The following is a 53,431-nucleotide window of genomic DNA, read 5'->3' as shown; positions in this document are numbered from 1 at the left end:
ATTATTTTGAGAAATATTTTCTCTCCCTTTTTCAACTCTCGCCGTTTTCCTTTACCAGACTTCTAAGAACTTTTTCGCTATTTAAGCGGCTGCAAATATAAGAACTTTAATTCCTAAACTGCAAATCTTTTTTCGTTTATTTTTTAATTGTTTTTTACCAAGATTACTCAGTGTTTACAAGCATTACAAACGGGTCAAAGATCAACGCCTCTCTCTTAAAGCGAGTGCAAATATAGACTTTATATTCCCAACTTTCCTAATGATTTTTTAACGTTCATCCAAAATAATACTTAATAAACTGAAAATCAAACCTACTTTTTTTTCAAAATAAAGAGTCAGACAAGCAATTTACAATATTTATCAGAGAAAACCCACCCTATTACAGAAGATTTCTTTCTAAATTACCAATAACTTCATCCATATTAATCGTAGGATTAACTCTTAAAAATCCATGAAGCTTTGCCAGACTTGATTTAATAAAGGTTTGATGAGATTCGGAGGTCACATTGAAAGGTCTATGATTAGCTGCTAAGATAAATTTCTCCACCTGCTTTTGAATTTGTTTAGACTCCTCAGAAAGATATGTTTCTAAAAATCTTTGCCATATATATTTAATTGCTGAATTACTTATATGCAACATATCGTCAGTATAAAAGCGGTAATCACGTAATTCGTCCATTACGATTTCATAGGAAGGAAAATAAGATACCTGATCGAACAATTCACTCAACTGCTCAACAGCTAACAATAAAGTAGCCTTACTTAGCTGATTCCCATTGGCACCATCTTTCCAGTGACGAATAGGACTCACGGTAAAAACAACTTTAATTTTAGGATTAAAAACCAAAAGTTCAACAAGCAAGTCTTTATATATAGATACAATCTCATCCACATCTAATCGATATCGATTAAAATCCTTAGCTGGAAGTTTGTGACAATTAGATACAATTTTACCAGAACTTAATAATTCATAAACCCAAGCTGTACCAAAAGTGATGAATAAGAAATCAGCCTCCTTTAATTCTTGTGAACTCTTCTTTATACTATCATTAATATCTGAAAGACATAAAGACAGATCAGAATTTGAGAACTTACTATGATGATAAAAACTAAACCAAAGGTCGTTGTGAAAGTTCAGGTCATCCTCAAGAAATTCCTTCTCCTCCATTAGCAATCGCAAACTACTACAAACACTAACTGGGTTGTAAATCACACCAAATGGATTAACATCGACTTGGTATTTATACGATTTCAATTGAGCTCCAATGTTTTCAACAAAACAGGAACCCATCATCACAGCATTCTTTTGATATCCAAAATCAAATTCTGATCTAGGAATGTTCACTTTTGTTCTAAACAAATCATCATTCATAGCGACACAAGTTATTATAAGGAAGGATTTACATTCTTATGAATCCAAGCTAAAATTAGATCAAAGACCTCATCTTTACAAGAATCGTTATGCAATTCATGAAAAGCATTATCAAATACATGAAACTCGCACAACTGACCTGCTTTTCCAGCAAATTGATGACTTGCTTGGTGAGATGTTATTTCATCAGCAGTGCCATGTAAAAGCAAAAGAGGTCTAGTAACAACAGATTTCTGATTTAATAGACTGCATCCCGCTTGATAAGCTTGATAAAATAGTCGGAATGAAACCCATGAATGCACTAAAGTATCATTCTTATAATTTTCCACAACTATTGGATCGTGAGAAAGGAGATTAGAATTCAGTTTTGTTTTCAAACTAAGTTTAGGGAACCATTGAGAAAACAACTTCACAATTGGAATAAGAAATTTTGGTGGCGATTGCTGAGCAATCAACCAAGGTGAGGTCGCAATAACAGCCTTATATCTGCCGTCTCTATTATATAAATGAGTTAAAACCTCACCTCCCCCCATACTATGTCCGTAAAGAACTATTGGAGTATTCGGAAAAAGTTTCTCACAATGGGATAAAAGTAAATCAATATCGTCGAGCAATACATTAAATGAAGGAATAACACCTCTTTTCCCTTCGGATTGACCATGACCTCTTTGGTCGAAAGTGACAAGAGCTATATTATTTGAAACAAATCTTATTGCCCAAGCATCATATCTTGAACTATGCTCCCCTATTCCATGAATCAAACAGATAACACAATCTGGCGATAGATCTGGCTTCCACATTTGAGAAAACAACTTTGTTCCATCGGCTGTTATAATATACTTTGAATCACGAGTCATAGCTAGCAGGTTTTATTCTTCAAGAAAATTTAAATTACGTTTTAAGCCCTTAAACTTCGTTCTTTTTACCGCAGAGTTCTTGAACAAACTTCCAAATTGATGTGCATCCATTTCAAACCAATCCTTTTTTGACAAGGACAAAATATCAGGGTTTGGCTTGAATGCTTCTACAGAATGTGGCTTAACCATTCTATTCCAAGGACAAACATCCTGGCAAATATCACAGCCAAACACCCTGTTTTCGAATTTCCCCTTCATCTCCTCAGGGATATCACCTTTCAATTCTATGGTAAAATAAGAAATACACTTGCTTCCATTCACGACATTAGGGGCAACAATAGCAGAGGTCGGACAAGAACGAATACAGCGATTGCAACCTCCACAAAAATCAGGATAACTTTCGGAATTGTATTCCAAAGGCATATCGATAAGCAATTCTCCCAAAAACATAAAAGACCCCAGTTTTCTATTTAGAAGAAGTGAATTTTTCCCAATCCAACCCAGACCAGCTTTACGAGCCCAGGCATGTTCTAATATTGGGGCTGAGTCTGCAAAGGCACGTCCTTGTGTTTCGCCAATCTCTTCGTTTATATATGCCAACAAAGCATTCAACTTTTCTTTGATCACAAAATGGTAATCTTTTCCATAGGCATATTTTGCCAAGACTGGTGCATCGGGATCTTTCTGAGTATGTTCGGGGAAATAATTAAGAGCAACAACAATAATCGACTTAGTATTTTCAACCAAAAGTCGAGGATCGAGACGCTTGTCTATATTATTGGCCATATAACCCATCTCTCCATAATAGTCCTTATCCAACCAATCCGTGAAACGATCTTTTTCTTCAGAGAGAAAATCGGCTTCAGCAATACCACAGAGGTCGAAACCAAGTTCTTTGGCCTTATCTATTATAAGTTGGGATTTTGTAGCTAGGCTTAAATTCATCATACGAAGATAGTGAATTCCGGTATCTGGTGAATAAGTACAATTATTATTTAACTATTTGTAAATTAAAGACCACACAAGCTCCTTCCCCTCGCACACTCGGGAACTCCTCCTTAAAATAAAGAGGAGAAATATTACAATTTATACTAATAAGAGGTGGTCATATAGATAGTATGCGCAAGGGATTATAGTGGAAAGCCCACAGCGAGGTACGAGCGAGGACTTGAAACGTAAAGCCCGACCTGAGGAACGAAGGTTGCGCCCTATAAATTTGGCATCTGGTTATCGACATTTTGAAATCGGATTACAAATCCGAAACTCAATACCTCAGATTACAAATCTACAGGAGCAAAAAAAAGGACCGTTTTAAAAAAACAGTCCTTTATATTTTATAGAAAACCCAATTCGAGTTTTGCTTCTTCAGTCATCATATCTTTATCCCAAGCTGGATCAAAAGTCAGAACGACCGTTACATCGTTAATTTGAGGCAAAGCTTTCACTTTTTCGTTCACCTCTTCAAGAATTTGATCAGCCATTGGGCAGTTTGGTGCAGTAAGAGTCATCAAAACTTTCACTTCATCATCTTCGTAAACGTCAATTTCGTATATCAATCCCAAATCGTAAATATTCACAGGGATTTCTGGATCGTAAATCGTTTTTAAAATCTCTACGATAATTTCTTCTGTTTGTTTTCTACTCATCTTTCTGAGATTTAAGGTTTGAGATTCGAGATTTGAGAATTATCTTTTCAAGTCTAAGCCCTCACAATCCATGATTACTAGTTATTCGCCTTATGGTTGAATGCCAAACCGTACATTTTAATTTGTTTCACCATAGAAACCAATCCATTTGAACGTGTTGGAGATAAATGCTGTTTCAATCCAATCTCATCGATGAATTTTAAGTCAGCATTCATAATTGCTTCAGGAGTTTGATTATTGAATACTCGTATTAATAAAGCAGCAATTCCTTTCACAATAATAGCATCGCTATCGGCTTCAAGTTTCACAACGCCATCTTCCAATTTGGCATTGAACCAAACTTTTGACTGACATCCTTTAATCAAATTCTGATCTGTTTGATATTGAGCTTCTAAACCAGAAAGGTCTGTTCCCAATTCAATTAAGTATGCATATTTATCCATCCAGTCCTCAAAACCAGCGAACTCCTCAATGATTCCTTCTTGTATTTCGTTTATGGTCATTTCTCCAATCATTTGTAATTTTCAAGAGTGACTCAGTAAATAGAGCCCGTTTATTCGGCTACAAAGTTATAATTATTTAAGAAACAATTTAAGCATGCTTGACCCCAAACATTTTACAAACTTTCTCGATTCCTGCAAGTAGTGCGTCAATTTCCTCTTTTGTATTATAAAAAGCAAAGGATGCACGTACGGTGCCTTCAATACCAAAATGCTGCATCACAGGTTCGGTACAGTGTGTTCCGGTTCTAACTGCAATCCCCATTTGATCTAGCAACATACCCATATCATAGAAATGAATCCCTTCGACTAAGAAAGAAATGACAGAGGTTTTATTCTTAGCTGTTCCGTATATTTTCAGGTTAGGAATCGCATTGAATTTCTCAGTTGCATAGGCTAATAACTCTTGTTCGTAGGCATCAATAGCATCCAAACCAATCGCCTCAACATAGTCGATAGCTGCTCCAAGTCCAATTATATCGATATAATTAGGAGTCCCTGCTTCAAATTTAAAAGGCAACTCGTTGTAAGTGGTTTTTTCAAAAGTCACCTCTTGAATCATCTCACCTCCGCCTTGCCATGGCGGCATTTCATTTAAGAACTTCTCTTTACCATATAATACCCCTACTCCTGTAGGACCGTATAATTTATGACCAGAAAAGGCTAAGAAATCTGCATCTAAGGCTTGAACATCAATTTTCTTATGCTGTATCGATTGTGCTGCATCGATAAGAACCGGCACATTTTTCGAGTGAGCAAAATCAATAATTTCCTTAATCGGATTGATTGTTCCTAGTGAGTTTGAGATATGATTGACTGCTAAAATTTTTGTTCGATCTGTAATTAGTTCGTCCAATTTCTCAATCATTAATTCACCATTATCGTTGAAAGGCAAAACTTTTAGACTTGCTTTCTTTCGCTGACAAAGCATTTGCCAAGGTACGATATTAGAATGATGCTCCATTTCTGAAACAATCACTTCATCGCCCTCAGAAATATAACATTCTCCAAATGAGTTGGCAACCAAGTTCACACTCTCGGTAGTACCTGCAGTGAAAATCACTTCGTGAGAGTGAGCTGCATTAATAAACTTCTGAACCTTAATACGAGCATTCTCTGCTCCTTCAGTCGATTTATTACTTAAATAATGAACACCACGATGAATATTAGAATTGTATTTATTGTAATATTCCACCATCACATCAGTTACCTGAGTAGGTGTTTGGGTCGTTGCTGCATTATCGAAATACACCAATGGTTTTCCATAAATTTTTTCAGATAAAATAGGAAAATCCTGACGTAGTTTAATTGGATCTAAACTCATTTTTTTCAATTAATGATTAGTGATTAGTAATTGATAATTATTAATCACTAATTGTCACATTGCTATTGGTTACAAGCTATCGCACAAGTATTACATTTAGAAATCTCGCCTCTCAATCGCTTCTCGACTAATTCGTCAATACGATCTTTAAGAGCATCAATTCTAATTTTTTCAATAATCTCGTGAGCAAAAGCAAACATCAACATCATGCGCGCCTCCTTTTCGTTAATTCCTCGAGCACGTAAGTAAAACAAGGCGTCGTCGTCCATCTGACCAACAGTGGCACCATGACTACATTTTACATCATCGGCATCGATGATCAACTGAGGCTTGGTATTAATTACAGCCGTATCAGACAATAATAAGTTGTTATTTTTCTGATAAGCTTCTGTTTTTTGTGCATCACGACGAACATGAATTTTTCCAGTAAATGCAGCGGTCGCTTCATCATCCATTACGCCTTTAAAGTGCTCGTTACTCACACAATTAGGTTTAGCATGGTCTGCAAAAGTGAAATTATCAACATGCTGATTACGATCCATCAAATACATACCATATGTATGATTTTCGCAATGCTCGCCATCGAATAAAGTGTAATGATTGTTACGAATCATTCCTCCATAAAGAGAAAGCGTGTTGCTCAATACATTTGAATTCGCTTCCTGACGGATAAATACCGAATTAAGAATCGTTGCATTCAGATGCTGATTTTGCAATGTATATAAATCGAATATTGCATTTTTAGCGACATTGATCTCACTTACTGTATTCGATAAGTATTTACTATGGGTTAAGGTATGATCACAGAAAATTAGTTTTGCCTGAGCATTTTCTTCAATCACAACCAGATTTCTCTGAGTCGCCATTAAATCGCGATCGGAACGTAATAGGTTAATCACCTGAATAGGTTTTTCAACAACTACATTTTTAGGCACGTAAATAAATACACCATCTTTAGCCAAAGCTGTATTTAGTGCAACAATACCTTCCTCATTTGGCTTGGCATATTTCCCATAGTGCTTATCAAAGATTTCGCTATGTTTTTCGGCTGCTTCTTGCAAGCTACAAACAATAACACCTTCAGGAATATCAAGTTTTCTATTCTGATTGTAATACCAACCATTCGAAAGCAAAACCAGATTGGTATCTAACTCAGGAACGTCGCAGTAGAACAACTCATTTAAGTCACCCATTACGGTTCTGTATTGCAAATCTACCGTATAAGGATGATCGAATGCAGGAACTAAATTTGTGTACTTGTAATTTTCGTTGGCAAGAGTTGGAACACCCAGCCTTTTGAATTGCTCAAAGGCTTCCTCTCTTTTTGTATTCATGAATTTTGAAGACTTGTCGTCAAGAAGAGATTTCCCCTGCTCAAACAAATCTGCAAAATCATTATTTATGGTATCTATAGACATAATGTACAATTAACGATTAGTGTTTGACAATTAGTGATTAACGATTAGTAATTAACGATTCTATCTTTCAGAGAAATTCATTACTAATTGTAAATTATTAATTACTTTACTAATTCTTCCTTAATCCAGTCGTATCCTTTTTCTTCCAATTCAAGAGCTAACTCTTTACCGGCAGTTTTTACGATACGTCCATCGAATAAAACATGAACTACGTCAGGTACAATATAATCAAGCAAACGCTGGTAGTGAGTAATCACAATCGTTGAATTCTCAGCTGTTTTCAATTTGTTTACCCCATTGGCAACAATACGAAGTGCATCAATATCCAAACCCGAATCTGTCTCATCCAATACGGCTAACTTAGGTTCAAGCATAGCCATTTGGAAAATTTCATTTTTCTTTTTCTCTCCACCTGAAAAACCTTCGTTCACAGAACGATTAGTTAGATTAGAGTCAATCTCAACCAAGGCTTTTTTATCGCGCATCAATTTCAAGAAGTCAGACGCTTTCAAAGGCTCTAGTCCTTTATATTTGCGATGCTCGTTAACAGCAGTCTTCATGAAATTAACAGTTGAAACACCTGGTATTTCAATAGGATATTGGAAGCCTAAGAAAATACCTTCTTTAGCACGATCTTCTGGAGAAAGGTCCAAAAGATCTTTTTGTTCAAAAATGACTTCACCTTCAGTTACCTCAAATAATTCGCGTCCTGCTAATACTGAAGCCAATGTACTTTTACCTGCGCCATTAGGGCCCATGATAGCATGAACTTCTCCTGGCTTTATTTCTAGGTTAATCCCTTTTAGGATTTCTTTACCGTTGATTGATGCGTGTAGATTCTTTATACTTAACATTGTCGTTTAAATTTCAGATTACTAATTGAAGGTCACGAATTCGCATACTTTAGATATTGCAAATTGTCCTCCATTTTTCATTAATAATTAATAATTATTAACTAACCAACAGAGCCTTCGAGGCTAATTGCTAAGAGTTTTTGCGCTTCAACAGCAAACTCCATAGGCATTTTATTTATCACCTCTTTAGCGTAACCATTTACAATTAAGCCAATAGCATCTTCAGTTGAGATACCTCGCTGGTTACAATAAAAGATCTGATCTTCACCAATTTTCGAGGTGGTTGCCTCGTGCTCGACTTTAGCCGATTTATTATGGACTTCCAAATAAGGATAAGTATGTGCTCCACACTTATCGCCCAATAGAAGCGAATCACATTGTGAGAAATTTCGAGCACCTTCACAGTTCTTAACCACTTTTACCAATCCTCGGTAAGAGTTATTCGATTTTCCTGCTGAAATACCTTTCGAAATGATAGTCGACTTGGTATGATTTCCAATATGAATCATCTTAGTACCTGTATCGGCTTGCTGATGATTATTGGTTACAGCTACCGAATAGAATTCACTAGATGAATAATCACCCAATAATATCGTAGAAGGGTATTTCCATGTCACTGCTGATCCGGTCTCAACCTGAGCCCACATCAACTTAGCATGAGCGCCCTGGCAAATACCACGCTTGGTTACAAAGTTATAAATACCACCAACACCCTCTTTATTTCCTGGGTACCAGTTTTGAACCGTTGAATATTTTACTTCAGCATTTTCCTTTACGATGATCTCAACAATTGCAGCGTGCAACTGGTTCTCATCGCGCATGGGTGCCGTACAACCTTCAAGGTAACTTACATATGAATCGTCTTCACATACAATTAAAGTACGTTCAAACTGACCTGTATTTTCCGCATTAATACGGAAGTAAGTTGATAACTCCATAGGGCAACGAACGCCTTTAGGAATGTAAACGAAAGATCCATCAGAGAATACAGCTGAATTCAAGGCCGCAAAAAAATTATCGCGATAAGGAACTACAGTTCCCATATACTCCTGAATCAAATCGGGATGTTCCTGAACGGCATCGCTAAATGAACAGAAGATAATACCCTTCTCTGCCAAAGCTTCTTTAAAGGTTGTTTTTACCGATGATGAGTCCATCACAACATCAACCGCAACATTTGATAAAAGCTTTTGCTCATCCAAAGGAATACCAAGCTTGTCGAAAGTGGCACGAATCTCAGGATCTACATCATCCATACTTTCCAACTTCGCTTTTTGAACGGGAGCTGCATAATAGATAATATCCTGATAGTTGATAGGTGGAATATCCAGATGAGCCCACTCGGGCATCTTCATAGTCAACCAATGACGGTAAGCTTTCAATCGGAATTCTAACATGAATTCCGGCTCGTTTTTCTTAGCCGAAATCAGACGAACCACATCTTCACTCAAACCCTTTGCAATAAAGTCTGTGTCGATGTCACTCGAAAAACCGTATTTATAATCACTTTGTGTGACTTCGTTCAATATTTTATCTTGTTCTTCTTTAGCCATATCTTAAAAAAAGTATCAAGTTGTAAGTATCCATATTCGAAAACGCGATCATCATTTTTCATGAAAGACTGCCTCTATCTATCGAAGCTAAAACGCTTGCTTTCGAAAAATCTGTTTCGCCGCACGTATAGTCCGACTGAAACCGTTTGAAATTCGCTGCAAATATAAAGAAAGTATTTATATATCTATCTGTAAGGCACTCAATAAAACACCACAATGTCTTTTTCTTTGAAAATATGTCATAAAGATGGTAAAAACGAATGAAAAACACAGATAATGAAAGCATCAAAGATTCACTTCAGACTTGCCATTCAACCATCCGATATATTATTGGCATAATTAAAAACTCACCCAATGACTTTTTATAAACTAAAACAAAGCAATTCACACCCAACAGCTTAACAATATTTAACAAATAAACTTGCTTTACTTGGGTTACTTTTTAACAATAAAGAGAATAAAGGGTAAACCCACTTATTTAACCCCAAAATATGACACAGATAGATTTTTTAGAAAAAAGAAAACTATTTATTGAACTTACTAAAAATAGAGCAACAGGTACTCCAAAGGAATTGGCTGCAAAACTAAACATACAAGAAAGAGTCCTCTACCGACTACTAGACAGTTTGAAAACAGATGGTTTAGAATTCAGGTATTGTAGAACTACCAAATCGTATTGCCTTGAAGAAAACGAAAAATCACACTCTAGTATACAGTAAAATGATTTTAATGTAAAACTTATCACTCTAAAAAACTACTTATTTAGAATAAAGCCTACAACTAATTAAAGAAAGGTAGCGATAAAGCTTACTTAACATCATTTATTAGACTTAATAAAAACAAGCCCACTGACGTATAATGTCAGTGAGCTTACATAATTTAGTAGTCGAGTTAAACAATTGCGCATTTAAACTCAGACGCCTAAAATCTCGTTCGAGGAGTCTATGGCAAAATTAAGTAATTTTTAATACTAACACTTAAATTTTGAAAAAATGAAAAAGAAAATTTTAAGCCTTATGGTTTTTGGAACACTATTAATTGCAGCTACACCAAAAGTTTCTAATGCTGCTTGTGTTACTGTAAAATTGTCATGTTATAGTGGATATGTTTCTTGTGGTTCTACCACTGAACAAATTGTTAAAAATGCTCTTGAAGCAGAATCCGCAATTTGTGACTAACCATTCTATTTTAGAGTTTGGATGCACTCAAATTCAAACTCTAAATATATTATTTAATAACTCTCTTTTATGAAAAAACTACTAACCACATTATCTATACTACTTACATTCAGTATGGCATATTGCCAATCAGAAGTGGAAAACCACGAAGCAATTGATATGGCAAAACTTCGATGCACTTATCAGTTTTCTTATCAAATGGACTCTACAAACTCTAAAAGGTTAAGACATGAGAAAATGGTCCTCTTAATAGGAGAGAAGTGTTCTAAATACAAATCTTACAACTCTATAATAACCGATTCGCTAATAAGAGATTTCGACAAAAGAGGCATTCCTCCTCAAATTGTAGTTTCAGACATGTCTATATTCCCAAAAACTAAATTTAATCATCAGATTTTTAAAAACGATCCTAAAGGTTCGATGAGTGTTTTTGATCGGGTATTTAAAGATAAGTTTGTTTATAATGAACCCCTGGACCTTTTTAAATGGGAGGTATCATCAGATACTGCAAAAATCTCTGGGTACAATTGCCAAAAAGCTACAACATCGTATAGAGGAAGAAATTATGAGGCCTGGTTTACGACTGAGATCCCTTTTAGTGAGGGCCCTTATAAATTCAACGGTTTACCAGGCTTAATTGTGAAAATTGCGGATACCAAAAAGCACTATGTGTTTGAATTAATATCAGCAACCAAACCTCCTGTGGGGACTTTAATCTACCTGCCTACTTACCCAAAAACAATTTGCTCCAGTCGTGAAGGCTTTAGAAAAGCAAAAAATGATGCGAAGCAAGATGTCATTCGCCGCCTTGAAGATATGGGTGGCCATTTTGAAAATCCCGAAGACAGAAAAAGAGCAAAAGAGCGTGCTATGGCTAAAGCCCGAAGAACTAATAATCCTATTGAATTGATGTAAACATTTCCCTAAAGATTACTAATGCATGTTAAGAATCAAATTATATGATATTCGGAAAATACTCTTCAAGTGTTTTCCGATTTTTCTTCTATTCATTTGTCAGATCTCATTAGCTGAAAATCAGATTACAGGTAAAATTGTCAGTAATGATGGAATCTGTTTAGAAAACATACATATTCTTCTTCAAAAAGAGAATAGTGGAGGGATTATTGCTTTCGGCATATCAAACAGTAAGGGTGAGTACACAATTCGTTTTGAAACTGGGAGAGATTCGATATTCTTAAAGACGCAATCCTTAAATTATGCAGTGCAACAACTGTGGCTCACAAATAAGAATCAGATACAAAATTTTACCTTATTCCCCGAAGTCAAAGAATTAAAAGAAGTTAGAATAAAAGCATCACCTATACGCCAACATGGCGATACGATATCCTATTCGGTAGGAGCCTTCGCAGGAAAAAATGATCAAGTTATTGCCGATGTGATCAATAAATTACCAGGTTTGGAGGTGGAGTCTGATGGACGAATTCTGTATCAAGGAACTCCTATTCGTAAATTTTATATTGAAGGGATGGATCTCCTGGAAGGCAAATACAATTTAGCCAATAATAATCTGCCTGCTGAATCGGTTGCTTCAGTGCAAGTATTAGAAAACCACGAACCCATAAAACTATTACGAAATATAACATCAACAGATAAGGCTTCATTAAATATTAAGCTCAAACGAAATATAGCCATGACGGGTAAAGCAAAACTGGGTATAGGAGCAAGTCCTATGCTATGGGATGCCAATATCACACCCATGTTGTTTAATAAAAAACAACAGCTTATTTGTTCCTATCAGGCCAATAATATGGGTAAGGATGTGGCTATGGATCTGAAAACTTTCAGCATTGAGGATTTAATGGATATGCTGGATAACAACACAGAAAAGGAGGAGTTGTTGGGCATACAGAATTTATCCACGCCCAACTTTAATACAAGCCGGTATCTTAATAACAACATCCATCTGCTATCAACAAATTATCTATTAATATTAAATCACGATTTACAACTAAGGGTAAACAGCTCTTATCTTAACGATTACCAGAAACACAATGGTGGAAGCAGAAGTGAATACCACTTGGGGAATGACACCATTATCCTACAGGAAAAAATTAATAACAGATTAACCAAACGTTCGCTAATAAACGAATTCACGCTGAGCCAAAACTCTGATCGAAACTATCTTAAGAACACCTTAAAAATACAAGCGTATTGGGATAAACAATTGGGACATGTTAGTCAAAACAACAGTCCTATAAGACAAGATTATCAAAATCCCTTTCAATCTTTTTCCAATAAATTAAAATGGATTAAACCCCTTGGTAAAAAAATGTGGCAGCTTGCCTCTTTTGTTTCATACAATAAGGCTCCACAAAGTTTACTTGTAAAGCCAGGTGTTTACGAAGATATTTTCAACTCAGGCAAAAGCTATGATGCCATTTTGCAAGAAGCTAACAATGAAGAATTGAATATTAATCATTCGATAAGTCTGATTAATAAAATTAAAAGGTGGAGTCTTACTCACAAAATAGGCTATCAACATCAGCAAAAGGATTTTGATTCCAGAATCTACCTAAACGATAATCTGATTGAAACAGATTTAGGTAAAGAGTTCCAAAATCAGTTAAACTTCAGAAAAAATAAAATCTATGGCAACGAAAGCATTCAGTACATAACAGAACGCTTTAAGCTATATGCCGATCTGCCCTTAAGCTATACCAATTATAATATATCGGATAAAATTTCTAATATATCCACACAAAAGAATACGTTTCTGTTCCAGCCAAAGTTGAGATTGAATTATGAATTTAATGCATTTTTCACCTGGAAAAATACTTGGAAAAAAATCCACAAAGTGGGTGACAGTAGAAGAATTAATTATGCCAATGTGTTGGAGAATTACCGTCGCTTGCAAAAACAAGAAGCTATTTTAGGAGAAACTAAAGGACAGAGCATGGGAACGACTTTGCATTATAAGAATCCTCTGTCATCTATTTTTGCCTATGCAGGTTATACATACATGCAAAGTGAAAAAGATCTCATTCTACACAATCAAATTCAGAATGATGGTTCCATGTTGTTACAAATGAAAAAGAACGATAATCGAGCGTACTCACACAATGTGTTTGCTCAAGCTAGCAAATATATCAGCAATTGGAAAACCAATTTTTCGCTGAAATCAAATTATATGCTAGATCAACAGAAAATGTTCTTAAACGAGAGCATGACACCAATACAGAATGAAAACTTCTCCCTTAATGGTAAGATCACAAGTGATGTTTTTTCATGGATGAATCTCGAATATAAAAATCAATTTTCATGGTTGATGTCGAAAGTAGACAAAGGAAATAACAATAAGGTTAAACAACAATCGCATATCATGAACCTCATGATTTACCCAAAGGATAATCACTACTTTGGATGCTCATCGGAATACCTTAAAAATGAAGGTTCAGAAAATATCTTTTTAGATTTAATATACAATTACACTTTAAAAAACAAACAGAGTAAAATTGAGATTCGTTGGACAAATATTTTCAACAAATCAAGCTATTCAAACTACTTCGTTGATGAATACTCAATAGTCAATAATTACTACGAACTACGTCCCTCACAAATTCAATTGAATTATTCATTTTCATTTTAAGAGCAAACGCCTGGTAAAAACAGGCCTTTCCGATGGCCTAAGAATAGAGATAACCGAAGGTTTAAGCTTGGGAGATCGTGTGAAGGTTCAGACTAACTAGATATCCCCTTCATTTTCGAAGAGTTAAAGAACACATTCTATACTGAACAGTGAATTGAAATTTTCGTTAAATTCATTCTTGATAAATAATTATTAACTAACCATTTAATAAAAGAATATGAAGAATAATGATTTAATACAGGTGGTGTTTACCCCAGAAGAGTTAACTGAAAACAACACACATTTAGATGCTTTGTTGGCCTCGGCAAATATAAATGCACCCGGCTTAACTCCAGAGCAGCGTTCTACTTTTGGTTCTATAAACGAGACCAATAAATTGTTGGTGAACAAAACCAAGCTGATTATGCGTGAGAATCCCAAATACATTCCAAACTTTGTGAATTTGGAAGAGTTTGAACGGGATTTTATTGCACGAGAACAGATTGAGAATATGCTTCGTAAACTAGAACAGCTTCGACAAAAACTGAGCGACACCAAAATATTATTGGATAACGATAACTATCAGGATTCGATGGCCTACTATCGTTCGGTTCGTTATTTTGCAAACGAACACGATCAGGAGGCTATGCCACTGTACAATGAACTGAAACAATTCTTCCCAAACCATAAAAACACAGACAAAGAAGAAGTATAAACGAAACTAGCGGAGTCCTTATTTATAGGATTCCGCTTTTTCCTTTAAACCAAAGCCCCATACTACGACTCTTTTAGGTTTAATCGAGTATCGACACTCGACTATCGAGTATGCAGACACGCTTGCGACTAAAAAAGTTAAGCCTAGCCTGCTTCGAGGCACAAAAATCGAGTATCGAACCACAGTTTAGCTTAAAAATATTAGCATCAATCGTATATCGAAGCACGATTTATCCTAAAAGTTTTACCCAAAAGCCCAAAAGATTAAAGTTAAATACAATCTCCATTTCACAACATACAAGATGATTGTTTAACTCAAATCCAATTTACCCAGCTCATAAGTATTCAAGCCTAAATGTACTCGATTAAAATAAATACAAATCCTCCGAACAAACAGGCTACTAAAATTCATCTAACCCATTCTTAAATTTTTCTATACCTTTGCCACCAAACTGAAACCAAGCGCCTAGTAGCGAGAATCTATTCGCTGATGGGGCTTAAAAAAGAGAAACCATGCAGGAAAACAACAATCAAGGAACCGATATATCGACATTGGGTGAGTTTGGTTTAATCAAACACCTAAACAAAAGCGTGAAACTAACACAGCCAAGCACTCTAAAAGGTATAGGTGATGATGCAGCGGTATTAAATCAATCTGGTAAGAAAACTATCGTTACAACCGATCTTTTGGTTGAAGGCATCCATTTCGATTTAATGTACACCCCACTTCGTCATTTGGGCTATAAGGCTATTGTGGTGAATGTTTCTGATGTTTACGCCATGAATGCTGAGCCTAAGCAGGTGACTGTTTCTTTAGCGATTTCGAAGCGTTTCACCTTAGAGGCTATTGATGAGATTTACGAAGGTATCCATATGGCTTGCGAGAAGTATAAGGTTGATTTGGTTGGTGGAGACACCACATCTTCACTTACTGGTCTTTGCATTTCGGTAACGGCCATTGGCGAAGCCGATGAAGATAAGATTGCTTATCGTAGCGGTGCTCAAGTAAATGATTTAATTTGTGTAACGGGTGATCTTGGTGCGGCTTATGCAGGTCTTCAACTTTTAGACAGAGAGAAGCGTATTTTTGAGAACAATCCTGAAATTCAGCCAGACCTAACAGGTCATGACTACATTCTGGAGCGTCAACTTAAGCCTGAGGCTAGAAAGGATATTTTCGAGAGCTTACAGGACGCTAAGATCGTTCCTACATCGATGATTGACATCTCGGATGGTTTATCATCGGAACTCTTCCATATTTGTGAAAATTCGAATGTAGGTTGTCAGATTTACGAAGAGAAAATTCCTATCGATTACGAGACACATAAGATGGCCGAGGAGTTGAATATGAACTATTCTATTTTCGCCCTTAACGGTGGTGAAGATTATGAATTACTTTTCACTGTGCCACTTGACAAACATGAGGAAATCGAAAAAATGCCTGATGTGAAAATTATTGGTCATATCTGCGAAGCAAGCAAAGGAAAGTATATGGTTGCTCGCGACAATACCGAGATTGCACTTCAAGCTCAAGGGTGGACTAACTTTACGGAATAGATCTGTTGATGTGATGATAGGGTGATGTGTTAATTTGCTGATGAAAAAAATGAATAGCATATTCCACTAAAATATATCAAACAATTAAAGCAGGCAGTTTCTTAGAAACTGCCTGTTTTGATTTTTAAGACATTCTAAACCTGACAGAGTTCGAAGAACCTGTAAGGGTTTATAAAAAAAACATTACACCATATCTACACAACTTTAAAGTCAATAAGCTACTAAACTCTCACGGGTAAAAAGACTCCGTCAGGTTTTATATCAGCAAAAAAGCGCTTGTTTCGAGATTGAAACAAGCGCTTTTTAATATCAAATATCATCAAAATATTACTCTGGGAAATACCCACGCATAATACCTCGTTTCGAATTCTTCACAAAAAGAATAATCTCATCACGCTCTGGTGAAGCAGGCATTTCAGCTTCAATGGCTTCAATCGCTGCATGATTATTCATCCCTTTTTGGTATAAGTAACGGTACACATCCTGAATCTCGCGAATCTTTTCGTTAGAATACTCACGACGACGTAAACCAATTGAGTTAACACCTACATAAGAAACTGGTTCACGAGCTGCTTTCACAAATGGAGGAATATCCTTACGAACAAGAGAACCACCTGAAACCATAACATGAGAACCAATATGAACAAATTGGTGAACGGCTACCAAACCACTAAGAATAGCATAGTCGTCAATCACAACCTCACCAGCAATCTGAGAAGCATTACCGATAATAATATTATTCCCTAGCACACTATCGTGAGCAATGTGAGAATAGGCCATCAACAAACAGTTATCACCAATAATGGTTTTACCTTTTGCAGATGTTCCTCGGTTAATGGTTACACATTCACGAATGGTTGTATTGTTTCCAATCTCTACCGTCGTTTTTTCACCACGAAATTTCAAATCCTGAGGTACAGCACCAATTACGGCACCAGGAAATACATTACAGTTTTTCCCAATTCGTGTTCCTTCAAGAATGGTTGCATTTGAACCAATACGTGTTCCTTCTTCAATCACAACATCCTTATCGATGGTTACGAAAGGCTCGATAACCACATTGTCGGCAATTTTTGCCTCGGGATGTACATAAGCTAAGGGCTGCTTCATTTTATATTTTTTATTTACACTTCGGAAGAATAAGCGCCTAAGCCTTAATCTTCTCTCCGATAGATGAAAATTTCTATACTAATCTATACAAGATTGAAATAACACAGATTATTTCTTCTTGGCAATCTGAGCCATAAATTCACCTTCGGCTACAATGGTATCACCCACATAAGCCAAACCTCTCATATTAGCAATTCCACGACGTATAGGCGATAAGAATTCTAATTTGAAAATTAAGGTATCCCCTGGCACAACCTTTTTTCTAAACTTGATATTGTTTTGAGTCAAAAAGTAAGTTCCATAATTATCTGGATCTTCAACCTGACTTAAAACTAAGATCCCTCCACATTGAGCCATAGCTTCAACCATTAAAACACCTGGCATTACGGGTTCTCCTGGGAAGTGACCTACGAAAAAAGGTTCATTCATTGAAACATTTTTCACCCCTACGATACTATCGCTTTGAATGTCAATAATCTTGTCAACCAACAAAAATGGAGGACGATGTGGTAATAATTTCATTACCCCATTAATGTCTAAAACAGGCTCTTTATTAGGATCGTAAGCCGGTACTGAATCTTTTCCCATCTCTTTTTTAATTCTATTGATTAATACTTTAGCCATTTCGGTATTAGGACCGTGCCCTGGGCAGGTTGCAATCACTCTACCCTTTATAAACTTACCACAAAGTGCTAAATCACCAATTACGTCAAGCAACTTGTGACGAGCACATTCGTTATCAAAATACAAATCTAAATTACTTAGAACACCTTCTTTTACTTCAACACTTTCGTGATCGAACAAAGCAGCAATACGATCTAACTCATTTTGCTCCATTGGCTGATCCATAATAACGATCGCGTTATCCAAATCACCCCCTTTTACAAGGTTGTTATTCAAAAGGAATTCTAACTCACGAACAAAAACGAAGGTACGACACATCGAGATTTCGTCTTTATATTCGCTTAAACTATTCATGCTCGCAAACTGATTTCTCAAAACTTTTGAATCGAAAGAAATCATCGCGTTTACACTAAACTCATCATCTGGGAGAATAATTAATTCCGATCCTTTTGCTTCGTCTTTATAAACGATTTTCTCCTTCACAACAAAATACTCACGGTTTGCTGCTTGCTCTACAATACCAACTTCCTCGATCCCTTCGACGTATAATTTGGCACTTCCATCCAAAATTGGTGGCTCCGACGAACTAAGCTCTATCATACAATTATCAACACCACAACCATACAAAGCTGAAAGTGCATGCTCAACAGTCTGAACCTTACATTCGCCTTTTTGCAAAACAGTACCTCGTGAAGTATCTCCAACATATTCAGCACTTGCTTTAATAGTAGGCTGTCCTTCAAGATCAACTCTTCTAAATTGATAACCGTGATTTTCCTCAGCAGGTAAAAATTTAATTGAAACCTCTAAGCCTGTATGCAAACCTTTTCCTGTCAGAGAAAATTCTTTTGCTATCGTTCTTTGTTTATCAGCCATTCTTATTCAATACTCTTATTCTTATTTAAGATTTAAATCGCAATGAAATTCTGCGCTTCAATTATTCTCAAACAATTTATTTTTTCAATTCATTTATCTCTTTCTCCAATGCCATAATTTGCTCACGCATTTTCGGAAGATTCTTGAATAATACATATGATTTTTGGTAAGGACCAAATTCAAAAGCTGGCGATCCTTGAAGAACCACACCCTCTTTTTTAATAGTTCTTCCAATACCTGATTGTGCTGCAATTTTTACTTCGTCAGCAATTGACAAATGACCAGCTAAACCAACCTGACCACCAATCATACAATTCTTACCAACTTTACTAGATCCTGCGATACCCGTTTGAGCAGCAATCACTGTATTCTCATCAATTTCAACATTATGAGCGACCTGAATCAAGTTATCAAGTTTTACACCCTTACGGATGATTGTTGATCCCATAGTTGCTCTATCCACACAAGTGTTTGCTCCAATTTCAACATGATCTTCGATAATCACATTTCCAACTTGAGGTACTTTTTTATAATCGTTTGCCGATGATGGAGCGAATCCAAAACCATCTCCTCCTATTACCACACCAGAGTGAAAAATACATTCCGCTCCAATCACGCAATTTTGGTATACTTTAACACCTGAATTTAAAATGGTATTGTCACCAATCGTTACATTGTCTCCAACATACACATGTGGATATAGTTTCACATTCTTACCTAATTTTACATTGCTACCAACATAGGCAAAAGCTCCAATATAAACTTGCTCACCCACAGTTGCCGTTTTACTAACAAAAGAAGGTTGCTCAATACCTACATGTTGAGGCTTGCTCTGCTCATACATCTCCAACAGTTGTGCTAAAGCCTGGTAAGCATCTTCGACACGTATTAAAGTTGCTGAAATTTCTTTATCTGCAACAAAATCTTTATTGACTAAAACGATTGACGATTTAGTTTCATAAATGTAATGTACGTATTTAGGATTCGCTAAAAACGATAAAGTTCCTGCTTCACCTTCTTCAATTCTGGATACATTGTTTACTGAAACTGTTCCGTCGCCATCAACCTCACCATTCAGAAACTCTGCAATATCATTTGCTGTAAAATTCATCTTTTTATTTTCTATATGCCTTATAAATAAGTAAACACAGAATGTTCACTTTGGAAACCACTGAAGTTCAATCCTTTTTAAATTTTGATATCATGAACAATCTTTCGACTTTATGCTAAAACATAAGCCTGAATTATAGACGGTTCCAGAACTCGGTTTCGATAGGCAAAATTTACGCAAATCTAATAAATATTTTAAGGCTATAAAAATTTAGATCATAAAGCATGAGCAATCATCTTAATATAGACCATCCCTTACTCTTCTCTTTTTAATAAAAACACAAGTATAACCGATCACTAATCAACTAAATAGAACAACAAACACACTAATCAAAAGACCTTTACATATATTTAAAACTTAGGATAACAGAGATAATACTTTTTGACAGTTTTAGATAATACTGAAATATTTAACATATCCGATGCCTCACCAATATCCTGCTGACTACCATCTTTAAAAAGAATATTTATCCTATCATCATCTCTATTATATGCATTATTCGAAATTGAGCCTTTAATCACCAAATAGTTTAAAGCATGGTTTGAGCAGCCCAATTGATCTTTAATTTTTTCTCGAATATCAGCCACATGATCTTTAGTAAAAGGCTTCTTTTCTATTTCGATTTTAAACAGCCGCCTATCCTTCATCGCTTTACAGAGATAGGCTAAAACTTTATCAGAATGATTGGCCCAAACCTTTATCGATACCATAATATCATTATCATCCAAATCCGAAAAAACCTCAAGCACGTCTTTACCTTCGGCAACTTTCTCCTTGCTCTTAAATTGTCTTAAGCCAGCTTTGTTGTAAAGAAAATAACGCAAGGCAGGTGTTCCAAACAAGTCTTCACCCTTATCAGCCAGATATTTTGCTCTTTTGAGTATTCTCACCAACATTTCTTCAGCCGCTAAACTTGTTTTATGCAAATACACTTGCCAGTACATCAATCTGCGAGCAATAAGAAATTTTTCGATAGAATAAATCCCTTTTGCTTCAACCGCTAAATTTCCATCTACCACATCAAGCATTTTGATAATTCGAGTCGATCCAATTGCCCCCTCGCTTACACCCGTAAAAAAACTATCCCGACGCAAATAATCCAAACGATCCATATCAAGCTGGCTGGATACCAATTGATTTAAGAAAGGCTTATGATATTCATTTTTAAAGATTTTTATTGCCAAACTCAATCGACCATCAAACTCAGAATTCAACCGATCCATAAATAATTCCGATAATCTTTCGTGAGTAATTCCATCAACAATGCTATATTCGAGGGCGTGAGAAAAAGGTCCATGACCAATATCGTGAAGAAGAATCGCTGTTTTTACTGCTTCAGATTCTTCAGGAGTAATTTCTACACCCTTAGATTGAAGAGACTCCAAAGCCATCTGAGTCAAATAAGTTGCACCTAAAACGTGCTGAAATCTACTATGATTAGCTCCAGGAAAAACCAGAAAAGTCATTCCGAGTTGCCTTATACGACGTAAACGTTGAAAAAAGGGATGTTCAACAAGCTCATGGAGGAGTCCTGATGGAATATGGATAAACCCATGAATTGGATCACTCAAAACCTTATGTTTCATCTCTTTAAATTGAAATTATTATTAATTAACACATACGCAACACGTTCGCTTAATCAAAATTCACTCTATCTTTAGAGCTTAGAGCCAAAAATAAAGCCATTCCTCCAAATTCTAATCTTATCTTAACAAATGTAACAAAAAGAGACACAAGCCATCACATACGACATGAAAACACCTTCATCTTAGGTCTAGGAAAACTCATTATCAATTAGAAAACAATAATTTAGACTCCTGTCATTTGCATATTAAAACAAATATATCTAATTTCGCAGCGAAAAGTAACAATTCACATGTGCTTTAGGGGACAACAAAGTCCCCTATTTTATTGAAAGAAACTCCTTTATGATTGACAAAAAAACAATACAAGGAATTATTGAAAAAGAGATCGAAAATAGCGATCTTTATTTAGTCGAAACTAAAGTCTCCTCTGGCAATATTATTTCTGTGATGATTGACAGCCTTGCTGGTGTTCCAATCATTACATGTATCGAATTAAGCCGCGCAATTGAAGGTCACTTAGATAGAGAGGTTGAAGATTTTGAATTATCGGTATCTTCAGCAGGAATTGGACAAACTTTTCAAGTGATACAGCAGTATCACAAAAATATAGGTAAAGATGTTGAGGTCCTTACAACGGATGGCAATAAATTCATCGGCAAATTATTAGTCGTTGGAGAAAATGAAATTGAAGTTGAGGTTGAGGAGTTAATCAAAGTAGAAGGAAAGAAAAAGAAACAAACAGTTTCTAAATCACTAACATTCAGCTTCGAGCAAATAAAATCAACAAAAGATATAATTACTTTTTAACAAGTGAATCACTGAGTCTTATGAATCTTATTGAAACTTTTTCAGAATTTAAAGAGTTAAAAAACATCGATCGTGCTACCATGATGAGTGTTTTGGAAGATGTTTTCCGAAACCTTATTTTGAAGAACTACGGTACAGATGAAAACTTTGACATCATCATTAACCCAGATAAGGGTGATTTGGAGATTTGGAGAAATCGTGAAGTTGTAAAGGATGGAGAGGTTGAAGATGATAATCTTCAGATTTCACTATCAGAAGCGAAAAAAATTGACGAAGACTATGAAGAGGGTGAAGAAGTAACGGATGAAGTTAAATTCTTGGATTTTGGACGTCGTTCAATTTTAACTCTTCGCCAGAACTTGTCAGCTCGTATCATGGAGCTTGAAAAAGATAATATCTTCAACATTTATAAAGATAGGATTGGTGAGATTATAACAGGTGAAGTTTATCAGATTTGGAAAAAAGAAATTCTTGTTATCGATGATGAAGGTAACGAATTGATCATGCCAAAAACCGAACAGATCCCTTCAGACTATTTCCGTAAAGGTGAAACCTTGAGAGCCGTTGTTGTTCGTGTTGAAGTGAAAAACAACAGTCCTCTTATTATTATATCAAGAACATCTTCAGTATTCCTTGAGCGTTTATTCGAACTTGAGGTTCCTGAAATTTTCGATGGTCTAATTACAATCAAAAATATTGTACGTGTTCCTGGTGAAAGAGCAAAGGTAGCCGTTGAATCATACGACGAACGTATTGATCCTGTCGGAGCTTGTGTTGGTATGAAAGGATCGAGAATTCACGGTATTGTTCGTGAGTTAAGAAACGAAAATATTGATGTCATTAATTACACAACAAACACCTCATTGTTTATTTCACGTGCACTTAACCCTGCAAAAGTAAACTCGGTTAAATTCAACGATGAAACCAAAAGAGCTGAAGTATACTTAAATCCAGAAGAAGTATCATTAGCTATTGGTAAAGGTGGTTTAAATATTAAACTTGCAGGACAACTGACGGGTTACGAAATCGACGTTTATCGTGAGAAAGTAGAAAACGAAGTTGAAGGTGAAGAAGATGTAAACTTGTCAGAATTTAGTGACGAGATTGAAGCTTGGATCATCGAAGAATTTAAGAAAATAGGTTGCGACACCGCCCGTTCTGTGTTGGAACTTACTGCAGAGGAATTAGAGAAAAGAACAGATCTTGAAATCGAGACAATTGAAGAAGTATTAAACATCTTGAAATCAGAATTTGAATAAAGCTATTCAAATCCTCAACATTTTTAGTTTAAGATACAGACATTTTAACAGTTAACTTCAGAATATGACACAAGTCAATAAAAATATAAGACTTAGTAAACTAGCACGAGAATTCAATGTAGGTATTACTACCATTGTGGAATTCTTAAATAAAAAAGGAATTGAAATGGATTCAAATCCTAATAATAAAGTGTCCGGAGAGGCTTATGATATTCTTGCAAAAGAGTACAGTTCAGATATTAATCTGAAGAAGGAATCCGAAAAAGTAAATCTGAAGAGCACTCGTGAGAAAAAAGACCCTGTATATTTAGAAGGTTCTGAACCAGTGCGAGAAGAAACTGTTGAAACACCTAAAGAAGTTGAACCTAAAAGCACCTTAAAAGTTGTTGGGAAGATTGATTTAGATGCAGTATCAAAACCAAAAAAGAAAGAAGAAGCAAAGGTAAAGGAATCGAAAGTTGAGGAGGAACCTGTGAAGAAAGACAAAATCCCCGTATCTGAAGAAAAAATTGCTAAAGCTAAATCTAAAGAAGAAGCTAAACAACCTTCGGAGGCTATTCCCGAAGAACAATCTGTTAAAATGGAAGTGCCTAAAAAAGAGGAAGCAAAATCTTCTGATAAAAAAGAAGAATTTAAAGTCATCGGGAAAATTGATTTGAATGCAATGAATCAAAGAACCCGTCCTGCTAAAAAAACTAAAGCAGAAAAGGATGTAGAGAGAAAAGAGAAACAAAAAACAGTTACTCCTCCAACTACAAAGCCTGTTGTTGAAACTAAAACAACTCCAGACGCTACAACTACACCTCCTGCTAAACCTGAGAAGAAAGAAGAAGAAATCTTCAAATCATCAACTCAAAGATTAACTGGTCCTACAGTTATTGGTAAAATTGAACTACCTGTTGAGAAGAAAACAACTCAGGCAGATAAAGATAAAGCCAAAAACCAGCGCAAAAAACGTAAGCGTATTAAGAAGGATGGCGAAAAAGTAAATGTTGAGGCTCAAAAAGGCGTTAATCGCCCTAAAGGAACTGGTGCTGGTGCGGCTAGAGCAGCTGCTACAGGTAGTACTTCGGGAAGACCAGCAAAAGACTCGAAATTTAATAAGCTGAAGAAAAAAGCTCCTGTCAAAAAAGAGGTGACAGAGGAAGATGTTCAAAAGCAAATTAAAGATACTTTAGCTAGATTGACATCTAAGGGTGGCAAATCAAAAGGAGCTAAACACCGTCGTGAAAAACGCGACATGGTAAGTGTTAGACAGCAAGAGATTGATAACAAAAAAGAAGCTGAAAAGAACACAATCAAACTTACTGAATTCGTAACTGTAAGTGAACTTGCTTCTATGATGGAGGTAACTGCAACCCAAATTATTGGAACTTGTATGGGACTTGGTCTTTTTGTATCAATCAATCAACGATTGGATGCAGAGACAATTTCTGTTGTTGCTGATGAGTTTGGTTTTGAAGCTGAATTTGTAAGTGTTGAAATTCAAGAATCAATCGTTGAAGAGGAAGATAAAGAAGAAGATTTAATTTCTAGACCTCCTATTGTAACCGTAATGGGTCACGTTGACCACGGTAAGACTTCATTACTTGATTACGTGCGTCATGCGAACGTAATTGAAGGTGAAGCCGGAGGTATCACCCAGCATATTGGTGCTTACAACGTAAAACTTGATGATGGTAGACGCGTTTCTTTCCTTGATACTCCAGGTCACGAAGCCTTTACGGCTATGCGTGCTCGTGGTGCTCAGGTAACTGATATCGCAATTATTATTATTTCTGCTGATGATAACGTGATGCCTCAAACAATCGAAGCAATCAATCACGCTAGTGCTGCAGGTGTACCTATCGTCTTTGCGATTAATAAGATCGATAAAGATGGTGCAGACCCAGAAAGAATTAAAAGTGAACTTGCTAATATGAACTACCTGGTTGAAGACTGGGGGGGGAAATATCAGTGTCAGGAAATTTCGGCTAAAAACGGAATAAACATTGAAGAATTACTTGAAAAAGTATTGCTAGAAGCTGAAATGCTAGAGCTTAAAGCAAATCCAAATAAACGTGCCATTGGTTCGGTTATTGAATCTTCACTAGATAAAGGTAGAGGTTACGTTACAACGCTATTAGTTCAAGCTGGAACTCTTAAAGTTGGTGACATTCTACTAGCGGGTAGTTATACAGGTCACGTTAAGGCTATGTTTAACGAGCGTGGACAGAAAATTGATACAGTTGGTCCTTCTGAACCAGCATTGATCCTTGGTTTGAACGGTGCACCACAAGCGGGTGATAACTTCAACGTTATGGAGAGTGAAAAAGAAGCCCGTGGAATTGCTAATAAGCGTGAGCAGTTGCAGCGTGAGCAGGGTCTAAGAACTCAGAAACATATTACTCTTGCTGAAATTGGTCGTCGTATTGCAATTGGAAACTTCCAGGAGCTTAACGTTATTGTTAAAGGTGACGTGGATGGTTCTATTGAGGCACTTTCTGACTCATTAATCAAACTATCAACCGAAGAAATTCAGGTAAATGTTATCCACAAAGCTGTTGGACAGATCTCTGAATCGGATGTTATGCTTGCAACCGCATCGAATGCTATTATTGTTGGTTTCCAGGTGAGACCATCAGTTGGAGCAAGAAAGATTGCTGAGAAAGAGGAAATCGATATCAGATTATACTCAATTATCTATGATGCTATCGCAGAATTGAAATCAGCAATGGAAGGTATGCTTTCTCCTGAGATTAAGGAAGAAATCGTGGCTACTGTTGAAGTGACCGAAACGTTCGAGATTACTAAAGTTGGTACTATTGCAGGTTGTATTGTACGTGATGGAAAGATCAAACGTAATTCTAAGATCCGACTAATCCGTGACGGTATTGTGATTTACTCGGGAACACTTGGTTCATTGAAACGATTCAAAGATGATGCTAAGGAAGTTGCTAAAGGTTATGAGTGTGGTTTGAATATCGATAAATTCAACGACATTAAGATTGGTGACATGGTAGAAGCTTTTGAAGAAGTAGAAGTTGCTAAGAAGCTAAAATAATAGCTCAAAACATATATTTAAAGAGAGGCTGTTTCATTCGAAACAGCCTCTCTTTTTTGGTTCCTATCAGAGTTTATTAAGCTCAGACTAGAATCTAGTTGTATTAGATATCTTTTAGCATTAGAATTAACAATTGTAAGAGTCTTTCTATTGAAAATAGAGGCATTATTCATCGTTGAGATAAAATGCTCCGACAGAAGAAATATGGACATAAAAAAAGCCCCGATAAATCGGAGCTTTGTATATCGTAAGAATACTATTAAAGTAATTCCTTGTACTGATCAGCAGTTAATAGATCTTCAAGTTCTGAAGATTCTGCAATACTAACTTTAATAATCCAACCTTCACCATATGGATCAGAGTTTACCAAGTCTGGAGCATCTTCCAACTTTTCGTTGAATTCCAAAACTTCACCACTTAGTGGCATGAACATATCAGAAACAGTTTTTACAGCTTCAATAGTTCCAAAAACTTCTTCTTTATCCAAAGTTTCACCTTCAGTTTCAACTTCGATAAAAACGATATCTCCTAATTCTCCTTGAGCAAAATCAGTAACACCAATAAAGGCAATATCACCTTCAACACGAATCCATTCGTGATCTTTTGTAAACTTTAAATTTTCAGGTACGTTCATGATTAATTCTTGTTTATATCTGGTTCATTATTTGCCCCAAATTTACATTTTTTTTTGAACTATTGAATAAACTCTTATTTCAAATTAAGCTTTTGTTTATGTTGTTGGACATAAGTCTATTGGGCCAATGTAAAACGCACACTTACTCCAAATTCAGTTGTTGTAGTTGGATATGATAGAGACACATAGGGTTCATTTACAATTCTATCGTAATACAATCTCAGATTAAAACGACTACTTAAAACGTAATCTGCAGACATCTTAATGGTCACAACCTTCTGCCCTGAAGTCAACTGATCCACTTCATCAACAATCTTTCTAATAATGGTATTATTCTTTCTGATAGATAAATCACCACGTAGATTTAAATTACTATCAAACTTCTTCTGCCCCGAACCAGATCCAATAATTAATCCTAAATTATCAAAACGATAACCTAATCCAAAGATGAATTCACTCGATGCAACCTCAGTCAATTGTGTATTTGCAAGACTTAAAATCAAGTTACGAGTTCGTTTCATTTCAAATGTCGTGGTGAAGTTATTTTTCCACATCATATCGATATTGATCAAGGGATTAAACTGCTCGTTCATCGAAACAGAATTAGCCTCGTACATTGGAAGATAATTATCGATTAAATCGAAATTATCATCTTCTCCAGTAAAATTAAGGTTGTTATTATAAGAACCAACGTTGTAGGTCGAAGTATATGAATGATTCATATTAATCGACTTAAAATAACGCTTAACTACAGGAATCTTTGATAAACCATCAAATGTAACTCGCCAGTTTGGCATCAACTTATCAATACCAGGAAAGAGCTTATTATACTTACTTCCACCTCCACCATAGGCTTTCAAGAAAGATGGAATAAGCACTTCTTGAGAAGTTGGACCGTAACCTTCATAATAACCTGTCTCTTTATCTTTAGCATCAAGAATTGAATGTCCTTCATACCCTTCGCCCCAACGCTGTTTTGCCAGGCGTAAAGATTCCGTTTTTCTTGTATCTAAAAATTCATCAAAATAAGTTGATGAATAATCACCTGTATTTCCGATGCTAAAGAAAGCTGATTTCAGACTCATAAAAGTCATGCTGAAATTACCCGTTAAGGTCTTGTTTTTAGCATCAAAAACGGGTTGATCTGCTGTTGATGTTGTTTCATTATAGATGTAAAACTCATTTGTATTCTTTGAATAAGTTCTATTGGCATTCAGATTAATCTTTAAACCATTAATTGGCTCAATGGTCGATCGGAATGTGAAGTTCTCAGTATGCGTCATTACAAAAGGTGCATTCAAAGTAGGATCAGTTGTTATCCAACCTTTACGAGCTGCATCTGCTGCAAAATTTCTATCCTGATTACCAATCAAGAAATTAAATCCTGGAGCCTTTGACCCATTATAACTTTCACCACCAAAGAAATTTGTTTGTGGTAAATAGCCAGGTAAAGTCGTTGAGTTAGTTTCAGAATATCCCAAAGAAATATTCCTAACACTCATTCCCAATCTAAGGATACCTTCACTTGCTTTCACAAATAAGTTATCCCTCTCCTCTATTTTACCACTAATTCTGACACGTGCATTTTTCAATGATTTTTTCGAAATCACCCGCACTCGATTACCTGAAAGAGGACGGTACTCAACTCGAACTTCTTTTCCCTCCAAATCATAAACTTTAAGCTGAATATCTTTCGTTCCCAATTTGTGATAAACAGACTTACCTACATTTGCTTTAAGTTCGTCTACTTCGCCCTCAAAACTTACTTTTTCGAATTTCTTACTCTTAGTTCTATATCGTTGTGTTCCACTATACTTCTGATTGATTCTCTTCAGGAATTTAGACTTATCATAGAGATTAACCATATTCATTTGACCATTCAACTGAATATTATTCGAATTACGAACCGTATTTCCATGATTGAGTGTTTCATCCTCCAAAATTGCGCCAGCATTCCAATCATAAGATCCAGTATATCGAGTCGTCAATGATGTCCAATTTAAGAATGGAATCTTATTGATCGGCACCTTATATGTGACATTAAAATTGTGATGATATTTCACATTACGTCCACCATCCATTATATTATTCCAGATCGAATCTTTCCAAATATTATACGCATCTCGATCTCTATCCTTATCTACAATTCCATCAGGTTCATCAATTCTTGAAGTATTCGTTGCTGAAAAATCAAATTTGAGATTCTTAGTTAGATTATATTTTAAATCGTAATAACGATACCAATTGAAATTCTTATCGTAGGTTGGTGTTATCAATAGATCTGGCTGCTCAATATTTCTAGTCTCAACCTCTCTGTAATACCTTTGAATATCTGAACGAACAGAAAGCTGGGTAGGCATCAAATAAAAGTTGAAATCACGTAACAAACGCAAATAGGGTGACTTTAAGGATTTAGATTTCGTAAATGGGGAATAATTCTTTGGTCGCGAACTATAAGTATAATTCAACACACCACGATAATTCTTCTCCAAATCGCGCACCTTGTTCACATTACGAGAAAACGTTTCGTTAAAAGAATAAGTCGCAGAAAGATTCGAAACATCTAAAAGCTTCGCTTTACCATCTTGCTTTTCAATACGAACATTAGTCAAATTAAAACTCTTACGTTTGGTATAATCCTGAGCGATATGCTTAATTGAATCGCGTTCTTTCTTATTTGCAGCTTGATCAAGTGCTACATCAAGAGGTATATCTGGGTCAAGAGGATTATACTCTGGATTTGCTGTTTCTTCAGAAATGGCATAGTACATTGGTATTCTTACACCTGATTTCTCAGGGAAAAATTTACCTAATTCTAAACTAGCCGAGAAATCATATTGGAAAATATCTTCTTTGTTTCTATTATTCACACCATCTTCGATACCACCAAAACCCGCAGTCATTCGACTACCAGCCCAGGTTAAAGTTCCCAAGTCAGCTAGCTTCGTTGTCACTCGCAAGTTAGCAGCCCAACCTCCATCTTCGTCAAAATCAGTCAATCGAAGTTCATTCAACCAAACTTCAACAGCTTTTCTTTCCCCATCATCCGCATTATCGCCTTCTTGCGGATATCGAATACCAATCATGACTGTACGGACATTGGCTAAATTCGGATTACCTTTAATACTAACCTGATTATCTTCACTTATTGCTTTTGCATTTTTGTCCAGTTCACTTACATTCCTACTAAAAACAGTTAATAAATCAATAGAAGCTCCTGCTTGACGCATTTCATTATTCCTAACTTGTTTTATCCCTGAAAATAATTTCAAATCAAAATCAAAACGGTTCGCATCAGGCCAAACAATCAATCTATCATCCAAATTATTATTTGTATATCGCCCATGCGGCGTAATCTTTAGTGGAATTTCATATTCGTAGTAGTTATTCTGATAATCGGATCCCATTCGAATAAAGACTCTCAAATCATCATCTTCCAAATTTAAATTATCAATCTTCTCAGCATGAACATCCATTTTTAATTTACCATACTTACGAATATCCATATTCAGAGTCTTGTAGGCTGCTTTAGCATCCCCTTCTTCTAAATCAGTGACTTTTAATTGAATCGCTTGCTCATTTAATTGTAACAACTGCGGATTACTAGGGTCGACAACACGATCAATACCAGGAGGCAAAACGTAATTGACGGGCTCTTTCTCTGCATTTTCTTCAATATTCACAGCTGATATCTCAAAGCGAGTATCTTCGCCTGATGGTACAAGATCAGGACGAAGTGTTTGATCATATTTTCTCCAATCATCGCGAATAAGATCTAAACTGGCAAAACGTAAAACCACTTGTTCTTCAAAATTCTTCATCATCATTCTCATGAAACGAATAGAAGTAAAGTCGTTGATATTACCCAATTTAGCGTCGTACTCCTCTACTGGAACCTTAAATTGAAACCAGTTAACAGTTCCTTTTGTTCCATTGGCAAGATCAACCGTACTCTCAACCTTATTCACAATAAAGTTTTGTCCGACCTTCATCTCATCTGGAGCAAGGTGAATTTTGTATTCGTAATACGCTTCTGTTTCACTTAAAGTATTATCATGATTGATATCCTCAACATCAGGTAAAGTTGTTGCTGATGTTGGGTAGGACTCAATTGACAAATCTGCCGTAGGCGAATTACCTTCGGGGCCATTAAAGTTTTTATATCTCTCAAGAATACTCGTTTCATTAGCATCATATTCACTCCCTCTAAAATAATGGAAGTTATCAGTCGATGGGTCATTAATCGCATCAAAGTATGCTTTAGAACCAGCACCTAAATTCGCTGAATTCTGGATATTTAAGATATACTTATCAAAGAAAGTTCTCTCATCTTCAGTAGCCAAACCATCCATCCCAACATCTTGGAATTTTCGAGATTCATTATCATTATCAAATGCATTAACCAAAGATTGCACCAATGGAACACGTCCCCAAGCAGTAGTATCAACTAGAACAATATTACTACTCGTTGGTAGACCATTCTCAAAACCTTTTCTTGAGTCCCTCAAAATATCTTCAGATACATTACCTAAATTTAGTAAGATATCCCCTCCCTTATGTGTCTTATCATACACAAATGGATCCATCATCCAGAATTCAACATAAGCAATATTAGCAGCCTCAAAATCATTGGTTTCAATCTTACGCATGATACCACCCCAGCGTGTTTCAGGATTTTTCAAAGTCCCATCGGTATTCAGACCCTCAGAAATTTCTCCATACTTATCAACATCATAATTATAGGGACCCTTTTCAGAAGGATAATAAGCTAAATTCAGGACAGAAATATTCGTTGGAATACCTGTAGCCGTTTCCTTATTTGGCCAAATCTCTTCCTCATAAACCTCACGAACGTAATGATTCGATAATTGTTCTTTATCAGAACGAATATGTTTAGGTGTTGTAGATGTATTTCTATTAAAAAGTGGGTCAATCACATACCAGGCCAATTTGGCACGGTTATACCCATAGGCCAAATCATTATTTAAGTTTCCTTCTGGAAAATCAGGGTGATTTTGTGGTGTACTAGCCAAAACCCATGAATTATAATTCTTCATGTCGATTGAGGTTTCTGTTCCCTCAAAATCGTCAATATAAGCAGTTCCTGAACTTCCAATAGCCTTATTATGCCCTGGAACCAATTGAGCAAATTCACCTTCGATCGATATTTGCGACGGCTCTTTCGTCTCGATAAATGGCAACTTATCAACCAAATTAGTTAAGAACATCGATTCTGTTCTATAACTACCATTTAAACCCCATATCGTGTTGGAAATTGGCTCATCACCAATATTCACTTTCTGGGTTAGCGGTTGTTCAGATAGATGCATTACAGTTGCACCCAAGTTAAAGTCATTATTAAATTGGTAGTCCATCTGAACACCAACCAACGTTTTGGTCTGTATATTAAATAATGAATTACTTTCAGATGAAATAGTAATAGGTTGTCCTGCTTCAAGAAGAGCTTGATTGATTATTTTAACCCTGCCTAAGGTATAATCTACAGTATAGTCGATATTCTCAATAAGAATACGACCTCCAGATTTAACTTCAACCGAGCCTGGTTGTACATTTAAAGCATTTAACGAAATTTCAGACCCTCCACTAGACTTGTAGCTCCCCTTTAAAACAAACTTATTTTTCTCAGCTATTTGCTGAGCTTCATTCTGTGTTTTTGTATACAAATCATCAAAAGCATATTTATCCGCAATTGCATTATTGCTAATTTTCGATCTCAAATAAGAACCAAAAGGTTCTTTAGATGGAAAAATAATACGCCCCTTATTGGGGTAAATTGTTAAAGCATCAATAAAGTCAAACATCCCATCGGGACTAGGATCTAGTTGAGAATTTAGATTATCGAGATTTAATAGGCTCAATAAAATTTCATTCTTACCCGTTCCATCCGTATCAATATAATTCAATTGCGAACCAGCCTGATCATTCTGATACAAGACATCTAAACGAAAATCCTCAGAATTAACCTGAAAAGCTCCAATGTTATAGATATTCTTCATCATCAGCTCCCATGTTGGAAGCGATGGATTCAAGTTTGTACCTTTTATCAACTTAAGAATTAAAGATTGAGGTGCACTAACACTTGTTCCCGATAATTCACCAACCTGATAAACTTCTCCATTAGCCGTATATTGATAAGCAACAGCCAAAACTTCATCTGCGTTTAGAGATTGATTTAACGAAATAAAACCTAGACGTCTATTTAAGGTATATTCAGCTTCTGATAAAAGACGAGCATTCTCAACTTTTTCGTAATCCTTGCCAGCCGCAAATCCAGGTGCCAAAGGAGATAATGTATTTGTTACCTGATTGATATCACGAATATTCCCGTAAGTAGTGGTCATATCAAGGTAGGCGTTATTTCTAGAATTCGCGGGGTACACACCTAGCTCTGTTTGAGAAAATAGAGTAGTATTATCAATATTTGCCTGATTCTCACCTAAATCTACAAAACCGATAAAGTTTCTTGAGTCTTCGAAATTTGAATTTTTGTTCGTGATCCAAACTTCAATTTTATTAATGGTAACAGCCGAACTAACAACAGGTAATTTGGCCATTGCTTGATCGTAGTTATCGTAAAAATATTTAGATAGAAAGAAGTGACGATTGGCTTCGTATTTATCTGCAGAAACTTCGAACTCACTCTTTTGAGCTCCATTCTCCATATTAACGACCTTGGTTTCCCCTTTCTGTTGAGAAAAAACTGAGGCCACTGAAAGCTTACCAAACTGCATCTCTGTTTTTACTCCAAATAGATTCTGACCTCCAGTAATTAAAGTATTCGAAATTGGCATCGACACATTACCTGCTTCAACCTTTCTGATGATATTATCTTCATCACCATTATACTCCAGCTTCATTTGATTTTCATAGTCGAAAGTAGCTTCAGTATTATAGTTCACCTCCATCGAGAGAATATCACCCACCTTACCCGATACACTCATTTGTATCTTCTCATTAAAATCGAAACTGGTGGTTTTTCTTAGTTCCTCAGGAATGGTTGGATTATCAACCTTAGTTGTACTGATACCAAAACTCAGTTCGGCAGCACCTTGTGGTTTAATAGAAATAGCTGTATTACCGAATAATTTCCCAAATACCTTCGACCCTAAAAAAGAACGCTGATCAACACCGCTAACATTCCTGTCAGATGAAATACGCTCCATCCAATAATCTCTTAGTGTGGTTTGATTTTGCTGTGCTTGAAATTCTGCTTTCGTCAGGGAAGTTGAATTTCGATAATCCATGCCTCCAATCCGCTTCTTCAGAATATAATTTCCAGTTACAGGATCATAAACAATCGTTGTTTCAATATTAGTAGGATTCTTTAGATACAAAGGCGATTTTGCTTGGTTGGTTTTTAGCTTAGTATCGTCTTCATCATCGAAAGCATAAGGTAAGGTTTCATCCTTAGCACTTTTCTTTTTAGCCTTATTAAAAGGTGATTTCGCATTAACAATTTGTTTCTCACTCTTCACAAGGGTACTATCCTGCTGCATATTCTCAAAGAAATAGGCATCTGCTTTCAAAGAACTATCATTAAATGACAGTCCTAAGATGAATAGAAACAAAAATGATAATATGTATTTTAGTAACTTTTTCAAGAACTGGGATTTTTTTGATTCAGGTATTACAATTGTTTCAGAGCGATTTTTATTAACTCCTCAACACTTGTTGGTGCATTTGCTTTAATAATTTTGTCAAGCACTTTAGTAATAGTGTTTTTCGCAAAACCAAGCATTACTAAAGCTGATAACGCTTCTTCTCGAATTGTATTGTCCTGAGACAACACAATTTCACCCATCTCATCTTCCTTCCCAATTTTATCTTTAAGCTCAATAATAATTCGTTGAGCTGTTTTAGTCCCAATGCCTTTTACATCTTGTAACGTTTTAGAATTATTAGAGAAAATAGCCTTTTTAACCTCTTCCGATGTCAATGATGAAAGCATCATGCGAGCCGTATTAGCTCCAACACCTGAAACAGAAATTAACAAACGAAATACTTCTCTTTCTTTCATATCTTTAAATCCGAACAACAAATGAGCATCATCCCGGATAACCTGATGCAAATACAATTGAGCAGATGTATGTCCGGAAAGTTGAGAGTAAGTATTTAGAGTAATATTTATAAAATACCCCATACCATGGTTTTCTAATATTACAGCCGTTGGTGTAAGGGCATTTATATCGCCTTTTATATATTCAAACATATAGGTAAGTTTGGATGAGTTTACTCACAGTCTATTTTGAATCAGAAAAATCAATTATTTAACTGACTGTCTTTTATTTTGATGATCGGTACTAGGTGCCTTTACTTTCATCGGATCTTTACTTAAGACTTCATATTCCATTCTATTTCTATAAACATCAATAGCCATATACAAAGCTTTCTGGAAAGATTCTGGTGAAGCAACATTTGTACCTGCAATTGCATAGGCAGTACCATGAGCAGGTGAAGTTCTCACCTTAGATAAACCTGCAGTAAAGTTAACTCCTGAATCGAAAGAAAGCGCTTTAAAAGCGGTTAAACCTTGATCGTGATACATGGCAAGAATAGCATCGAACTTTGAATAGTCGTTTGAACCGAAAAAGCCATCAGCAGGATATGGACCTAAAGCCATTATACCGCTTTTTCTAGCTTTTTCAATTGCTGGAATAATCACATCTTTTTCTTCTGAGCCAATTAATCCATCATCGCCAGCATGCGGGTTTAGACTTAGAACAGCCACTTTAGGCTTACGAATACCAAAATCTTGAATCAAAGACTTATTCAAAATATCCAATTTATCGATAATCTTCTCTTCAGTAATATTCTCCGAAACTTTAGAAATAGGAATATGACCTGTTACAACCCCAACTCTCAATTTCTCGCTAATTAATAACATCAAAGATTTTCCAGAATCGATTCTAGCTTCTAGGTATTCTGTATGCCCCGGGAATACAAAATTCTTAGATTGGATATTCTTTTTATTGATAGGCGCAGTTAATAAAACATCGATATCGCCTTCTTTAAGATCCTTAACTGCTGCTTCTAATGAAGCGAAAGATGCAATACCTGCACTTGATGTAGATTTACCTAACTCAACTTTTATATTCTCATCAGTACAATTTATAATATTAATTCTTTTAGGATGTGACTCCTGAGCTGTTTTGACATTATTTAAACTAAACTCTTCAATATCGAGTGCTTTTTTGTGGTAGGCAGCAACCTTTGGCGATCCATAAATAATGGGTGTACACAACTCCAAAATTCGGGGATCCATCAAAGTTTTTATAATCACTTCGTAACCAATCCCATTTATATCACCTTGAGTTATTCCAACTTTTATCTTAGTATCTTTCATCTGTATGTATTTTATATATCTCGATTGGATTATTCTCTTTTAGAATAGAATGTTAGCGCGTAATAAACAATACTTCACTTCCATACAATCTCTAACATCGTAACTAAAAGAACAATCCGAATATGCATTACAAAAGTAATAAGATTAAAGAAAAGATCTATTATAACCACCCCACTCTATTTCAGAGATTTACAAGGAGTCGGATTATAATTTATCTGGATTTTCTTTAAAATAGTTTCGGATAAGAACTTTTTTAAGCTCTCGTTGAATGATTAATTCAGACAAAAGCTGATCCTTATCCACATTTGGATATTTTAATTCATTTTTCAGGATTTCATTTTCGCTCAAATCAATTTGATACAAAAGCAAAACCAAGCGATGATAATCCTGACTCAACATAAATCCAACATGCTCAATTATCTGAGAAAACAATTCATTATAGGCATTTTCTGGTACACCTGTGAATGTAACTTCAAAACCAAATTGATAAAAATCCTTTTCAATTTGAGCCGCAACTTGTTTTAAAATTTCAACTTTATCGCGGTACTTTGAAACTTTAATGTGATTATAGTCAGGAAGATTCACTTCGTCTATTGTATTTATTCAAGTCAAATCTGGCAAAATTACAACCAGAAACTATTTCTTCTTTTTCTTAGCAACTTTATCAACTGGAGTGTATGTGTACATAACAGCTTCCAGTTCTCTCAACAACTCACGCTTATCTTTATTTGGACGATACACGTATGCATCCATGCAAATTATACGATTATTCACACTATCTAAAAAGGAAACATTAACGAAAGGACCACCCATAAAATCGTTCTGAACTTTCCACAAACCTCTCATCTCAACAGCATAATTTCCCAGGAACTCGAAGTGGTTAAATGTAATTGGGAAACTGTGTTCCGTAACCATATAGCTCCCTTTTGATGGACCAGGAACCAAATCCTTAAGCATCGCATTTCTCATTAATAAAATCGCATCCTTATCAAAGGCATCTTCAGAAAGATAATCGTAAGTATAAATAAACATACCCTGGCTTGATTCAGGTGTTTCTTTGCGAACCCAGAAAAAATCCGGTTCCTTTTTTCCAATCTCATAACCAGATGGAAATGCCAATGTGAATTTCTTTTCTTTTTTCAAATAATCAAATATCTCTTGAACTGGCGCTTTAGACATAACCCCAATTTTACGATTACGTTCACTTCTTAAGAAATAGCTCAGAATCTTTGTTCTATTTTCCTTCAAAACCTTCAATAATTCTTGATTACTCGCAGCCTCTATACGCATATAAGCCTGTGTACGAGCATACATATTATCTTTTACAACCAATTTGGTTTCCTTTACCGAAGATGAAACTTTAATTTCCAAGATACTTCGATGTGTTTTAAACATACTTGTGAAAGCTTCCTGATTCAAATGGAAAAGGTCCATTACAGCCTCATCCTGAGGCATACCAACCTGAATATCATTAAAAATTGCTTTAATAGAATCACCTACGATACCATCCCATAAAGCTTTACTACTTAAAACCACCATTTCTCCAGACTTTCCAGTAACCGTTGGCATCAAGCCTTTAGTTGTTTTCTTGCATGAGCTGACACTTGTGATAAGAATCAAACAAATGAAACTTAACTTAATTATAGATTTCATAATTGATATTTTTTAAAGATTTATCTTTTCTAGTATTTAATAGTCTTATTTTGGATTTTCAATAAGTAAGCATGCTAAATTCATCAACAGTCGATTTAAGACCAAGCTGTGAAGAGCTACTCGTTTCTGACACTGGCACCCAGACTTTAAGTTTCTGCCCAATGTGCAATACATCTCCATTAATCTTATTCCATTTCTTAAGATTATTGCTGGTACAAGCATACTTCATTGCTATTTTATGAAAAAACTCACCCGCCTTCACCACATGAATGATACACTTCTTCCCGCTCGTCAATGACATATTTCGTTCGATATCGTGGTACAAAACTTTAGTTTTGGGAGCAGCATATAATTCAGATTCCTTTTCAACGTAGGCGAGAGCGATATCAACTGGTAAAGTTAACTTAGCTGGCAATTCACTATTGGGGATAAAGTCAAGCTTATAAATAGGGTTCAAACGTCTTAAATCCGCAATTGAAATGTCCAATTCTTTAGAAACCGTCTGGAGAGACAAAGGCTCTTTCACAGTGACATCTGACAGTTTTAAGTAAGAAAACTTCATGTTCTCAGGAGCAATATTGTGCTCCTGATTGTAGTTCATTACATAGTTTACAGCTATAAAGGCAGGAACATATGTTCTGGTCTGATCTGGTAGGAAAGCAGCTATTTCCCAAAAGTTAGTTTTCCCTCCTGAAGCTTTAATCGCATCACGAACAACACCAGGACCTCCATTATAAGCCGCAATAGCTAATTGCCAATCTCCAAAAATTCGATATAAATATTGCAAATACTTGCAAGCAGCATCTGTTGATTTTACAGGATCCATACGCTCATCAACATATGAGGAAATTTTCAGATCAAACATTCGGCTAGCATGATACATGAATTGCCACAATCCTGTTGCGCCTGAACGTGATCTTGCTTTAGGATTTAAAGCTGATTCAATCACAGCAATATATTTTAACTCCAAAGGCAAATCATACTTATCGAGATACTCCTCAAAAATTGGGAAATAAATTTCGCTTAAGCCTAATATCCTTGCCGTTTTATCCCTATGTCTTACAGAATATACATCGATATATCGCTTCACAATATCATTAAAATCAAGCTGAACGGGACTCGCTTCATTCAATTTCTTGATTCGCCAAGAATAATCCTCATTGGTAAATACAGGAACAGCACTTACAGCCAGCACATCATTATTCAAAACTTCGGTCTCATTTTCATTCAACTGACACGGCGTATGTGTATGCTTTATATTTTTGCTTGACCTGTCCTCAGCCCACTTCTTATCTGCCTGACAGACAAAAGGTGCACTCAGCAGAATCACTATGAATAATAAGTTTTTTAGAGCTAATATAGTATCTCTCATCGGGTATAATCACTTCAATTATAAGCATGTATTTTGGCGGAATTAAGATAAGCATTTTATCTTTGCATCAGACCAAATTCAAACAATTATATTGTAATTATAACAATTCTTAAAAGCTAATAAAACGTGTTTATTATTTCTTTGAAAAATATAAGACATAAAAAAAGCAGGTTTTTAAAACCTGCTTTCGTATTATTTATTTTTTGATTCCTTTTCGTCAGTATCTTTTTCCTTTTCTTCGGAATCAGTCGCTTTTTTAAACTCTTTCATTCCCTGGCCCAGGCCTTTCATTAATTCAGGAATTTTTTTGCCCCCAAACAAAAGTACGAGTGCAAATACAATGATAACAACTTGCCATGGTCCAACCATTCCGGCTATTACAAAAAGGTTCATAAGTTTTTTTTTAAGAATTATACCTCACAAATATAACATTTTCACATAAAGTATCAATACATATACCTGAAACACATATCAATCAACTTAATTAAAAGCTTTCATGATATCATTAGCATTGGCAAAAATCAGAAGACCAAATAAAAGAACCATACCCCCAATTTGAGCATACTCCATGAATTTCTCACCAGGCTTGCGTCTAGTAATAATCTCATATAATAAAAACATCACATGCCCACCATCCAAAGCTGGTATGGGTAAAATATTCATAATCGCTAATATAATTGATAAGAAAGCCGTCAGATTCCAGAATGCGTGCCAATCCCAAAATCCTGGAAAAATACTCGCGATAGTACCAAACCCACCAATTGATTTATAGCCTTTTGTCTCTGATGAGAAAATCAACTTAAATTGCTTCAAATAGGACTGCAATTTATCAACACCCTTATTGATACCAGCTGGAATCGCTTCTAGAAAGCTATATTCAATGGCAGCAAATTCAAAATGATTATAAGGTTTCATTGAGATACCCAATAAAGCGTCATCTCCTAATGTAGCATTGAATTCATGGGTTGTATCATCACGTTTCACCTCAAGAGTAACAACCTTTCCTTTATTACTCTGAAGATAAGCCAGGTATTCATCAAAATACTGTATTTTCTTTCCATCTATTGAAAGCAATTCATCACCTTTTTTAAGGCCAGCAATTTTAGCCACGGACTCATCGGAAAAACCAGCTACTATAAAAGGATTCAATGGGATTCTTGGTGTTATAACCGGACTCATTGAAAAACCCTTACTACTCTTTGCTAACAGGTCTGGTACAAAAGTGGATGGAATAACAATATCTATGAGGCTACCATCACGATCAACCTGCATACTTTTAGGATTGTTCAGAAGAATATTGGTTAAAATATCTGTGTATCTCACTTGTTTCTGATGATCCAATTCAAGAATCTTATCCCCATTTTGCAAGCCAATACTCTGTGCTAATGAATCGCATACATAACCGTACTTCACATTCTCGGCAGGAAGATATTCGTCTCCCCAAGCAAATAGAACGGCTATATAAATTGCAAAAGCTAAAATAAAGTTCACCAATACACCACCTACCATGATTAATAAACGCTGGTAAGCTGGTTTCGAACGAAACTCATATGGCTCAGGTGGCAATGCCATTTGTTCCTTGTCCATCGATTCGTCTATCATACCCGATATCTTCACATAACCTCCCAATGGGATCCATCCAATACCGTATTCTGTATCCCCTTTTTTGTATTTAAACAGAGAGAATCCTGGGTTAAAAAACATATAGAATTTTTCTACACGAGCTTTAAAAAGCTTTGCAAAAACAAAGTGTCCTAATTCGTGAAGAACCACCAAAATAGACAGACTCAGAAGAAACTGAGAGACTTTAATTAATATTTCCATTAAATTTCAATTATCAGATACATTTGCCCAAACCATGTTAGGCATTTTCATTGATTAAAAAATCACAACAAGGTAAGGAATTTATAGCAAAGAGGCTGCCAATTGTCTTACTTCAATATCACTAGCAACATAATCCTCATAAACAGGATGAGAAATAAAGCTAGCTTTTTGCATACAAGTTTCAATAATATCACTCATTTGAAGAAAACCAACTTGATTTTTCAGGAAGGCCTCAACCATAATTTCGTTAGCCGCATTAATAATACAAGGCATATTCCCCCCCTTATTCATCGCCTCATAAGCCAAAGCTAGATTTCTAAAATTCTTAGTATCCGCTGGCTCAAAAGTCAGATTTGGATAATCCAGAAAACTGAACCTCTCAAAGCTTGTTTTCAGGCGATTAGGGTAAGTCAACGCGAACTGAATGGGTAACTTCATATCAGGTAATCCCATTTGAGCTTTCATCGAAGAATCTTCAAACTGAACCAAAGAATGAATAATAGATTGAGGATGTACAATCACATCAACCTGCTCGGGTTTTAAGTCAAAAAGCCACTTGGCTTCAATCACCTCAAAGCCCTTATTCATCATACTGGCAGAATCAATCGTAATCTTAGCGCCCATATCCCAATTAGGGTGTATCAGGGCTTGTTTAGAAGTAACATTTTCAAGGAATTTTCTATCTTTTCCTCTAAATGGACCTCCTGATGCAGTAAGGTATATCTTCTCTATAGGATTTTCGAACTCACCAATCAAACACTGAAAAATAGCAGAGTGCTCTGAATCAACAGGATATATACTTACTCCATTTTCTATGGCTAATCTCTGAATAATTTCACCTGCAACAACCAAAGTTTCCTTATTAGCAAGAGCAATATTCTTTTTAGCTTCTATCGCTTTAATTGTAGGTAATAATCCAGAATATCCAACCATAGCTGTCACAACAACATCAATCGATGACATGCTTACTACTTGTGATATCGCGTCTATACCTGCATACACCTTAATATCCTCATCCTTTAAGGCATCAGATAAGTATTGGTATTTATCTTCCCTTGCTATAACAACTACATTGGGTTGATATTTCTTTGCTTGGGCCACCAACAAGTCCACATTATTATTCGCTGTTAATACATCAACAACAAACAATTCTGGATTTGCGTCAACTACCTCTAAAGTTTGCGTTCCTATAGAACCTGTAGATCCTAAGATTGCAATATGTTTACTCATTTAGTCCCTTGCTTTTATATTTGATTATTCTATCAATGAAAATTTACTGATAGAATTTAAAATTTGATATAACTTTCAGGATTCAGCGCTTTACCGTTATGCCACAATTCAAAATGCAAATGAGGCCCAGAAGTCAATTCTCCCGAATTTCCAAGTATTGCAATTGCTTCACCAGCTCTTACGAATTCCCCTGGCTTCTTCAACAATTCCTGATTGTGCTTATAGATAGATACAAGATCTTTTCCATGCTGAATCTGGATCACATAACCCGTATTCAGAGTCCATTCGGCAAAAATTACGGTTCCATCCAGTACTGCTGAAATCCTCTCGTTCAATGGCCCAACCACATCGACACCATAATGACCAATTAGCCCATTATATGAATTAGATATCATACCCTTCAATGGTGTGAAAAAGTGAATGCTTGAAATCCCTCTGGCCTTATTTTCTCCTGAAATAGTCAAGTTAAATTTCTCTTCAGCTTCATGCTCTTTTCTGAATATGGAATCACTTTCAGACTGAGTGAATTGTAAACCTTTGTACTTAGGATCGACAATGGAATCAGCTTTGTCCTCAACCGTGTTTTCAAAATCATTACCAGAAATAACATTCTTTATTCCCCGAAAAAATCGGTCACGTTTCTCCAATTCTGCAGTTAATGAGTCAACCAGGGTCGAGTTCTGCTCAATATTTCGACGCATCTGACCATCGGGGTAGCCAGGAATATATTCGCGTAAAGGCGTAAAGGCAATCAGTATGGTTATAAGAGCAATCAGCACAATTGAAAATAAACCTGCTATAGTAAACACATTTAATCTAGATAATCGAAAAGACAATGCTTCCTCAAAAGTACTCTCGTTAGAGATTGTTAATCGGTACTTATTACGCAGTTTTTTTATAATTGCTTGTTTCTCTTTCACTTCACCCATACTTGTATAAATTTGATTGACTATCCTCAATAGACTCTGTCAAAACTTGAAAGGCAAAGTTATAAGAATTAAGCAAATTATGAGTGAAGCTATTCCGAAATAAAATAAGAAGTCTAAATAGATGTTTTTAAGCATTTTTATAAATATCATAAGATATAGGTATTGTAAGGAAAATGGAAAGCATCTATGTTTGCAGTGTCGAAAGATTTTAATTTTATAATGTTTGATGGAATTCTTTAGAAAAATAAAAATTGCTGTGCTGATAGCGCTAATCCCTACAATGCTTGCATTGACTGGTAATGCTATCTTCAACCTGCATATCCACAAACAAGCCAATGGGAGTTTGTATTCTCATGCTCACCCATTTAATACGCATAATTCAAACAACGGCAGTTCACATTCGCATTCGTGTAACGACTGTGTTTCTATTCATAACTTAACCAGTTTAATATTTGTTGCCATTACAGCTCTTATACTGAGCATGGTGTTCGAAAAACAACTTAGACGCGTTCAGTTTGAATCTTTACAAACAAGATTTGGCTATAAAGCCAGTCTTCTAAACAATAGGCCTCCTCCTTTCTTGGCCTAAACATCTCGGTTCTCCAGTTTATCTCTTTATCCGATTCATATTATTTGTGCATACCTATGGTCTTTAAATCGAGTCTATAAAATCAAATGCATATCCTAAATAATGTGAATCTTTTCTAAAGATTAACTGATTTCCAAACCATAATTCAATACCAATTTCATTTTTACGACCTAATTATCTGGTCTTAAAGCCACAAACTTTATAGAACACTCAACTCAAAATTGAACTGTTTATTCATATAAACTGATTGGGCTTATTTCATACAAACTCAAACAAAAACCACATAATGAAGATTATCGCTAAATTATGCCTTAGCTTAGTTCTAATAGCATCTATTTCTCTAATTTCACTTGCAAAAAACAATACAACTAATATAAAGGGGAAAGTTGTAAATATTGCTAGCAACGAACCCGTATCCTTTGCCAGCGTTGCTATTGAAGGAACCTCAATAGGAGCAGTAACTAATTTTGAAGGGGAATTTGAAATTTTGAATGTTCCTGCTGGACACTGTCATATTATTGCAAGTTGTGTTGGCTTTCGTTCTGACAAGAAACACTTCGATGTTAAACTGGGACAAGCAAACACTCTTACTTTTAAAATAAATGAAGACTTTATTGGTCTCGATCAGGTTGTCGTTACAGCTGATCGAAATCAGGTATCGCGTAAGGATGCACCAGTTGTTGTGAATTCAATAGGAACCAAATTACTTGAGAACACAGCTGCTTCTACCATGGCTGATGGTCTGATATTTTCACCTGGTTTGCGCGTTGAGAATGATTGTAATAATTGCGGGTTCTCTCAGGTAAGAATGAACGGACTTGAAGGCCCTTACACACAAATTCTGATCAATTCGCGCCCAATATTCAGCGGATTGGCTGGAGTATATGGTCTTGAGCATATCCCTCCTAGCATGATTCAGCGTATTGAAGTTGTTCGTGGTGGTGGATCGGCTCTATTCGGTGGTAATGCCATTGCAGGAACTATTAATGTCATCACTAAAGATCCGGTTAGTAACTCATTTAAAGTTGGTGCAAAATACAGCAGTGTAGGCACTGGTGTTAGCGCAAGTGAAAAACCAGCAGGCGATATCATGGTTGATTTCAACGCTTCTATTGTTTCAGATGATAACAAATCAGGCATCTTCCTTTTTGGAATGAAGCGAAACAAAGATGCCTGGGACGCTAATAAGGATGGCTTTTCGGATATTGTCGAATTAAAAAACTTAAGTGCAGGATTCAACGCTTTTCATCGCTTAAGTGATTTATCTAAATTAAACTTGGAATATCATGTTGTCGATGAATTTCGTAGAGGGGGCGACCAACTAGATTTGCCTGCCCACATGTCTCTAATTGCCGAACAAGTTAAGCACAACATTAACTCTGGAAGTATTACTCTCGATCAATTTTTCTCAAAGGAAAGAATCAGCAAACTTTCATTATATGCTTCGGCACAGCATATCGACAGAGCCTCTTATTATGGTGCTGCAACATTGAAAGATGAAAATGGTATTGATCTTCCAAAACCGATTTTCGACAACAGTGCATACGGTGCAACTAAAGATTTAGCTATATCTGCAGGTGTTCAATTCTTCAGTCATTCTGATAATTTACTTTTCGCACCTGCCGATATTACCTTAGGGTTCGAAAATGTGTACAATAAACTAAAGGATAAAAAACTGGCATATAATGATTACAAAAAAGACATTATTGTGCCAACAACCATTATTGCCAACCAAAACTCAAACACAATTGGCGCTTATGCTCAATCTAAATGGGATTTGGGTTTTGCAAGTTTCCTTCTTGGTGCAAGAATGGACTCTTATAAAATTAAAAACACGGTTGATAATTCTGAAATCAACAATACGGTTATCAGTCCACGTGCCAATATGCTATTTAAATTGGATGATGCTATGCAGTTGCGATTAAGTTACGCCAGAGGATTTCGTGCTCCACAAATATTCGATGAAGACTTACATATTGAAGCCTCTGCAGCACGTCGTGTTATTCATAAACTATCTGAGAATTTAAAAGCTGAATCCTCAAATTCCTACACGGTATCTTACGATGTAGACAAGAGCTTTGGAAAGGTACAAACCTACTTCCTAGCAGAAGGTTTTTATACCGATTTGAATGATTCATTTGTGAATGAATACAGTACAAACGACGAGGATGGTAATTTAGTTGCTTACCGTAAAAATTCTAAAGGCGCCATTGTAAAAGGGATAAACTTAGAATTTAAGATCGCACCATCGTACAAGCTCGATTTCCAAATGGGGATGACCCTTCAGTCGAGCAAATATAAAGAAAAAGTTGAACAGGGAGACTTGACAGAAATCATTACTGATAAGATGTTAAGAACACCCAATCATTACGGTTACTTCGCAATGAACTGGAAACCTCTTCACGAATTCACAACTACTCTATCAGGTAGCTACTCTGGATCGATGGATTTGATTCACTTCGGTGTTGAAAAAGATATCAATGGTGTGGCAACGGGCGATCAGCTTGTAAAAAGTGGTGAATTTATGGATGTGGGTATCAACTTTGCTTACCATTTCGATTTGGGTGGCGATGTGAAGTTAGAATTCGATCTTGGAATGAAAAATATCTTCAACTCTTTCCAAGATGATTTCGACAAAGGCGCTTATCGCGATGCCAGTTGGGTATATGGACCACTTAACCCTCGCACCATTTACTTCGGAATTAAACTTGGTAACCTTCTTTAATAGCTAAGGCGCACATTATATAAGTGATTCTATCGGTTAGAGTCGGCGGAGTACAAACTTTAGGCTTGTGCTCCGCTTTTTTTTATATTAATAGGATGGATATCTTTTCATAAATTGCAGGCATTACAAACCAACTAAAAGAAAATGTTTAGAAAATTTATCCTTCTATTAAGTGTTCTCTACCTGACATCCTGTGCGGAACTACAAACCATAGTGAATGAATACGCCGTGGAGCAAGACAGACCTTTAACTTCATTTGATGTGTCTCAAGGCTTAAAAGAAGCTTTACAAATCGGCAGTAAAAATGCCTCACAAATCTTATCGATTGAAGATGGCTTTTATAAAGATGAGCTCGTTAAAATTTTGCTTCCTCCCGAAGCACAAACCATTAGCAAACACATTAAAATGATTCCAGGAGGTGAAGATTTAGTTGATAAAGTGGTTCTAAGATTAAATCGTGCAGCTGAGGATGCTGTTGTTGAGGCTACTCCAATTTTTGTATCTGCCATTACAGAAATGACCATTCAGGATGCTTTTGGCATATTAAAAGGGGATCAGAATGCAGCAACTCTATATCTGAATAATAAAAGCTACTCAAAATTGAGAGATCTATTCCTACCAAAAGTCAAGACCTCTCTGGATAAAAAATTATTGGCCAATATATCAACCAACGAATCCTGGGATATGCTGACGGGAACCTACAACAAGGTCGCTGGAAGTTTTGCTGGTAAAATTGCCAGTCTTGAAACGGTAAACACTCAACTTGACGAATATGTAACCAACAAAGCTTTGGATGCACTCTTTTTGAAAGTTGCTGAAGAAGAATTACAAATAAGAAAAGATCCGATGAAACGTGTCAGCTCCATTCTGAAAAAAGTCTTTAGTCAACAAGACTGAATGAAGCCTTTAAAATCAATTTAAGAATCGCACCTCAAACCACAAGTTTGGGGTGTTTTTTTTATTTTTCCCTAATAAGTATATATATTAAAATGTTAAATTACAAACCCGACATATAGCTTTACAAAATATTTTATATATTTGAAATTCAAAACTACTAAGCTCAGTATAATAAGACATTACAAACCTTAATAAATCCATAATTATTTTCAAAAAACCATCAGAAAATGAAAAACATTTTAAGCATATTATTAATCACCTCTCTTCTATCATCTGTTTTTATAGCTTGTGAGAAAGATGATAACAAGCCTAATCCTCCTGAGATTTCAAATGTTAATATTACGGCTATGACCTATCAAAATGTTACTTTAATTTGGAATGTAACATTAGATAGTTCTGATGAAATATTAGAAAATGGCATTTGTTGGAGCAATAACTCAAATCCAACAATAGAGAACAATAAAATCATGTCTTCTGAAAAAATGGGAGAACAAAATCTCAAGATTGAAGATCTAGATAATAATGAGGAAATTTTCGTGCGAGCTTATTCTACAACTGAATATGAAACGACCTATAGTGATGAATTAAGCTTTACACTATGGCTGGGGGCACCTGGAGAACCCGTTACAGATATAGATGGTAACGCATATAAAACTGTAAAAATAGGAAACCAAGTATGGATGCTAGAAAATCTGCAAGTAAAACATTACAATAATGGTGATGAAATTCCTTTAGTAACATTAGACGAAGATCAGAAATGGTTAAATACTGAGAGTGGTATGTATTGCAAATATGAGGATAATGATAATTTCGGAGATTATTATGGTTTTCTTTACAATGGCTATGCTGTAACCGATGAAAGAAAAATCGCTCCTGAAGGCTACAATATCCCATCATATAAAGAATGGAATGAGCTTTATCATTATTTAGGGCATGATAAATTTCCTTACTACATGCTAATGGAATTCGTATATCAAGCTTGGGATTATAATAAGCCATATGATCCTGAATACCATTTAAGGTTTAAGGATCTCTCTAATTTTGGTGGATTACCTGGTGGATGGAGATTTTTTAAGGATGAGAACTCCAACAAGGCAACGGCATACTCGAAATTGATAACAAAAGCTATATGGTGGTCTAAATCTGGACAAGCTGCCCAAGAAGTATCCAGAATCTTTGAATATAGAATTTACAAAGGAAATCAATCGACTTTGATCACTCAGGTACCCGAAACGGCTGGTTTAAGCATTCGATGTATAAAAGATTCAGAATAAAAACAACTTTCAACATAACAGAAGGCAGATCCTAACTGATCTGCCTTTTCCATTATCGGAGAGTTTTTAATAATCTTCCTAAGTCGCTTAATCAAAGATTGGGTGGCTTTTTTTGCAATTTAAAGCCTCCTTTTGCGTTAAAACAGTAAAAACCATTAAATTTGGTCCCTGAATAACCTTAAACGCATTTTTAAATGAGCACAGATTTGAAGACAGAGAAGAAAGATCAGATTTATAAAATCGTATTAATTTCATTGGGTGTTATATTACTCACCGTTTCTATACTTTTCCTGAAGACATATAGAGAAAACCGACAATATATTGCCGAGATTAAAATTGAAAAAGCAGACCTGGAAACAGAACTTAGAGACCTTTCTCAAGATTACGACTCTCTACAAACTAGTAACGACACTCTAAATCAATTATTAGTAACCGAAAAGGGCAAAATTGATGAGTTATTGGAGAGAATGCGTGTTTTCAGAAACAATTCATATTTCGAAATCAACAAATACAAAAAGGAGATTGGAACACTTAAAGGTGTTCTTCGTAGTTATGTCGTTCAAATTGATTCTCTAAATAGCAAAAATAAAGAATTGAATGCTGAAAACATCCGAGTTAAGAAGCAAATCTCATATGTAAAAGAGCGAAACGAAAAATTGGAAAGCACTACGAAAAACATGGAGGAGCTTATATCAAAAGCTTCAGCTCTGGATGCTACAAATATCGAATGTTCTCCTATCAACAAAAAAGGTAAGTTCATAAAGAAGATCTCTAAAACTGAAAAGCTTAAAGCAAGTTTCACTCTTAGAAAAAATATTACCATCAAACCGGGGCTTAAAACAATTTATGTAAGAATTGTTCGTCCTGACGAGGTTGTTTTAAGTAATCCTGAAGGCTTATTATTCGAATACGAAAATACACAAATGGCTTTTTCAGCTAAGCGTGATATCGAATTTGAAGGCAATGAACTTGAAGTTTCTATTTTCTGGGATAACGATGGTAGCCTGATTCAAGGGGAATATACTTTAGATCTTTTTTCGGAAGGTGTTCATATAGGAAACTCAAGTTTCACCTTAAAATAATAACGAAAAGTATAAGAACTAAAAAATATCATATCCTTAAATCTTGATTTAGGGATATGACATTTTTTCTTTCCAAGACAATATAAATTAATACAAGAGTATAAGCAGTAGTTTAATCACCCAAGGTGCTAAAATAGCGGTTAACACTCCATTTAATGCCATCCCCAATCCTCCAAAAGCACTAAAATCTGGGCCTCTTTCACTAATACTTGCTGTTCCTAAAGCATGTGCTGTTGCACCCAAACTTAAACCAACAGACTTAGGATCATTTACGCCTATTAATTTCAAGTAAGTCTGGCCAAATATGGCTCCCAGAACCCCTACTACTATTACAAAAGCCACAGTCAAGGAAGGAATACCACCCATCTCCTTCGATACTTCAATAGCTATAGGTGTGGTCACCGATTTTGGAGCTAAAGAAATCATCGTTGCCTTTGATGCACCTAACAAATAAGCAGTTATAAATACAGATACGATACCTGTTAAACTTCCGACAATCATCGAGATGATGATTTTCTTAAAATCTGCTTTTATTTCACCTAAGAAACTATAGAGTGCATATCCCAAAGCAATAACCGATGGTGCCAACCAAAAACTGATTACTTGAGTATTTCGCTCATAATCTTGGTAAGATGTATCTGTAAGCAAGAGAAAACTAATCACAAGAACAATTGTGATTAAAATTGGATTCAATAGAGGTGACTTATACTTTGCTTGTAATTTTTTAGATAGGATAAACACAGCCAAAGTGAAGCAGACATGAGCCAATGGCGAATTAAGAAGTTCTTTCATCAAGATCTTTTTTTCATGATTAAACCTACGACAGTCATAACGACTATGGCACTTACAACAATAGCGACAGAAATAGGCAACCACTCCTGTTTAAGAACTCGATAATGACACATTAAACCAACTCCTGCCGGAATAAAAAACATAGCCATATTGTTGAGTAGAAAATTAGCTACATCTTTAACATCCTTTGTTTTAATCAACTTAGATTCCAGGCCAATTAATAATAGTAACATACCGATTATACTACCTGAAAGTGGCAGATGACTATAATAGGATATTATTTCTCCCAATAGCCATAAACCTAAAAATATTGCAACTTGCTTTATTAAAATCATACACAAAAGTAATCGTTAAAATTCTCACAAAACCACTAAAATAGAAAAATCCACCTCAATGGGTGGATTAATCATTTCTAAAAAAAAACCGTGTAATTTATTGTAATTTCATTTCTATTTGAAAAGGGTTCGTGAGCCAAAGGCTCTAAATCCGACTAGCATCGAAACACATCCACTTTCAGTATTCTCTGGATTCTTATTTTGATCGACAATTACTCTAACTATGAACTCGTCCGTACTTTCAACAGAAAAATCCCATGCAGTCGTAAAATCCTCATCTTTGTTATCATACAGAATATTGTATTCTACATCCAAAAGTTGAAATCGAATCTTGCCAAGTTGACCTTCCCCAGCAACCAGAACCCGATATTCCTGATCAGCGTAAAACGTTAATTGCAACTCAGCAGTTTCCCCTTCTGATAGTACAGTATTATTAAGCTGTCCGTTAAAAGTGTATGGGCTTAATAAAGGAATACAGTCTTTCTTCGTAAATTCATTACACTGAGAGAAGGCAAAACTCGAAATACAAGTTAATGCTATAATTAAAGTGATATATCTGTAAATTTTACTCATCCTTAAGATTATTATTTATCATTAAGACTCATTAAACAACTCTACATTTCCGTAATTCGCGTCCGAATTCTATCATTAATAGTCTTCACATCATTCAAGATATTATGAGGAATATTAAGTGTTACCTTATTCCCAATAACTGTCTTTCCTTTTTTAGAAATCAACTTAGCCTGTCCTGATTTCTCTTGTCCAATTTCCTGGAATTTTATATTTAATTCTTTCAGGTCCGGCAAAAAATCTTGAACCCTCTTCTCATTTGAGAACTGCTCCATAAGTGCCAATAAGTTTTTAACAGAATAGCGTTGTTCTACAATTAGTTTGACCATATCGTTTTGAGGAGAACTATTATCCAAGATATTGGTAGCTAAATATAGCGTTTCAATCCAACCGCCAAAAATGATAAGAGCTGCTGTACTTCCTCTTTGATTTTCCTTTAGATAACTATCCGAATCTGTAAATGTTTCAGTAATAATTCTTAATAAAGAATCCTGATTTTGTATATTTTCCTCAAGGCGTTTAGCAATCACTCGCTCTCCTTCTTCGGGAATACCTAACTCACGTGTAAATTTTTTAACAACCACTAAAAATTTAGCGGCATCCTGATATTGCTCATAAATACGAATATAACTTAGGTCTGCTCCATAAACTCCCATATTCAGGGCCTTATCAGCTTGAGTTAAGTAATTATCAGAATTTGTACTTGGGTTCAATAAATCTGGGTGGTAAGGCAAATTCATTCTCTGAATAATATTAGTCACCTCAACAGGTGATGGTACATTATAGAAAATATTCTTAACCTTCTTTAGACTTTGATGGTTGGCAACCAATTCGTCTTTTATATTAGAAGAATCAGGCTTTGTTTTATTTTGACAGGCTACCGAAACGAAAGAAAAGCCTAGCAATATTAAAAAGTAGGACAAACGAATGCTAAATTTGAGCATAGTAGATTAATTTATTGCTTAAAATATTTCAATTCAATAAAACTAAGCCATTTATCTCAATTTTTCAATTCCTGATCTGTATTTTTTAGTTATTGGTAATAAAAAAACAAAGTTAATTTTATCAGTTTCGGTAGCTTAAGCACTAATTTGTGTTGAAAAACCAGCATCCTCTACCATCTTTGCAATTCTCTCTAAATCTTCAAGTTCAACCCTCCTAAGAGTTTCTACTGGTGTATCTCTGG

Annotated in this window: 43 protein-coding genes (1 of these 43 running past the window's edge); 14 read left to right on the top strand and 29 right to left on the bottom strand. The window is 35.6% G+C overall.

Translation table 11 applies throughout. The features are described 5' to 3' along the window. Positions 1–379: 379 nt before the first annotated feature. The 9 genes from DWB61_RS13195 to sufB all read right to left on the bottom strand — a co-directional run bounded on the left by DWB61_RS13195 (position 380) and on the right by sufB (position 9,524). On the bottom strand, positions 380–1,372 hold the full coding sequence (locus DWB61_RS13195; protein WP_125031382.1) for a GSCFA domain-containing protein: 993 nt from the start codon (positions 1,370–1,372) through the stop codon (positions 380–382). Between the two features lie 14 nt (positions 1,373–1,386). Next, the gene (locus tag DWB61_RS13190) at positions 1,387–2,229 is read right to left on the bottom strand and encodes an alpha/beta hydrolase (protein WP_125031381.1); all 843 of its coding nucleotides are present in this window, start codon (positions 2,227–2,229) and stop codon (positions 1,387–1,389) included. 12 nt (positions 2,230–2,241) lie between these two features. Then, complete coding sequence (gene queG / locus DWB61_RS13185; protein ID WP_125031380.1) at positions 2,242–3,174, bottom strand: tRNA epoxyqueuosine(34) reductase QueG; 933 nt, start codon at positions 3,172–3,174, stop codon at positions 2,242–2,244. A gap of 389 nt (positions 3,175–3,563) precedes the next feature. Next, entirely contained in the window at positions 3,564–3,875 is a 312-nt protein-coding gene (locus tag DWB61_RS13180) for a metal-sulfur cluster assembly factor (protein WP_125031379.1), read from the bottom strand. 77 nt (positions 3,876–3,952) lie between these two features. Continuing rightward, a complete protein-coding gene (locus DWB61_RS13175; RefSeq protein ID WP_125031378.1) occupies positions 3,953–4,378 on the bottom strand; it encodes a SufE family protein in 426 nt (141 codons plus the stop codon). A gap of 88 nt (positions 4,379–4,466) precedes the next feature. Next, complete coding sequence (locus DWB61_RS13170; protein ID WP_125031377.1) at positions 4,467–5,699, bottom strand: aminotransferase class V-fold PLP-dependent enzyme; 1,233 nt, start codon at positions 5,697–5,699, stop codon at positions 4,467–4,469. A gap of 62 nt (positions 5,700–5,761) precedes the next feature. Next, positions 5,762–7,117, bottom strand: coding sequence for a Fe-S cluster assembly protein SufD (sufD, locus tag DWB61_RS13165; protein ID WP_125031376.1), 1,356 nt, complete (start codon positions 7,115–7,117; stop codon positions 5,762–5,764). Positions 7,118–7,218: 101 nt separating this feature from the next. Continuing rightward, positions 7,219–7,971: a Fe-S cluster assembly ATPase SufC gene (gene sufC, locus DWB61_RS13160; RefSeq protein ID WP_125031375.1), complete on the bottom strand. Its 753-nt coding sequence runs from the start codon at positions 7,969–7,971 to the stop codon at positions 7,219–7,221. A 101-nt stretch (positions 7,972–8,072) separates the two neighbouring features. Further along, positions 8,073–9,524, bottom strand: coding sequence for a Fe-S cluster assembly protein SufB (gene sufB, locus DWB61_RS13155; RefSeq protein ID WP_125031374.1), 1,452 nt, complete (start codon positions 9,522–9,524; stop codon positions 8,073–8,075). A gap of 491 nt (positions 9,525–10,015) precedes the next feature. Here sufB and DWB61_RS13150 point away from each other — a divergent pair, with 491 nt between their 5' ends. The 6 genes from DWB61_RS13150 (at position 10,016) to thiL (ending at position 16,559) form a co-directional block, all read left to right on the top strand. Beyond that, entirely contained in the window at positions 10,016–10,243 is a 228-nt protein-coding gene (locus DWB61_RS13150; RefSeq protein WP_125031373.1) for a hypothetical protein, read from the top strand. 273 nt (positions 10,244–10,516) lie between these two features. Beyond that, positions 10,517–10,702 (top strand): hypothetical protein, encoded by a 186-nt coding sequence (locus DWB61_RS13145; RefSeq protein WP_125031372.1) that lies wholly within the window; start codon positions 10,517–10,519, stop codon positions 10,700–10,702. A gap of 69 nt (positions 10,703–10,771) precedes the next feature. Then, positions 10,772–11,617, top strand: coding sequence for a GLPGLI family protein (locus DWB61_RS13140; protein WP_125031371.1), 846 nt, complete (start codon positions 10,772–10,774; stop codon positions 11,615–11,617). Between the two features lie 25 nt (positions 11,618–11,642). Then, positions 11,643–14,309, top strand: coding sequence for a TonB-dependent receptor (locus tag DWB61_RS13135; protein WP_125031370.1), 2,667 nt, complete (start codon positions 11,643–11,645; stop codon positions 14,307–14,309). A 217-nt stretch (positions 14,310–14,526) separates the two neighbouring features. Beyond that, complete coding sequence (locus DWB61_RS13130) at positions 14,527–15,003, top strand: hypothetical protein (protein ID WP_125031369.1); 477 nt, start codon at positions 14,527–14,529, stop codon at positions 15,001–15,003. Between the two features lie 512 nt (positions 15,004–15,515). Beyond that, positions 15,516–16,559: a thiamine-phosphate kinase gene (thiL, locus tag DWB61_RS13125; protein WP_125031368.1), complete on the top strand. Its 1,044-nt coding sequence runs from the start codon at positions 15,516–15,518 to the stop codon at positions 16,557–16,559. A 327-nt stretch (positions 16,560–16,886) separates the two neighbouring features. Here thiL and lpxA read toward each other — a convergent pair whose 3' ends face one another. The 4 genes from lpxA to DWB61_RS13105 form a co-directional block, all read right to left on the bottom strand. Beyond that, complete coding sequence (lpxA, locus tag DWB61_RS13120; RefSeq protein ID WP_125031367.1) at positions 16,887–17,669, bottom strand: acyl-ACP--UDP-N-acetylglucosamine O-acyltransferase; 783 nt, start codon at positions 17,667–17,669, stop codon at positions 16,887–16,889. A 108-nt stretch (positions 17,670–17,777) separates the two neighbouring features. Further along, positions 17,778–19,169: a bifunctional UDP-3-O-[3-hydroxymyristoyl] N-acetylglucosamine deacetylase/3-hydroxyacyl-ACP dehydratase gene (locus DWB61_RS13115; RefSeq protein ID WP_125031366.1), complete on the bottom strand. Its 1,392-nt coding sequence runs from the start codon at positions 19,167–19,169 to the stop codon at positions 17,778–17,780. A gap of 76 nt (positions 19,170–19,245) precedes the next feature. After that, a complete protein-coding gene (gene lpxD / locus DWB61_RS13110; protein WP_125031365.1) occupies positions 19,246–20,280 on the bottom strand; it encodes a UDP-3-O-(3-hydroxymyristoyl)glucosamine N-acyltransferase in 1,035 nt (344 codons plus the stop codon). Between the two features lie 350 nt (positions 20,281–20,630). Then, positions 20,631–21,866: an HD domain-containing protein gene (locus DWB61_RS13105; RefSeq protein WP_125031364.1), complete on the bottom strand. Its 1,236-nt coding sequence runs from the start codon at positions 21,864–21,866 to the stop codon at positions 20,631–20,633. Positions 21,867–22,208: 342 nt separating this feature from the next. On the opposite strand from DWB61_RS13105, the gene rimP reads away from it, so the two are divergent. The 3 genes from rimP to infB all read left to right on the top strand — a co-directional run bounded on the left by rimP (position 22,209) and on the right by infB (position 26,975). Further along, a complete protein-coding gene (gene rimP / locus DWB61_RS13100) occupies positions 22,209–22,673 on the top strand; it encodes a ribosome assembly cofactor RimP (protein ID WP_125031363.1) in 465 nt (154 codons plus the stop codon). Between the two features lie 20 nt (positions 22,674–22,693). Then, the gene (gene nusA / locus DWB61_RS13095; RefSeq protein WP_191984782.1) at positions 22,694–23,932 is read left to right on the top strand and encodes a transcription termination factor NusA; all 1,239 of its coding nucleotides are present in this window, start codon (positions 22,694–22,696) and stop codon (positions 23,930–23,932) included. Between the two features lie 64 nt (positions 23,933–23,996). Next, on the top strand, positions 23,997–26,975 hold the full coding sequence (gene infB, locus DWB61_RS13090; protein ID WP_125031361.1) for a translation initiation factor IF-2: 2,979 nt from the start codon (positions 23,997–23,999) through the stop codon (positions 26,973–26,975). Between the two features lie 259 nt (positions 26,976–27,234). Here the strand turns inward: infB and gcvH are convergent, their stop codons facing one another. The 11 genes from gcvH to DWB61_RS13035 form a co-directional block, all read right to left on the bottom strand. Continuing rightward, positions 27,235–27,609, bottom strand: a complete 375-nt coding sequence (gene gcvH / locus DWB61_RS13085; RefSeq protein WP_125031360.1) for a glycine cleavage system protein GcvH — start codon at positions 27,607–27,609, stop codon at positions 27,235–27,237. A gap of 116 nt (positions 27,610–27,725) precedes the next feature. After that, positions 27,726–35,231, bottom strand: coding sequence for a T9SS outer membrane translocon Sov/SprA (gene sov, locus DWB61_RS13080; protein ID WP_125031359.1), 7,506 nt, complete (start codon positions 35,229–35,231; stop codon positions 27,726–27,728). Between the two features lie 26 nt (positions 35,232–35,257). Further along, positions 35,258–35,839: a Holliday junction branch migration protein RuvA gene (ruvA, locus tag DWB61_RS13075; RefSeq protein ID WP_125031358.1), complete on the bottom strand. Its 582-nt coding sequence runs from the start codon at positions 35,837–35,839 to the stop codon at positions 35,258–35,260. Between the two features lie 54 nt (positions 35,840–35,893). Next, positions 35,894–36,973 (bottom strand): 4-hydroxythreonine-4-phosphate dehydrogenase PdxA, encoded by a 1,080-nt coding sequence (gene pdxA, locus DWB61_RS13070; protein WP_125031357.1) that lies wholly within the window; start codon positions 36,971–36,973, stop codon positions 35,894–35,896. A gap of 204 nt (positions 36,974–37,177) precedes the next feature. Beyond that, positions 37,178–37,558, bottom strand: coding sequence for a hypothetical protein (locus DWB61_RS13065; protein ID WP_125031356.1), 381 nt, complete (start codon positions 37,556–37,558; stop codon positions 37,178–37,180). Positions 37,559–37,609: 51 nt separating this feature from the next. Next, a complete protein-coding gene (locus DWB61_RS13060; RefSeq protein WP_125031355.1) occupies positions 37,610–38,626 on the bottom strand; it encodes a DUF4837 family protein in 1,017 nt (338 codons plus the stop codon). A 58-nt stretch (positions 38,627–38,684) separates the two neighbouring features. Next, positions 38,685–39,998, bottom strand: coding sequence for a lytic transglycosylase domain-containing protein (locus tag DWB61_RS13055; RefSeq protein ID WP_125031354.1), 1,314 nt, complete (start codon positions 39,996–39,998; stop codon positions 38,685–38,687). A 192-nt stretch (positions 39,999–40,190) separates the two neighbouring features. Further along, complete coding sequence (locus tag DWB61_RS13050; protein ID WP_125031353.1) at positions 40,191–40,391, bottom strand: Sec-independent protein translocase subunit TatA/TatB; 201 nt, start codon at positions 40,389–40,391, stop codon at positions 40,191–40,193. A gap of 87 nt (positions 40,392–40,478) precedes the next feature. Next, entirely contained in the window at positions 40,479–41,822 is a 1,344-nt protein-coding gene (gene rseP / locus DWB61_RS13045; protein WP_125031352.1) for an RIP metalloprotease RseP, read from the bottom strand. 81 nt (positions 41,823–41,903) lie between these two features. After that, the gene (locus tag DWB61_RS13040; RefSeq protein WP_125031351.1) at positions 41,904–43,052 is read right to left on the bottom strand and encodes a 1-deoxy-D-xylulose-5-phosphate reductoisomerase; all 1,149 of its coding nucleotides are present in this window, start codon (positions 43,050–43,052) and stop codon (positions 41,904–41,906) included. Positions 43,053–43,108: 56 nt separating this feature from the next. Beyond that, entirely contained in the window at positions 43,109–43,981 is an 873-nt protein-coding gene (locus DWB61_RS13035; protein ID WP_125031350.1) for a M23 family metallopeptidase, read from the bottom strand. Between the two features lie 226 nt (positions 43,982–44,207). Here DWB61_RS13035 and DWB61_RS13030 point away from each other — a divergent pair, with 226 nt between their 5' ends. From DWB61_RS13030 to DWB61_RS13010, 5 genes are all read left to right on the top strand, one after another. After that, entirely contained in the window at positions 44,208–44,570 is a 363-nt protein-coding gene (locus tag DWB61_RS13030) for a hypothetical protein (RefSeq protein WP_125031349.1), read from the top strand. A 286-nt stretch (positions 44,571–44,856) separates the two neighbouring features. Further along, the gene (locus tag DWB61_RS13025) at positions 44,857–47,295 is read left to right on the top strand and encodes a TonB-dependent receptor (RefSeq protein WP_125031348.1); all 2,439 of its coding nucleotides are present in this window, start codon (positions 44,857–44,859) and stop codon (positions 47,293–47,295) included. A 144-nt stretch (positions 47,296–47,439) separates the two neighbouring features. Next, a complete protein-coding gene (locus tag DWB61_RS13020; protein ID WP_125031347.1) occupies positions 47,440–48,192 on the top strand; it encodes a DUF4197 domain-containing protein in 753 nt (250 codons plus the stop codon). A 227-nt stretch (positions 48,193–48,419) separates the two neighbouring features. Continuing rightward, complete coding sequence (locus DWB61_RS13015) at positions 48,420–49,466, top strand: fibrobacter succinogenes major paralogous domain-containing protein (RefSeq protein ID WP_125031346.1); 1,047 nt, start codon at positions 48,420–48,422, stop codon at positions 49,464–49,466. A gap of 194 nt (positions 49,467–49,660) precedes the next feature. After that, positions 49,661–50,548 carry a hypothetical protein gene (locus DWB61_RS13010; protein WP_125031345.1) on the top strand — a complete coding sequence of 296 codons (888 nt, stop codon included), beginning with the start codon at positions 49,661–49,663 and terminating at the stop codon, positions 50,546–50,548. Between the two features lie 87 nt (positions 50,549–50,635). Here the strand turns inward: DWB61_RS13010 and DWB61_RS13005 are convergent, their stop codons facing one another. The 5 genes from DWB61_RS13005 to DWB61_RS12985 all read right to left on the bottom strand — a co-directional run. Next, positions 50,636–51,340 carry an LrgB family protein gene (locus tag DWB61_RS13005; RefSeq protein ID WP_125031344.1) on the bottom strand — a complete coding sequence of 235 codons (705 nt, stop codon included), beginning with the start codon at positions 51,338–51,340 and terminating at the stop codon, positions 50,636–50,638. Beyond that, on the bottom strand, positions 51,340–51,675 hold the full coding sequence (locus tag DWB61_RS13000) for a CidA/LrgA family protein (protein WP_125031343.1): 336 nt from the start codon (positions 51,673–51,675) through the stop codon (positions 51,340–51,342). Before DWB61_RS13000 ends, DWB61_RS13005 begins: the two co-directional genes overlap by 1 nt. A gap of 114 nt (positions 51,676–51,789) precedes the next feature. Beyond that, the gene (locus DWB61_RS12995) at positions 51,790–52,248 is read right to left on the bottom strand and encodes a hypothetical protein (protein ID WP_125031342.1); all 459 of its coding nucleotides are present in this window, start codon (positions 52,246–52,248) and stop codon (positions 51,790–51,792) included. Positions 52,249–52,289: 41 nt separating this feature from the next. Then, positions 52,290–53,189, bottom strand: a complete 900-nt coding sequence (locus DWB61_RS12990; protein WP_125031341.1) for a hypothetical protein — start codon at positions 53,187–53,189, stop codon at positions 52,290–52,292. 135 nt (positions 53,190–53,324) lie between these two features. Continuing rightward, positions 53,325–53,431: the end of a radical SAM protein gene (locus tag DWB61_RS12985; protein ID WP_125031340.1), read on the bottom strand. 670 nt of this gene lie beyond the right edge of the window; only the last 107 of its 777 coding nucleotides appear in the window; the start codon falls outside the window, past its right edge; the stop codon is at positions 53,325–53,327.

It is taken from the genome of Ancylomarina euxina (assembly GCF_003863355.1).
Taxonomy (GTDB): Bacteria; Bacteroidota; Bacteroidia; order Bacteroidales; family Marinifilaceae; genus Ancylomarina; species Ancylomarina euxinus.
This window is presented reverse-complemented; position numbering and strand designations above follow the sequence as displayed.

What these genes read in the sequence shown, in the direction of transcription:
- DWB61_RS13035 (WP_125031350.1), bottom strand. Translation starts at nt 43,981, where the DNA reads ATGGGTGAAGTGAAAGAGAAACAAGCAATTATAAAAAAACTGCGTAAT.
- DWB61_RS13130 (WP_125031369.1), top strand. Translation starts at nt 14,527, where the DNA reads ATGAAGAATAATGATTTAATACAGGTGGTGTTTACCCCAGAAGAGTTA.
- sufB (WP_125031374.1), bottom strand. Translation starts at nt 9,524, where the DNA reads ATGGCTAAAGAAGAACAAGATAAAATATTGAACGAAGTCACACAAAGT.
- nusA (WP_191984782.1), top strand. Translation starts at nt 22,694, where the DNA reads ATGAATCTTATTGAAACTTTTTCAGAATTTAAAGAGTTAAAAAACATC.
- DWB61_RS13030 (WP_125031349.1), top strand. Translation starts at nt 44,208, where the DNA reads ATGGAATTCTTTAGAAAAATAAAAATTGCTGTGCTGATAGCGCTAATC.
- gcvH (WP_125031360.1), bottom strand. Translation starts at nt 27,609, where the DNA reads ATGAACGTACCTGAAAATTTAAAGTTTACAAAAGATCACGAATGGATT.
- ruvA (WP_125031358.1), bottom strand. Translation starts at nt 35,839, where the DNA reads ATGTTTGAATATATAAAAGGCGATATAAATGCCCTTACACCAACGGCT.
- DWB61_RS13000 (WP_125031343.1), bottom strand. Translation starts at nt 51,675, where the DNA reads ATGATTTTAATAAAGCAAGTTGCAATATTTTTAGGTTTATGGCTATTG.
- DWB61_RS13135 (WP_125031370.1), top strand. Translation starts at nt 11,643, where the DNA reads ATGTTAAGAATCAAATTATATGATATTCGGAAAATACTCTTCAAGTGT.
- DWB61_RS13175 (WP_125031378.1), bottom strand. Translation starts at nt 4,378, where the DNA reads ATGACCATAAACGAAATACAAGAAGGAATCATTGAGGAGTTCGCTGGT.
- DWB61_RS13115 (WP_125031366.1), bottom strand. Translation starts at nt 19,169, where the DNA reads ATGGCTGATAAACAAAGAACGATAGCAAAAGAATTTTCTCTGACAGGA.
- DWB61_RS13190 (WP_125031381.1), bottom strand. Translation starts at nt 2,229, where the DNA reads ATGACTCGTGATTCAAAGTATATTATAACAGCCGATGGAACAAAGTTG.
- DWB61_RS13025 (WP_125031348.1), top strand. Translation starts at nt 44,857, where the DNA reads ATGAAGATTATCGCTAAATTATGCCTTAGCTTAGTTCTAATAGCATCT.
- DWB61_RS13010 (WP_125031345.1), top strand. Translation starts at nt 49,661, where the DNA reads ATGAGCACAGATTTGAAGACAGAGAAGAAAGATCAGATTTATAAAATC.
- queG (WP_125031380.1), bottom strand. Translation starts at nt 3,174, where the DNA reads ATGAATTTAAGCCTAGCTACAAAATCCCAACTTATAATAGATAAGGCC.
- sufC (WP_125031375.1), bottom strand. Translation starts at nt 7,971, where the DNA reads ATGTTAAGTATAAAGAATCTACACGCATCAATCAACGGTAAAGAAATC.
- pdxA (WP_125031357.1), bottom strand. Translation starts at nt 36,973, where the DNA reads ATGAAAGATACTAAGATAAAAGTTGGAATAACTCAAGGTGATATAAAT.
- DWB61_RS13060 (WP_125031355.1), bottom strand. Translation starts at nt 38,626, where the DNA reads ATGAAATCTATAATTAAGTTAAGTTTCATTTGTTTGATTCTTATCACA.
- DWB61_RS12990 (WP_125031341.1), bottom strand. Translation starts at nt 53,189, where the DNA reads ATGCTCAAATTTAGCATTCGTTTGTCCTACTTTTTAATATTGCTAGGC.
- rseP (WP_125031352.1), bottom strand. Translation starts at nt 41,822, where the DNA reads ATGGAAATATTAATTAAAGTCTCTCAGTTTCTTCTGAGTCTGTCTATT.
- DWB61_RS13005 (WP_125031344.1), bottom strand. Translation starts at nt 51,340, where the DNA reads ATGAAAGAACTTCTTAATTCGCCATTGGCTCATGTCTGCTTCACTTTG.
- DWB61_RS13040 (WP_125031351.1), bottom strand. Translation starts at nt 43,052, where the DNA reads ATGAGTAAACATATTGCAATCTTAGGATCTACAGGTTCTATAGGAACG.
- lpxD (WP_125031365.1), bottom strand. Translation starts at nt 20,280, where the DNA reads ATGAATTTTACAGCAAATGATATTGCAGAGTTTCTGAATGGTGAGGTT.
- DWB61_RS13050 (WP_125031353.1), bottom strand. Translation starts at nt 40,391, where the DNA reads ATGAACCTTTTTGTAATAGCCGGAATGGTTGGACCATGGCAAGTTGTT.
- DWB61_RS13140 (WP_125031371.1), top strand. Translation starts at nt 10,772, where the DNA reads ATGAAAAAACTACTAACCACATTATCTATACTACTTACATTCAGTATG.
- DWB61_RS13105 (WP_125031364.1), bottom strand. Translation starts at nt 21,866, where the DNA reads ATGAAACATAAGGTTTTGAGTGATCCAATTCATGGGTTTATCCATATT.
- lpxA (WP_125031367.1), bottom strand. Translation starts at nt 17,669, where the DNA reads ATGAAGCAGCCCTTAGCTTATGTACATCCCGAGGCAAAAATTGCCGAC.
- DWB61_RS13145 (WP_125031372.1), top strand. Translation starts at nt 10,517, where the DNA reads ATGAAAAAGAAAATTTTAAGCCTTATGGTTTTTGGAACACTATTAATT.
- infB (WP_125031361.1), top strand. Translation starts at nt 23,997, where the DNA reads ATGACACAAGTCAATAAAAATATAAGACTTAGTAAACTAGCACGAGAA.
- DWB61_RS13055 (WP_125031354.1), bottom strand. Translation starts at nt 39,998, where the DNA reads ATGAGAGATACTATATTAGCTCTAAAAAACTTATTATTCATAGTGATT.
- DWB61_RS13015 (WP_125031346.1), top strand. Translation starts at nt 48,420, where the DNA reads ATGAAAAACATTTTAAGCATATTATTAATCACCTCTCTTCTATCATCT.
- sufD (WP_125031376.1), bottom strand. Translation starts at nt 7,117, where the DNA reads ATGTCTATAGATACCATAAATAATGATTTTGCAGATTTGTTTGAGCAG.
- thiL (WP_125031368.1), top strand. Translation starts at nt 15,516, where the DNA reads ATGCAGGAAAACAACAATCAAGGAACCGATATATCGACATTGGGTGAG.
- DWB61_RS13170 (WP_125031377.1), bottom strand. Translation starts at nt 5,699, where the DNA reads ATGAGTTTAGATCCAATTAAACTACGTCAGGATTTTCCTATTTTATCT.
- DWB61_RS13150 (WP_125031373.1), top strand. Translation starts at nt 10,016, where the DNA reads ATGACACAGATAGATTTTTTAGAAAAAAGAAAACTATTTATTGAACTT.
- DWB61_RS13020 (WP_125031347.1), top strand. Translation starts at nt 47,440, where the DNA reads ATGTTTAGAAAATTTATCCTTCTATTAAGTGTTCTCTACCTGACATCC.
- DWB61_RS13195 (WP_125031382.1), bottom strand. Translation starts at nt 1,372, where the DNA reads ATGAATGATGATTTGTTTAGAACAAAAGTGAACATTCCTAGATCAGAA.
- DWB61_RS12995 (WP_125031342.1), bottom strand. Translation starts at nt 52,248, where the DNA reads ATGAGTAAAATTTACAGATATATCACTTTAATTATAGCATTAACTTGT.
- rimP (WP_125031363.1), top strand. Translation starts at nt 22,209, where the DNA reads ATGATTGACAAAAAAACAATACAAGGAATTATTGAAAAAGAGATCGAA.
- DWB61_RS13180 (WP_125031379.1), bottom strand. Translation starts at nt 3,875, where the DNA reads ATGAGTAGAAAACAAACAGAAGAAATTATCGTAGAGATTTTAAAAACG.